Raw genomic sequence first — 51,758 nt, 5'->3', positions numbered from 1 at the left:
CCGTGGAAGGCGGCATGAGCGTCATCCTCATCTCGCACATTCTGGGCGAGATCCTCTCCACCGCCGACCGCGTGGTGGTGATGAAGGACGGCGGCGTGGTGGAAACCGGCGATGCCCGGCGCTACACCCGCGACAGCCTCGTCGCCGCCATGGGCACCATCATTCACGATGCCCCGGCAGGAAAGAGCGCCCACAAGGCAATCCGCGCCCTGCCGCAGCGCGAAGCCCGCGGCGAGATCGTGGTCGAGGCCCGCACGCCGCAGGCGCCGGGCGGGCTGGCGCTGACCGCCCGCAAGGGCGAGATCATCGGCCTCGGCGGCCTTGCCGGCCATGGCCAGACGAGCCTGCTGGTGCTGATCCACGATGCCGCCGGCCGCTCCACCCGCCTTGCCAGCGTGCGCGGCAAGGTGGCGTTCGTGGCCGGCGACCGCCAGTCCGACGGCGTGTTTCCGCTGTGGTCCATCGGCCGCAACGTCACCATCCGCTCGCTGAAGGCCATGCGCCGGTTCGGCCTGATCGACCCGAAGGCCGAGCGTGCCATGGAGGCGGAGTGGCATGCCCGCATGGCGATCCGCACGCCCGACATGGACAACGGCATCCTCACCCTGTCGGGCGGCAACCAGCAGAAGGCGCTTTTCGCCCGCGCGCTCGCCTCCGATGCCGACATCATCCTGATGGACGACCCGATGCGCGGCGTCGATATCGCCACCAAGGAAGAGGTCTACCGCACCATCAAGGCCGAGGCGGAAAAGGGCCGCACCTTCCTCTGGTACACGACGGAATTCGAAGAGCTGGAGCACTGCGACCACATCTATGTGCTGCGCACCGGCCGCATCGTCTCCGACCTCGCCCGCACCGAGCTTTCCGAGGCACGGGTCCTGCAATCCTCGTTCGAGGAGACCGCCGCATGAGCCTCACGTCCGCCCCGCCGGCCGGCCCGGCCTTCCGCCTGCCCTCGCCGCGCGCGATGCTGCCGCCGGCCTCGCTCGCCCTCATCATCGTCGCCATCGGCTTCGTGCAGCCCAACGCCATCAGCTATTTCGGCTTCAACCTGATGCTGAATCTGGCGCTGCCCATTGCCTTCGCCACCATGGCGCAGCTCTGCGTCATCACCGTCAACGACCTTGATCTTTCCATCGGCAGCTTCGTGTCGTTCGTCGCCTGCATCGCCGCCACGCTGCTGAAGCAGGACCCGCTCGTCGGCATCGCCGTTCTCATCGGCTGCATCGCGGTCTACGGGCTGGTCGGGGCGCTGGTGCATCTGCGGAACCTGCCCTCCATCGTCGTCACCCTCGGCATGTCGTTCTTCTGGCTGGGCGCCGCCGTCATGGTGCTGCCGCAGCCGGGCGGCAGCGCGCCGGACTGGCTGAAGCTGATGATGAAGCTGAAGACGCCGGTCATCCCCTTCGCCATCCTGATGGGCATTGTGCTTGCCGTGGTGGTGCATTTCGGGCTGATGCGCTCGGCCGCCGGCGCGGTGCTGCGCGGCACCGGCGGCAACCCGGCGGCGATTGCCCGGGCCGGCTGGTCGCTGCTGAAGGCCAAAGTCACCATGTTTGCGCTCGCCGGCTTCTTCGGCGTGCTGTCGGGGCTGTCGCTCGTCGGCCTCACCACCTCCGCCGATGCCAACATCGCGCTGCGCTACACGCTGCTGTCGATTGCCGGCGTCATCCTCGGCGGCGGCGAATTCGTCGGCGGCCGCGTCTCGCCCATCGGTGCCGTGATCGGCGCCATGACGCTGACGCTCGCCGGCTCGCTGCTGTCGTTCCTGCGCATTTCGCCCGACTGGCAGATCGGCGCGCAGGGCGCCATCCTCATCATCGTGCTGGCGCTGCGCGCCGTTGCCAACCGCATGGAAGGAGCCCGCAAGTGACCTTCCAGCCGCTCACCTCCCGCCCGCAGGCCAGCCGCCTTGCCGGCAGCAACACCCCGACACCCGACATGCGCACCCGCCTTGCCGCCTTTGCCCGGCGCTCGCCCTGGGCGCTCTCGTTCGCCGGCGCCGGCCTGATCTATCTCGCCACCCTCGCCTTCACCGGCGGCGTGGGCGCGGGGCAGGTGGCCGCCACGGCCGCCACCTTCGCGGCCTTCTATGTGATTGCCGGCATCGGCCAGATGTTCGTCATCACCATGGGTCCGGGCAACGTGGACCTCTCCATTCCCGCCACCATCGCCCTTTCCGGCGCGGTGGCGATGAAGGTGATGGCCGGGGCCGACGGCCTCATCCTGCCCGGCCTTGTCGCCGCGGTCGGCGTCGGCGGCCTCGTCGGCCTTTTCAATTATGCGCTGATCCGGCTGCTTTCCATTCCGCCGATCATCGCCACGCTGTCCGGCAGCTTCCTCGTGCAGTCCACGGCGATCGCCTATGGCCGCGGGCTCAACGTCAAGCCGCCGGAGGCGTTCTCCGCCTTCGCCACCGGGCGCTTTCTGGGCGTGCCGCTGGTGGCCATCGCCACCGTGGTGCTGTGCGGGATCATGGCGGTGGTGCTGCACCGCACGATGTTCGGCCGCTCGGTCACCGCCATCGGCCAGAACATGCGGGCCGCGCGGCTGGCGGGCATCCGGGTCGATCTCATCCGGCTGCGCACCTATGTGCTCTCCGCCGCCCTCGCCGGGCTGACGGGCGCGCTGCTCGCCGGCTTTTCCGGCGGCGCCTCGCTCAACATGGGCGAGGAATATCTGCTCGCCTCCATCGCCGTCGTCGTTATCGGCGGCACGGCAGTCACCGGCGGCTTTTCCAACGTGACCGGGCTCTGGGGGGCAGCGCTGTTCCTCTACCTGATGGTGACCATGCTCAACACCTTCGGCGTCGGCTCCGGCCCGCGCCTGATGCTGACCGGCATCATCATCATCGCCGCCATCACGCTGGCGGGCAGCCGCAAGACCGGCCGCTGAAGCGCCCGGCCTTTCCCTGCCGCCTTCCCTGCCCGGATGACCCCCATGACCCACGTCGCTCTGGATACCCTCGCGATGGCGAACCCGCTTGCCCCGGCCTCTGCGCCCCTCGGTCCCTTCACCACCGGCCCGGTGCTGGCCAATCCCGTGGACGTGCTCGACGACCGCGCCCTGCCGCTGGCCCTGCCGCATGCCCATCTGGAGCGGGTCGCCACCGGCTGCCGGTGGGCCGAGGGGCCGGTGTGGTTTCCGCTGCACAACACGCTGGTCTGGAGCGACATTCCGGAAGACCGCATGCTGTACTGGCGCACCGACGGCAGCACCGGCGTGTTCCGCGCCCCCTCGCGCCATTCCAACGGCAACACCCGCGATCCGCAGGGCCGGCTCGTGACCTGCGAGCACGGCAGCCGCCGGGTAACGCGCACGGAGCACGACGGCTCTCTGACCGTCATCGCCGAACGCTATGACGGCCGGCGCCTCAACTCGCCGAACGACGTGGTGGTGACGCGCGACGGCGCCATCTGGTTCACAGATCCCATTTACGGCATTCTCAGCCTCTATGAGGGCGCACCCGCCGAACCCGAGCAGCCGACGCGCAACGTCTATCGCGTCGACCCGCACAGCGGCCAGATCGCCATCGTGGCCGACGATTTCGGCCAGCCGAACGGCCTGTGCTTCTCGCCCGACGAGCGCACGCTCTATATCGCCGATTCCGGCCGCAGCCACGGCTTCGCAGACGGCCACCATGTGCGGGCCTTCGATGTCGCGGAGGGACGGCTGAGGAACGGCCGCGTCTTCGCCGTCATCGAGCCGGGCGTTCCCGACGGCATGCGGGTCGATGCGCGCGGCAATCTGTGGTCGAGCGCGGCCGATGGCGTGCATGTGTTCGCCCCCGACGGCAGCCCGATTGCGAAGCTGCGGGTGCCGGAGGCGGTGGCGAACCTCACCTTCGGCGGACCGAAGGGCAACCGCCTGTTCATCACCGCGACCACCTCGCTCTACGCGCTCTATGTCGGGGTGAGCGGCGCGGCCTGAAGCCGGCCCCTTTCGCCCCGGTCCGCCCGGGACGCATACTGCCGGCTTCGAATCGGACCGTGCCGGTGGAGGGCGTGATGCAGGAAGATGGCAGGAAGACCGTGTCCGCAGGCGCAGGCGCCGGGCATGGCGGCGTGCCGATGACCGGCGCAGAAAGCCTGCTCGGCACACTGCTGGCCAGCGGCGTCGATGTGTGCTTCGCCAATCCCGGCACGTCGGAGATGCACTTCGTCGCCGCCCTCGACACGGTGGAGGGCATGCGCCCGGTGCTGGCGCTGGCCGAGACCGTTGTCACCGGCGCAGCCGACGGCTATGGCCGCATGACCGGGCGGCCCGCCGCCACGCTGCTGCATCTGGGGCCGGGCCTCGCCAACGGCCTTGCCAATCTGCACAACGCCCGCAAGGCAGCAACGCCGATCGTCAACATCGTCGGCAATCACGCCAGCCGCCACCTGCGCTACGATGCGCCGCTGACGGCCGATGTGGAGGGCTTCGCCCGCCCCGTTTCCGGCTGGATCCGGCAGTCGCCGGATGCCCGCTCGGTGGCCGCCGATGCCGCCCGTGCCGTGCGCGCCGCCCGCGAGGCGCCGGGCCAGATCGCCACGCTGATCCTGCCCGCCGATGCGGCGTGGGACGAGGCGGAAGGCATCGCCCCGCCGCTGCCGGCGGCGATGCCGGAGCCCGTTGCCGCCGATGCCGTGGAACGCATCGCCCGCCTGCTGCACGGCGGTGCGAAGGCTGCCATCCTGATGCGCGGCGAGGCGCTGCGCGGGCCCGCGCTGGCAGCCGCCGGCCGCATTGCCGCCCGCACCGGCGCGCGCCTGCTGTGCGACACCTTCGCCCCGCGCATGGAGCGCGGCGCCGGCCGGGTGGTGGTGGAGCGGCTGCCCTATTTCGCCGAACAGGCGCTGGACTTTCTGGGGGCCACGGAACTGCTGGTGCTGGTGGGCGCCGCCCCGCCGGTGTCGTTCTTCGCCTACCCCGGCAAACCGAGCTGGCTCACGCCGGAAGGCTGCCGCATCGCCACGCTCGCCCATCCCCATGAGGACGGGCCGCAGGCGCTGGAGGCGCTGGCCGATGCGCTGGATGCCCGCGCGGGCGCGCCGGTGGCGGCCTTTGCCGTGCCGGACATCGACCGCAGCGCCGCGCTCAATCCCGAAACCATCATGCGCGTGGTGGCCCGTGCGCTGCCGGAAGGGGCGATCCTGGCGGATGAATCGATTTCGTCGGGGCTTGCCTGCTTTCCGCTGACGGTCACCGCCGCCCCGCACGATTTCCTCAACCTCACCGGCGGCGCCATCGGCAGCATGCTGTCGGTGGCCACCGGGGCCGCGGTCGCCTGCCCGGATCGCAAGGTCGTGCTGCTGCAGGGCGACGGCAGCGCGATGTACAATCTGCAGGCGCTGTGGACGCAGGCCCGCGAGAACCTCGATGTGCTGACGGTGATCTATTCCAACCGCGCCTATCGCATTCTCGAAGTGGAGCTGGGCCGCGTCGGCGCCGTGCAGCAGGGCAGCAAGGCACTGTCGCTGTTCGATCTTTCCAATCCGGCGCTGGACTGGACGGCGCTGGCGCAGGGCATGGGCGTGGAAGCGGTGCGGGCCGAAACGGTGCCCGCCTTCGAGGCCGCGGTGGCCGCCGCCATGGCCCGCCGCGGCCCGATGCTGATCGAAGCCGTGATCTGAGGCCGCGCTCAGGCCGGCGGCGTCAGCCCGCCGGCCTGAGCGATCAGGTCCAGCGAATGGCGGCGCGCGGCGTGGTCGTAGATGTCGCTCACGATCATCAGTTCGTCGGCCCCGGTTTCCGCCACCAGCGCGGCGATGCCGTCGCGCACCTGATCGCGCGTGCCGAAGACCGAACGCGCCAGCAGGCGTTCCGCCAGCATCGCCTCATCGGGCGTCCAGTAGGTATCGATATCGTCGACCGGCGGCAGCGAGATGGTGGACGTGCCGCGCCGCAGATTGACGAACGACATCTGCTGCGTGGTGCGCAGCCGCCGGGCCTCGGCCTCGCTGTCGGCGGCAATGATGTTGACGCCGATCATCGCATAGGGCCGCTCCAGCACTTCGGAGGGCTGGAAGCGGGTGCGGTAGATTTCCAGCGCCGGCAGCAGCAGTTCGGGCGCGAAATGCGAGGCGAAGGCATAAGGCAGCCCGAGGTGCGCAGCGAGTTCCGCGCCATAGGTGCTGGACCCCAGAATCCAGATCGGCACGTTCGTGCCGGCCGCCGGAATGGCGCGGATGCGCTGGCCGGCACCGGCGGGGGCGAAATAAGCCTGCAGTTCCAGCACATCGCGGGGGAAGTTGTCGGCGTTGTCGAACGACCGGCGCAGTGCGCGCATGGTCAGCGCATCGCCGCCCGGCGCCCGTCCGAGACCGAGGTCGATGCGGCCGGGAAACAGCGTCTCCAGCGTGCCGAACTGTTCGGCGATCACGATCGGCGCATGGTTGGGCAGCATGATGCCGCCGGCGCCGACGCGGATGGTGTGCGTGCCGGCAGCGATGTGAGCAATCGCCAGCGCGGTGGCGCTGCTGGCAATGCCGTCGATATTGTGATGTTCGGCAACCCAGTAGCGCGTGAAGCCGAGGCGTTCGGCAAGGCCGGCCAGGTCGCGGGCGTTATCGAGCGACTGCCGGGCGCTGCCTTCGCGGGTGATGCGGACGAGATCGAGAATGGAAAGGCGGGCCATCGCTGCTCTGCCGGTTGCGCCGCGACAGGGCGCGGCCGGAGCCCTTCACATGGGGCGCCGAGCCGGCCTTGTCCAGCCATCGCCGAACGACGATTGACGATTTCCGGTGAATCGTCCGCCCTCAGCCGGGCTCCGCGGCGGGCGCGGCGGCCACCTGAACGCGGTTGCGCCCGGCGCGCTTGGCAACATAGAGCGCCGCATCGGCCCGTTCGATCAGCGCTGCGTAATCCGGGTGGCCGTCGAACACGGCAAGGCCGATGGAGGCCGTGACGTGGGTGGAGGAACCGTCCGGCAGGCGCATCGGCGCCGCTTCCAGCGCCAGCCGCAGCCGTTCGGCAACGACGCGGGCGTGTTCCTCGCCGCTTTCGATCAGCACCAGCAGGAATTCCTCTCCGCCATAGCGGAACACGAAATCGCTGAGCCGCACGCCATCCAGCAGGATTTCGGCCACGTCCCGCAGCACGGCATCGCCTGCGGTGTGTCCCCAGCGGTCGTTGATCTGCTTGAAGTGGTCGACATCGAGCATCAGCAGCGCATAGCGGGTGTCGTCACGCTGGGCGATGGCGGTTTCGCGGCCCAGCACGGCAGACAGGAAGCGGCGGTTCAGGGTGCGCGTCAGCGGATCGCGCCCCTCCTGATTGCCGGCCACGATCTGGAACAGATCGTTCAGCAGAAACTTGATCTCGTCGATCACGGCGTTGAGGCGGCCGACCAGAGCGGTAAGACGGCCGCCGCCCTCGTCGCGGGCCTCGCCCAGTTGCGGCAGAATCAGGCGGTCGATCTGCGTCAGACTGGCATCGAGGGCCTCCAGCCCCGGCAGTCCCTGAAAGATGACGCCAGCACGGTGGGTGACCCACAGCCCGAACGCCGACGAGCGGATCGGATGGAGCCGCAGTTCCGAGCCGAAATCCAGCAACGCCGACAGCACGCCCTGCAGCCATTCCATCAGCGCCGCACGCTGGCTTTCGCGGTCGAGCGCGCTTTCCGGGCCCGCGGCAAACAGACGGAACGCCTCGTGCGCCTGCGCCCGCTCGGAACTGCTGACAACGTAGGCCGCCACCATCTGGTAAAGCGCGGTATCCATGCGGGCGTGCATGCTGGCCAGCGCCGCCGCAAGCGTGGCGGCATCGGGGCTGTGCCGGCGCAGGCCGGCGGCAAAGCCGGCCTTCAGCACCATCGCGCCTTCCAGCATCAGATGGGCCGGCAGGCGGATGCGGGCATGGATTTCGCCGATAACACGCTGCTTTTCCGCGTCCGATGCCTTGCCGGCGCCGGACGGATCTTCGGCCATCAGATCGGTCAGCCAGTGCACCAGCGAGGGCTTGAGGCGCGCCTGCACGACATCGTGACTGAGAAAGGCGGCGGCAGCGGCGTCCGCTGACAGCACCTCGTAGAAATGCGCGACGATGCCGGCCGCTTCCAGGGCCGCGGTTTCGCGCAGAAGCGTAGTCACGGCCGCGCTGTCCGCAGGCAGCGCCGCCGAAAGGTCCGATGGCGAAGGGGCGCGATCCAGTCCCGGAGCGGGCTCATGCCGTTCCATGTGCCGGTCACCTTATGTCCGGTGTTACTCTGCTCCCCCCGGCTGCCGTCGCTAACGCCAGCGCCGCCAAACTGCAAGGGGACAACCCGCCGATCTCCGAAAAACGCCCGCGCCGCTGCACAGCAGGACCGCGGCGGACACATTTCGGCTGCAGATCAGTGCAAGGAGAAAACCGTCTCCCGCCGGCCGGGGGCTGGGCGGGACATTACAGAAAGTTCATGTTGGGGCAATGTCGGTGTAAGCCGCAATGGCCTATTGCTGCCGCATCCCTTCCTGCCGCTCGGGAATCACCTGCCGATGACGCCGTTCCGCTCTTCCGCCCCCAAGGCCCAGCCCGCCGCTCCCGCTGCCGGGGCCGCCGCTCCGTCGCAAGCCGCTCCGGGCCGCGCTGCCGGCGGCGACCTGAACGAAGCGCTGCACCGCGTGTTCGAGCATCTCGCCGCCTATATGAACAGCTGCATCCTCGGGCAGCCGGCCTTCGTCGATCGCCTTCTGATCGCCATTCTTGCAGACGGGCATCTTCTGGTGGAAGGCGCACCCGGCCTTGCCAAGACCAAGGCCATCAAGGCTCTGGCGCGCGCCATCCACTGCGACGACCATCGCATCCAGTTCACGCCGGACCTGCTGCCCTCCGACCTTACCGGCACGGATATCTACCGGCCCGAAGACGGCAGCTTCCGCTTTCAGGCCGGCCCGATCTTCCACAATTTCATCCTCGCCGACGAAATCAACCGCGCGCCGGCCAAGGTGCAGGCGGCTCTTCTGGAGGCGATGGCCGAACGGCAGGTCACGGTGGGCGGCACCACCTATGCGCTGCCCGACCTGTTTCTGGTGATGGCCACGCAGAACCCCATCGAGCAGGAGGGCACCTATCCCCTGCCCGAAGCCCAGCTCGACCGCTTTCTGCTGCATGTGAAGATCGACTATCCCGACATCGACGCCGAGCGGCAGATCCTGCGCCTCGTGCGCGGCGAGGCACAGGGCGAGGCGATGACTTTCGGCAACCCGATCTCGCAGGAGGCCGTGTTCGCCGCCCGCCGCGCCGCACTCGACACCTACATGTCGGAGGCGCTGGAGGAATATCTGCTGCAGTTCGTGTTCGCCACCCGCCGGCCCGAGACCTATGGCAGCGACCTTGCCGGCCTCGTGTCGTTCGGCGCCAGCCCGCGCGGCACCATCGCGCTCGACCGCTGCGCCCGCGCCCACGCCTGGCTGCGCGGCCGGGATTATGTCGTGCCCGAAGACGTGCAGGCCATTGCCAGGGACGTGCTGCGCCACCGCATCCTGCTGACGTTCGAGGCCGAGGCCGACGGCATGACCGCCGACCGCTTCCTTGACACGCTCATTGCCCGCGTGCCGGTGAGCTGAGCCGGCGCAGGCGCCCCCCGATGCAGGCGGCCGGACGCAATCCCGGATGCACGACCTTCGAAGCAGGAACCCCGACGGCATGAACACCCGCCCGGCCCGGCCGCTGGCCGGCATCGTCGCCACGCTGGAAGACCTGATCGCCGCCCGCCCGGACGGCACCGCCGGCGGCTTTGCCCCCGGCGGCCGCGTGCGCACCCATCAGATCGGCACCTACCGCTCCACCCATCAGGGCCGCGGCATGGAGTTCGACGAGGCGCGCATCTACCAGCCCGGCGACGACATCCGCACCATTGACTGGCGGGTGACGGCGCGCACCGGCAAGGTGCACACCAAGCTGTTTCAGGAAGAACGCGAACGCCCCGTGCTGATTCTGGCCGATGTGCGTACCGCCATGCAGTTCGGCACGCGCACCTGCTTCAAGTCGGTGCTGACGGCGGAAGCGGCGGCTGTGCTGACGTGGGTGGCGCTGGCCGGCTCCGACCGCGTCGGCGGCGTCGTGCTGTCGCCGCTGCGCGTGCTGCAACACCGCCCGCAGCGCAGCCGCGCCCGCATCCTCGCCTTCATCCGCGACCTTGCGGAGGCCACGGCCGACGGTCTCGACGCCGAGGGCGAACCCGTGCCGCTGGCCGCGCCGGAACCGACGCTGGCCGAAGGCCTTGCCCGTCTGCGTCTGACGGCGCGACCGGGCACGCTGGCCTTCGTGATCAGCGATTTCCACGATCTCGATGCGGTGGCGGCGAAGGAGCTCGGCCGCCTCGGGCAGACGGCCCACGTCACCAACATCTTCGTCCATGACCGGCTTGAAGCCGAGCTGCCCGCCGCCGGCCGTTATCCCGTCAGCGACGGCACAGCCGTGGCGATGATCGATGCCGACAGCCGCACCGTGCGGCACACACACGCGGCCCGCTTTGCGGCGCAGCGCGCCGCCATCGAGGATCTGTCGCGCCAGCGCGGCATGAATTTCCTGCCGCTGGAAACCGGCACCCGTCCCGGCGAACTGCTGCATCCGGAGCGCCTCGTGCGCGCCCGGCCGGCAGGCCGCGCGGCCGCCGGCGAGAGGGCCGCATGACCAGCCCCGCCCCCCTGAAGCTGGTATCGCCGCCGGCACCGGCCGCCGCTGCCCCGGGTCTGCCGGCCGCCACTGCGCCGGCCGCCGACCCTCTGGCGGCCCTGCGCGATATTCACCTGCCGGATGCCGTGCCGTTCTGGCCGCCGGCGCCGGGCTGGTGGGCGCTGGCCGGCCTCGTCGTGCTGCTGATTGCGCTGGCCGCGCTTTACGAATGGTACCGCCGCGGCACGCTGCGCTATCGCGCCGGCCGCGAGTTTGCCGCCGTTGCCGCCGACGAAGCCCGCTTCGGGCCGGCGCAGGCCGTGGCGGCGGAGGCGGCCGTGCTCATCCGCCGTGTGCTCATCGCCCGTGGCCGCGCGGCAGAAACGGTGACCCTGACCGGTGCCGAGTGGGAAGCCTTTCTCACCGCCGGCCGGGGTGCCATGCCGCCGGCCATCGCCACCCTCATCGCCCGCGCGCCCTATGCGCCGCCGGGGGCCCTGCAGGGTGCCGCCGACCGGGCGGCGGTGGTGCGCGCCGTGTCGGGCTGGCTGCGGGGGAACACATGATCAGCTTCCAGTGGCCATGGCTGTTTCTGGCCCTGCCGGTGCCCTTCCTGCTGCGCATCCTGATGAAGCCGGCCCGGCGCGGCCGTGGCGGGGCGCTGCGGGTGCCGTTCTTCGCCGCCTTCAGCGCCGTGCCGCTGGCCGGCACCCGCTCGCGCCGCAGCGCAATCCTGCGCCTTGCGATCCTGACGCTGATCTGGGCGCTGCTGGTCACGGCCGCCGCCCGTCCGGTGTTTCTCGGCCGGCCCATTCCCATTCCGGTTGAAGGGCGCGACCTGATGATGGCCATCGACCTTTCCGGTTCCATGGGCCGGGAGGATTTTTCCGCCAACGGCGCCCCCACCAACCGCCTTGCAGTGGTCAAGGCGGTGGCCGACGACTTCATCGCGCGGCGCGAGGGCGACCGTGTCGGGCTCATCCTGTTTTCCAGCCGGGCCTACCTGCAGACGCCGCTGACCTTCGACCGCGCGGTGGTGCGGGAACTGCTGGGCGAATCCTCCATCGGCCTGACCGGGCAGGAAACCGCCATCGGCGATGCCATCGGCCTTGCCGTGAAGCTGCTGAAAGACCGGCCGGCCGATGAACGCGTGCTGGTGCTGCTGACCGACGGCGCCAGCAATTCCGGCGCCCTGCAGCCACTGCAGGCCGCCGAGCTGGCCCGGCAGGAGCACGTCAAGATCTACACCATCGGCGTCGGGGCCGACCGCATGGCGGTGCAGACGGCGTTCGGCCAGCAGATCGTCAACCCGTCCGAAGACCTCGACGAGAAGACGCTGGCCCGGATCGCCGAGATGACCGGCGGGCGCTATTTCCGGGCCCGCGATGTCAGCGGGCTTGCGCAGGTCTATCGCGACATCGACGCGATGGAGCCGGTGGCCGGCGAGCCGCTCTACCTGCACCCCACGGTCACGCTGTTTCAGTGGCCGCTCGGGGCGGCGCTGGGGCTGAGTTTTGTGATGGCGGCGGCGCTGTTGCTGCCGCAGCGCGGCCGTCGCGCCGCTGCCGCGCCCGAGCAGCCCGGCACCGTGCCGGGCCGGGCCGGCCGGGAGGGAGTGCCCTCATGACCCCCGATCACCTGCCTCAGGCGGTCGCCGCCTTCCACTTCCTGCGGCCGTGGTGGCTGCTGGCCATCGTTCCGGCACTCGCGCTCACGCTGCTGGCGCTGCGGCGCATCCGGTCCGGCGGCAGCGACTGGCGGCGGCTGGTCGATGCCCATCTGTTGCGCCACCTCGCCCTGCCGGGCGAAACGCGCGGCCGGCGCTGGCCGGTCGTCGTCGCGCTGGCCGGCTGGGTGCTGGCCGCAGTCGCCATCGCCGGGCCGACATGGGAAAAGCTGCCGACGCCGGCCCTCGACCGGCTCGACCCGACGGTGATCGTGCTGAGCCTCACCCAGTCGATGAACGCCACCGACCAGAGCCCCAACCGCCTCATGCGCGCCCGCCACAAGGCGGAGGATATTCTGACCCGCATGAAGGGCGGTCAGGTCGGCCTCATCATCTATGCCGACGCGCCGTTCGTGGCCGCGCCGCTGACGGAGGATACCCGCGTCATCAGCCAGATGATGCCGGAACTTGCCACCGACCTGATGCCGGTGCTGAACGACCGCCTCGACCTTGCCCTCGACCGCGCCACCGCGCTTCTGAAGGGCGCGGGCGCCCTCAGCGGCCGCATCGTGGTGCTGACGGACAGCCTTGGCGACAAGCCTCAGGCCTCGCTCGATGCGGCGCGCAGCGCGGCGGCGGCGGGCTACAGCGTCAACGTCGTCGGCATCGGCTCGCCGGCCGGTGCGCCGATGGTCGCCTTCGACGGCTCGCCCGTGAAGGACGAGAGCGGCAATGCGCGCCTGACGCGGATGGACCCGGAGCGCCTGAACCAGCTTGCCGAGGCCGGCCACGGCACCTTCACGCCGGTGACCGCCAGCGACCGCGATCTTGAAGCCGTGCTGCCCGCCGGCAGCGCCAGCCTCTCCAATCCGCTCAAGGACAGCGGCCTTGAGGCCGATGACTGGCGCGACATGGGGCCCTGGCTGCTGCTGATCGTGCTCGCACTGGCGCCGCTGGCCTTCCGTCGCGGTTTCATTGCCGTGCTGCTGCTCGCAGGCTTCCTCGGCGCCGTGCAGGCGCCCCGCCCGGCGCTGGCGCAGGATGCCGCCCCGGACGCCGCCCCCGCGGCCGCCGCGCCGAAAGCCCCGCCGCCGCCGGCAACCTTCTGGCAGAACCTGTGGCAGCGGCCGGACCAGCAGGGTGCCGAGGCCTTCGGCAAGGGTGACTACGACACCGCCGCGGCCCGCTTCCAGAACCCCGCGTGGGCGGCAAGCGCCGCCTACAAGGCCGGCGCCTATGACGAGGCCCTCGGCGGCTTCGCCGCCGGCCGCGACGCCGACTACAACGCCGGCAACGCTCTGGCCCGCACCGGCAAGCTGGAAGACGCCATTGCCGCCTATGACAAGGCGCTGGCGAAGAACCCCGCAAACGAGGACGCAAAGTTCAACCGCGATCTCGTGCAGAAACTGCTTGACCAGCAGAAACAGCAGGATCAGCAGGACAAGCAGGACCAGAACGACAACAAGGACCAGAAGAACAACAAGAGCGACGATAAAGGCGGCTCGGGCGGCGGCGACCAGAACGACGACAAGAACCAGAACGACAAAGACCAGAAGAACAACGACCAGAAAGACAAGGGAAAGTCCGGCAAGGACCAGTCCGACAAGAATAAGGACAAGAAGGATCAGGACCAGAGCGGCGATTCCGGCAAGGACCAGAACCAGCCGCCGGACGATCAGGGCGCCGGACAGGACCAGAAAGACCAGCAGGACCAGACGGCCGGCGACAACGACAAGCCGGATTCGCAAGACCAGAAGAGCGGCGGCAAGGACCAGAACGACAGCAAGAAGGCGGACAACGGAGCGCAGGATCAGGCCGGCAAGGACAACCAGCCGGAAGACGGCAGCGACAGCCCCGCGCAGAAGGAACCGGCGCAGAACCCGCCGGACGGGCAGAAGGCCGGACAGGAGCCGCCGCAGCCGCCGCAACAGGAGGGCAATGCCGGCCAGCAGCAGGCCGGGCAGGAAGAGGGCGGCGGCGAACGCCCCCTCGGCCAGCAGAACCCGCCGCCTGAGCCGCCGCCGGCCACCCCGCAGCAGAACGCGCTTGCCGGCGGGCCGCGCAGCAACGCCACGCCCGGACAGGCAGAAGGCGGCAACGTGGCCACGATGACCGAGGAAGACCAGAACCGCGAGCAGATGCTGCGCATGATCCCGGACGATCCGACCGGCCTGCTGCGCGCCCGCATCCGCGCTCACTATTCGCAGCTTGGAGTGGCCCAGTGATGTCCGCCCCGGTTCTCCGCTCCCGCCGGCTGCGCCGCGCGGCCGCCACTCTGGCCCTTGCGGCCGCGCTTTCCGCGGCCCTCGCCGCCGGTGCTCTGGCCGGCAGCCTCACGGCACTGGTCGACCGCACGCGCATCGAACAGGGCGAGACCTTCAGTCTCATCCTGCGCCTCAACGGCCCGGATGCCGGCGGCGCGCCGGATCTGTCGGCGCTGGAGAAGGACTTCACCATCCTCGACCGGCGCCAGCAGACGCGCACCGTCGTCACCAACGGCGCCATGCAGAACTCGGTCGACTGGGTGGTGACGCTGGTGCCGAAGCGCACCGGCAAGATCGGCATCCCCGCGTTCCGCATCGGCTCCGAACGCTCCGACCCGTTGCAGATCAACGTCGTCAAACCCTCCGCGGCCAGCGAGAAGAAGGCCGTGCAGCCGCTCTATGTGGAGATGACGGCCGGCAACACCAATGCCTTCGTGCAGAGCGACATTCCGATCACCGTGCGGGTGTTCGACAGCGTCGGCCTGCGCGGCGGCTCGCTGACCGATCCCACGGCCGAGGGCGCCACCTTCACGCCCACCGGCGAGCAGCGCGGCTTCGCCAAAACCATCAACGGCCGCCGCTATCTGGTGATCGAGCAGGACTATCTCATGCGGCCGCAGCGCAGCGGCACCATCGAGGTCGCCCCCGTCACCCTCAATGCCCGCCTGCCCGTGACCGGCCGCAACCCCATGGTCTCGCAGGGCATGCAGGACTTCATGAACGGCAACGGCTTCGATCCGTCGATCCTCGACGGGCTGCTCGATGCCGCGCGTCCGACGCAGATCCGCTCCAACCCGCTCACCATCGACGTGCGCGCCCGGCCGGCAGAGGCCCAGCAGGGCTGGTTCCTGCCGGCCCGCAAGGTCACACTCACCGACAGCTGGAAGCCCGCCCTGAAGGAAGCCCGCGTCGGCGAGGCTCTGAGCCGGACACTGCGGCTTGCCGCCCTCGGCGCCACGGAAAATCAGCTCCCGCCGCTGCCGGTCACGCCCGTGGACGGCGTGCGGCAATATGAGGAAGCGAGCAAGACCCGTCAGGATCAGACGCCGAACGGCAGCACCGCCGTTCTGGAAAAGACCGTCTCGGTGGTGCCCACGCGCACCGGCACGGTGACGCTGCCGGAAATTTCGGTCAAATGGTGGAACACCGCCACCAGCAAAGAAGAGACCGTAACGCTGCCGGCCGAAACCTTCACCGTTCTGCCCGGTGCCAACGGCGAAACCGGCGAGGCCCCGCCGGCAGTGGCCGCCGGTGCCGCCGGCAGCGCGGCGCCGGCCGCGGGCGAAGCCGCACCGCCCGCGCCGCAGGAGAGCGCGCCGCCAGAGATCGCCGGGCTGCTGCAGCGGCTGCGCGATCTGCCGCCCGCCTCTCTCGCGCTGGCGGCTGCGGTGGCCGTGGCAGTCATCGGCGGCGTTGTGCTGATGCTGCGCCGCCGGCGCGCGGCGACCCCGTTCGCCCCCGCCGGAGCGCCGTCAGCCGGGCTGCCGGCCGGTGCCGGAGACGAAGCCGGCGCCGCGCAGGCCGTGGAGGCTGCGGCGCGGCAGGGCGATGCCGCCGCCACCCACCGCGCCTTCCTCGTGTGGCAACGGCTGGCGGCCGGCGGCGGGCCGCGCACGGCCGGCCTTCAGGCCGCAGCCGACACCCTCACCCGCCAGCTCTACAGCACCGTCCACGCAGGCTGGGACGGCCGGGCATTCCTGACGGCGTTCCGCGCCGAACGGGCCCTGCGCGCGCCCGCGCGGCCGCGCCGCGGCGCGCCGATCGGGCCGCTCTACCCTCAGCCGCCCCGGGGCTGAATGAAAAACGCGCGGGAGACGCTCTCCCGCGCGTGCTTCAGCGTTTTCAGCCGTGGCAAGGGCCGGCGGATCAGGCCGCAGGCGTCTCGCCGGCGGCCGGGGCAGCCGGGGCCGTGTGGCCGGCGCCCGCCAGAGCCTCGCGCAGCCTGGTCTCCTGCTCGTCGTTGAAGGACGTGCGCAGCACCGTGCCGCCCACGCCTTCCAGATCCTGCAGCACCTTGTCGGCGGTGAACTTGCGGACCAGCAGGAACAGCGCGGCGTTGCCCGGCTGCAGGCTTTCCGCGATTTCCTTCATGAACTTGTCGTTGATGCCGGCATCCGTGAGCGCGCCGGAAATGGCGCCGGAAGCCGCACCCACGGCCGCGCCGACCAGCGGCATCATGAAGATGAGGCCAATCAGCGCGCCCCAGAACACGCCCGAGGCGGCGCCGATGGCGGTCGTATTGACAAGCTGATTGAGGCGCACATGACCGTCTTCGCGCTTCACCGCGATCACGGCATCGCCGAGCTCGATCAGGTATTCCTTCTGCATTTCGAGGAGACGCTGGCGAACGGACTCCGCCTTTTCTTCCGAGGGGAATGCGATGACCACGAGGTCGGCCATGGATTTCGGTCCTTGCTTGTTTCCTGTCCGCAGCGTGCCGGGCATGCCCGGCCCGGCAGGCACGCCGTGGTGCTGCCGCGCCCACATTGCTAGCCGGTCCCGCGGCAAAGGGAAACTGTCCAGATCAAATCCGGCCCGCGGCCTCACATCACAAAGCGATAACCGAGATAGCGCCGCGCCTCGATCACGTCCTCGCCCAGCCGCTCGCGCAGCTTGCGCCGCAGCTTGCTGATGTGGCCCTCGACGACGGTCTCGTCGACACCCTCGTTGCACAGCCCGTAGATGGCATTGAACAGCTGGGTCTTGGTGATGCGCCGGCCGGCGTGGCGGGCCAGATATTCCAGAATGTGACGCTCGCGCCGCGGCAGTGTCAGCGGCTCGCCGTCGACCTCCGGGTCCTGCCCGTTGAAATGCACCCGCAGCCGGCCGTGGACCACCGCACCGCGGGCCTCGTTGACCCGCCGCCACACCGCATTGGAACGCGCCATCAGCTCGCGCACATGCACCGGCTTGCGCACCACGTCGTCGATGCCGGCGGTGAACAGCGCCAGCGTGGCATCGAGATTGCGATCTTCGCTGAGCGCGATGATCGGGGCGCGGCAGTGGCTGCGGATCATTTCCGGCAGGGCGGGCCGGCCTTCCATCTCGCCAAGCAGAATGCCCTGCACGGCGCCGAGGTCCTGTTCCGATGTCGTCTCCAGCCAGCTGCGAAAATCCGAGTCATTGAAGCCGAGTGAGGGAATTCCTTCCCGTGCGAACCCGGCCACATAGCCATCGGCCACGGCCTCTCGCGTATCGACAACGATGTACATGAAGGCCTCCCTCGTTTTCTTAAGAACTTCTTTCCGGTCCTTGCCGCACTCCGGGACGGCTTCGATCAATCGCCGGTTGTCATCTTCTAGAAATTGAATTCACTCCGGGCAATCACAACCGCTTCGGATCTGGAGGGCATTTTACTTCCAAGACGGAGTGATCACGGCCGGCGCACGGCCACGGCCAGCCCGGCGCAAGGCTGCCTGCCCATTGTTTCGGGCATCGGACCCCACGGAAGGAGCCGAGTGTGATGCCGTCTGGCCTTGACCGGATCATCGTGCGCAGCGAAGCGAGCGAAGCGGCCTTTGCGGCCTGCGACACGCTGATCGGCCACGCAATGCGCGACTTTCTCGTCGACCTGATGCTGGTGGATGCCGCGCCGGTGGTGCACGACGTGCTGGAGGACCGGCATTCCAACCTGACCGACCTGCTGCAGTCGGCCGGCGAGTTCGCGCCCGCCTTCGTGGCGGTGTGCTATGGCGGCCGCGCCTCCGTGGCGCTGGACTGGAGCCGCCCGCCGCAGGTAGAAATCGATTGTGAACTGGTGGGGCCGGATTTCCGGCTCTACACCACCGTCCATCTCGGCCCGGGCGCCGCGCGGCTGGAAAGCCGCGGGCTGCTGTGCCGCGGCACCGACAGCACGCTGGAAGACCACCTCGCCACGCTGGAGGCCTCGCTGGTGCGGGTGTAGAGGGGGCCGCCTCAGGCGCCGCGGCGGCCGTCGTGGCCGGAGAGCACGCCGTAAAGGTCCGGCCGGCGATCGCGGAACAGGCCCCAGCCGGCCCGGCGGCGTGCCAGCCCGTCCAGATCGAACTGCGCGGTCAGCACCGCCTCGCCGTCGCGCCCGGCCTCTGCCACGAGGGCGCCGGTCCCGTCTGCGATAAAGGACGAGCCGTAGAACGTGATTTCCGTGCCGCCCGGTCCGGTCTCGCGGCCGGTGCGGTTGGCGGCGGCAACCGGCATCAGATTGGCGCCGGCATGGCCGCGCATCGTCACCTGCCAGTGATCGCGCGAATCGAGATCCGGGTCGGCGGGCTCGGAGCCGATGGCGGTCGGATAGAGCAGCATTTCCGCGCCCATCAGCGCCATGGCCCGGGCGGCCTCCGGAAACCACTGATCCCAGCAGATGCCGAGGCCGACACGGGCAAAACGGGTCTCGAAGACGCGAAATCCGGTGTCGCCGGGCGTGAAGTAGAACTTCTCCTGATAGCCCGGCCCTTCGGGAATGTGCGACTTGCGGTAGGCCCCCAGCACCGCGCCGTCGGCATCGATCATCACGGTGGTGTTGAAATGGGCCTGCCCGGCCCGCTCGAACAGGCTAACCGGCACCACCACGCCGAGCTCCGCGGCAAGGCGCTGGAAATGACCGACCGTCGGGTGCCCCTCCAGCGGCCGCGCGCGGGCGAATTCGTCCGCCCGCTCCTCGCTGCAGAAATAGGGCCCCTCGAACAGCTCCTGCACGAGCACGATGTTGGCGCCCTGCGCCGCCGCCGCCCGCACCAGCCGGCCGGCGGTGGCGACATTGTCGGCAACCTCCGGCTGGCAGGCGAACTGCACCACGCCCAGCGTGACAGGGCGCGCCATCACGCGCCCTCGAAGCCGGTCAGAACGCCCACGGCGTTGACGGCGATTTCAGCCACCGCATAGCCGCCTTCCATCACGAACAGCGTCGGCAGCCCGAGCTTTGCGATGCGCGCGCCGATCCGCGGATAATCGACCGTCTTCAGCTTGAAATGGCTGATCGGATCCTTCTCGAAGGTATCGACGCCAAGCGACACCACCACCGCATCCGGGGCGAAGGCGGCAATCTTCGTGCAGGCATCGTCCAGCGCCGCGCCCCACACCCCGTAATCGGTGCCGTGCGGCATCGGATAGTTGACGTTGAAGCCCTCGCCCGCACCGGTGCCGGTCTCATCGCGGTGGCCGAGCAGGTAGGGATATTCGGTCAGCGGATCGCCGTGCAGATTGGCCACGAACACATCGTCGCGCGCATAGAAGATCTCCTGCGTGCCATTGCCGTGGTGGTAATCGACATCGAGGATGGCTACCCGCTTCGCACCGTTGTCGAGGAAGCGCTGCGCGGCGGCCGAGGCATTGTTCACATAGCAATAGCCGCCCATGAAGCGCGAGCCGGCGTGGTGACCGGGCGGGCGGCACAGGGCGAAGGCGGCGCGCTCGCCCGCCTGCACGATATCGGCGGCGGTGATCGCCGATTCCAGCGACGACACGATGGCCTTGTAGGTGCCCGCCACGATGGGCGCGCCGGCATCGAGCGAATAGAAACCGAGCAGGCCGTCGATATGGGCCGGCGGCACATCGGACCGCAGCCCCGGGATGGGCCACACCATCGGCAGCGCCGGGGTGTGGCGGTCGATCGCTGTCCAGCGGTCCCACGCCTCGGAGAGGAACTGCAGATAATCGGCGGTGTGGACGCGGCCCGCCGGCGCAATGCCGTGGGCCTGCGGCGCCAGCACCGGGCCGAGGCCGACCTCCTGAACGCGGGCGTGAATGAACTCCGCGCGCATCGGCTTTTCAAAGCCCGGCGAGAACTGGCCGTTGCCAAGCTCGAAATAGCCGGCATGGCCGGCGTGGAGCGGGCTGTAAACAGTTTTCATGGGATCATATCCATGTCGGCTGACACCTCTGCCGTGTCGCCCGGTTTCACGTCTTCCGGCTTCGTCGTCCGGTTTCCCGGGCCGGGAGCGCGAGGCCCCCGGCCGGCACGCGGGGAAAGCCCGCAGCTTACTTCTTCAGGCGGGTCCAGACGCGATCCATCAGACGGGTCGCCTCTTCCGGACAGGCCGGAGTGAAGACCACCTTCACATCGGCCGGAACCGTCATTTCCGGCGCCCCCTGCATCTCCTTCTCGAAGAACTTCTCGCTGCCCGTCACCGCATTGGCATATTTGGTGAAGTTGGACTGCAGCGCCATGTTCTCCGGCTGCATCAGGAAGGACAGGAACTTCTTCGCGTTGTCCGGGTTCTTGGATGAGGCCGGCACGGCCACGTTATCCATCCAGCCGACCACGCCTTCCTTGGCATAGACATACTTGATGGCCGGGTTCAGCAGGCGCGAGCGCATGGCCGCGCCGTTCCACTGCTGGTGGGCCCACGTCTCGCCGGTGGCCTGACGCTCGATGATGCCGTCGGAATTGTAGACCTTCACGAACGGCGCCTGCTTCAGCAGCAGTTCCTGCACCTTCTTCATGTTGGCGGTGTCGGTCTGGCAGGGCGGCATGCCGAGATAGAGTTCGGCCAGACTGATCACCTCGGACGGCGAGGAGAACATGCCGATCTTGCCCTTCAGCTCCTCCGGCGGCTCGAACAGCGTCTTCAGGCTGTCGGCCGGGCCGGTGTATTCCTTGGTGTTGATGGAATAGGAGGTCGTGCCCCAGTTCCACGGGATCGTATAGGCGTTCTGCGGGTCCCAGGCCGGCCTGGTCCAGCGCGGATCGAGGTTGGCATAGCCCGGCAGCGACGGAGCATCGACCTTGGCGATCAGGCCTTCCTTGGCGAAGATCTCCACGAAGTCCGACGACACGATGACGATGTCATAGCCGGCCGAACCGGACTTGAGCTTCGCCAGCAGGGTTTCGTTGGAATCGTAGGTGTCGACCGTCACCTTGATGCCGGTCTCTTTCTCGAACTTCTGGATGAGTTCCGGCGATGTGTAGTCGGTCCAGTTATAGATGAAAAGCTCGCCTTCGGCCCGGGCCGGGCCGGCGGCCATGACGGCGGTCACGAGAAGAGCTGCGGCCAGACGCTTCATTGGGAACCCCCTCCGGGTTTTGTCGTGCCTGTTGCGGCGCTGCGGAAGATCACAGTCTGGAATGTCTGTCGCGGCGCATGATGAAATAGGCCGCGACGACGGCGCCCACCGAGGCTGCCAGAAGCAGCGTTGCGGCGGCATTGGCTTCCGGTGTCACGCCAAGGCGCAGCATACCGTAGAGGTAGACCGGCAACGTGGTGGACCCGGCCTCGGCGACCATCAGGGTGATGAGGAAATCGTCGAGGGAAACGATGAAGGCGAGCGTCGCCCCGGAGACGATGCCGGGCATCAGCAGCGGCAGCGTCACGCGGCGGAACACCGCCCAGTCATCGGCATAGAGATCGCGGGCGGCATCCTCCACATCGCGCGGCATGTCGCGCAGGCGCGCCCGCACCGGCAGCAGCGCGAAAGGAATGCAGAACACCACGTGGGCGATGGCGATATTGCCGATGCCAAGCCGCAGGCCGATGGCCGAGAAGAACACCAGCGTGGCGATGGCCGTCACGATTTCCGGCGCCACCAGCGGCAGCGCGATCACCGCCTCTGCCGCCGGCCGGGCAAGAAAGCGGCGGCCGCGCTCCAGCGCCAGAGCCGCCGGCACGGCAACCGCGGTGGCAACGACGGTTGCCACCACCGCCACGATCACGCTGTTCAGCGCCGCGCGGCGCAGATCGGCATTGGAAAGCGCCTTCTCGAACCAGCGCAGCGAGAACCCGCCCCACACCATGGCAAGGTCGGACGCGTTGAACGCATAGGCAATCAGCACCACCAGCGGCGCATAGAGGAAGACCAGCACCAGCACGGTGAGGGGAGCGAGGCCGGGCGTGGCCCGCCAGTCGAAGCCGGTTCTCGGGCGCGCGCTCATGCTGCGGCCTCCTCGCGGCGCCGGCGCGCGGCCCACATCAGCGCGCCCAGCACGAAGGCCATCAGGATCATCGAGGCCGCGGCCCCGAACGGCCAGTTCCGCGACGACGAGAACTGAAGCTGGATCAGGCTGCCGATCATCAGCTTCTTGCCGCCGCCGAGCAGATCCGGCGCCAGAAAGGCGCCGAGCGCCGGCACGAACACCAGCAGCGCACCGGCCGCCACCCCCGGTCTGGCCAGCGGCCACACCACATGGCGGAACGCCGCCCAGCGCCCGGCATAGAGATCGTGCGCCGCCTCCACCAGCCGCGGATCGAGCTTTTCCAGCGTCGAATAGATCGGCAGCACCATGAACGGCAGGAACGAATAGACGAGACCGAGCAGAATGGCCTGATCGGAATAGAGAAAGGTAATCGGCGCGGAGATGAGCCCGCTCTTGATCAGCGCCGCGTTGAGCAGCCCCTGATCGCGCAGGATCAGCACCCAGCAATAGGTGCGGATGAGCAGGTTGGTCCAGAACGGAATGGTGACGGCCAGCACCAGAAGGTCGCGCACGGTCTTCTGCCGGCAGGCCATGTACCAGGCAAGCGGCAGGCCGATGATGACGGAAAACAGCGTCGTCAGCCCGGCCAGCACCACCGAACGGCCGAAGATGACCAGATAGGTGTCGTCGAAGATCAGGCTCTCGTCGAGGTCTCGGTCGAACAGGAAGCGCACATAGGCATCGGCCGTGAACGGGCGTTCCACGCCGCCATAGGCCCCCGCCGTCATGAACGAATAGCCGAGCGCGATCAGCATCGGCACGATCATGAACACGACGATGATGAGCAGCGCCGGGCCGATCATCGCCAGCGTGCGGTCGCTGTGGCCGGCCCTCATGCTGCCCTCGCGTCGTCTTCCACCACGCGCGCGGCGCCGGCATCCCAGCGCACCGTCACCGTGCTGCCGGCTTCCACCCCGGCCACCGCATCGCGCAGCCGCGCCTTGATGAGCGGCCCTGCCGCCAGCTCCACTTCGTAAAGCACGTCGGACCCGAGGAAGGTGACCGATGCCACGCGCCCCTCAAGACCGGCGCCGGAAAGCGCGATCTGCATCCGCTCCGGCCGCACCGCCACCGCATCGCCGGAAAGACCGGCAAGAGCCGCCGGCAGCAGGTTGGCCTCGCCGATGAAATCCGCCACGAACCGGGTGCGCGGGCGGTCGTAGATTTCCTCCGGCCCGCCCACCTGCAACACCGCGCCGGCGCTCATGACCGCAATGCGGTCCGACATCGCCAGCGCCTCTTCCTGATCGTGGGTGACGAGCACGAAGGTCACCCCGGTTTCGCGCTGCAGACGCTTCAGCTCGCCCTGCATCTCGCGGCGCAGCTTCAGATCGAGCGCCGACAGCGGCTCGTCGAGCAGCAGCAGCTTCGGTGCCGGCGCCAGAGCGCGCGCCAGCGCCACGCGCTGCTGCTGGCCGCCGGAAAGCTGCGCCGGCCGCCGGCCCGCCATGGCATCCATCCGCACCAGACGCAGCACCTCGGCAACGCGGGCCTTCACCTCCGCCGCCGGCCGCTTCAGCCGCTCCAGCCCGAAGGCCACGTTCTCCGCCACATTCATGTGCGGAAACAGCGCATAGGACTGAAACACCGTGTTCACCGGGCGGCGGAACGGCGGCAGGTCCACCACATCGTGCCCGTTGATCTCGATGGTGCCGCTGGTCGGCACCTCAAAGCCGGCCATGAGGCGCAGCAACGTGGTCTTGCCGCACCCGGAGGGGCCGAGCAGGGTGAAAAACTCGTTCTGCCCGATGACGAGATCGATGTTGCCGAGGGCCGTAAAGAGCGAGGCGCCGCTGCCGAAACTCTTGGAAACGCCCCTGATGCGAACCAGCGGCATTTCGGAGTGGCCCGGAGGCGCTGCGGGCGAAGGCGAAGCCACCGCTTTCGTCATTTTGAAATGGGCTCCGGCGCACTGGCCGGCCGATCACACGAGAAACCGGCCAGGGGCGTTTTTCGGGAACGATGAAAACATGATCACGCCCAAAAAGCTGCCGTCAAGCCACCGCAGTCGTTATAAGACGAATATTATTTCATTGACATGAAAAGGCTGCCGGGCGCCGCCGGGCTTTTCCGCGCCGGCGGCAGAGTCGGCGGCGGCGTGTCCGCACCGGCCGGTTTCAGCCGGCGCTGGCGGCGTTTGCGGCGTGGCGCTTGCGGGCCATGGCGGCGATCGCGATCCGCACCGCCGGATGACGGGCCGTGAACTGCGCGAAATCGCGCGGCTCAAGCACGAGGAACTGGCAGAAATCCAGCGCGGTGACGTCCGCCATGCGCCGGGCACCGTCCAGCAGCGCCATTTCGCCGAAGAAGCTGCCGGCTTCCAGCCGCACCGCGCGCCCGTCGACGGTGACCTCGACCGCGCCGGCAGCGATGAAATAGACGCCGTCGGCCCGGTCGCCCTTGCGGATCACCCGCTTGCCGGGGCTCGCCTGCCGCGGACGGAACAGCAGCAGCAGTTCTTCCTGATCGTGCTGGGAAAGATCGGCCAGCATGGGGAAGGTCTCGATCAGGCCCTGCAGCTTCAGCTCGCGGGCCTTCTCGCGCTCCTCCGCACGGGCGCGGTTCACGTCGAGCTGTTCCTGCAGGGCCGCATAGCGCGCGGTGCCGAAGCGCGCCGTGCCGCGGCCGGCGGCGGCCTTGCCGATGACGCCGGCAAGGGCGAACAGCGCCGGATTGAGCGTGATGGAGAACAGCGCGCCGGCCAGCAGCAGGTCGCGCCCCTCGGTCGGCAGCAGGCCGAGCGAGATGCCGAGGGCGGCGAGGATGAACGAGAACTCGCCGATCTGGCCGAGGCCGGCCGCCACCAGCAGCCCGGTGCGCAGCGGAAAGCGCAGCAGCGCCACCATCAGCATGCCGATCAGCCCCTTGCCGAACAGGATCAGCACCACCACCGCCACCACCTTCAGCGGCTCGCGCACGAGAATGGCGGGGTCGAACAGCATGCCCACCGAGACGAAGAACAGCACCGAGAACGCATCCTGCAGCGGCAGGGAATCGGCCGCCGCACGGTGGCTGAAATGCGACTCGCTGAGCACGACACCGGCAAAGAACGCCCCGAGCGCAAAGGAGACGCCGAACACCTCCGCCGCGCCATAGGCAATGCCGAGGGCCACGGCCAGCACGGAGAGCGTGAAGAGTTCCCGCGAGCCGGTGCGCGCCACCTGCTTCAGCACCCACGGCACCACCTTCGGCCCCGCCAGCATGGCGATGGCGGCAAAGGCCGCGACCTTGCCGAGCGTGATGGCCAGCGTGACCGCCACCGGCAGGTCGGATGCCGCCGCACCGTGGTCGCCCGATCCGGCGGCATGGCCGCCAAGCACCTCGGCAAAGGCCGGCAGCAGCACGAGGGCCAGCACCATCGCCAGATCTTCCACGATCAGCCAGCCGACCGCCACGCGCCCGTCGGGCGTGTTCACGAGGTTGCGTTCTTCCAGCGCCTTCAGCAGCACCACGGTGCTGGCCACCGAAATGGAAAGCCCCAGCACCAGCCCTTCGCCGGGACCCCAGCCCCACAAAGCGCTCAGGCCCATGCCGGCCAGCGTCGCCAGCGCGATCTGCCCCACCGCCCCCGGCACGGCAATGCCCTTCACCGCCAGAAGGTCGGAGGCCGAGAAATGCAGCCCCACGCCGAACATCAGCAGAATGACGCCCATTTCGGCGAGCTGCCCGGACAGCCCGGCATCGGCCACAAAGCCGGGCGTGAACGGCCCGACGCAGATGCCGGCCACCAGATAGCCCACCAGCGGCGGCAGCCGCAGCCGGTCGGCGCCGTAGCCGAACACGAAGGCAAGGACGAACCCGACGGCCACCGTGGCCAGCAGATTGGCTTCATGTTCCACGAGAATCCCCCCGATATGGCCACGGATGACGGGCGCCGGCGCAAGCCCCCCTTGCAGGTGCCCGAACCTGTCGCGGCCCGTCAAGCGACGAAAGCCGGCTGCAACGCCGCAGCGGCACCCCGACGCCACAGACCCGCGTCGTGCGCGGCGGAGCAGACACCGCCGTCATGGCTGCTTCGTGACAGTTGCTTCGGCCGGCAATGTGCGCAATCTCTTGAAGAGCGGGGGGCCGCGCCGTCCGTTAACGGCTCCCCGGATGAACGGATAACCATGAACGGACAGCCATGAACGGACAGCCATGAGCGGCACCGCGGCCCCGACCGACCCGAGATCCGCGCAGGACGGCGGCAGGACGCCGGCCGGCGCGGAAAAACCCGCCCGCAACACCGGCGCAGCGGAAGGCGCCTTCGAAGCGCCCGGTGCACGCCAGCGCCTGTTCATCGGACAGATGAACGACGGTCGCGTGAGCGAGCGCCGGCGCGAGATTCTGGAAGCCGCCGCGCTGCTCTTTGCCGAGCGCGGCTATGCCGCCACTTCGATGCGCGACATCGCCGAGCGCGTCGGCCTGCTCGGCGGCTCCCTCTATTACCACATCAAATCGAAGGAAGCGCTGTTCGTCGAAGTGCACGATCTGGCGCTGGAGGATGCCGGCGCGCGCATCCGCGCCGCTGCGGCCGGGCTGACCGACCCCTGGCAGCGCCTTGAAGCGGCGTGCATCCGCATGCTGGAAATCCAGCTCGATCCGCACTCCATCACCATGCCGCTGATGAACGACTTCCGCTCCGTGCCGGAGCCGGTCCGCCAGCGGCTGGTCGCCCGGCGCGACGACTACGAGCGCATTTTCCTCGACATCATCGCCGCGCTGCCGCTCGATCCGGCCATAGACCGCAAGATCTATCGCATCCTGCTGCTGAGCCAGCTCAACACGGTCAGCACCTGGTACCGGCCGGGCGCGCTCGGGCCGGAGGAGATCGGACGCCAGATCGTCACGATTTTTCGCCATGATGGCCGCGGCCCGGCCGGCGCCGGCGCGACCGCTTGACGCGCAATCGCTTTTTTGGTCTGTTGAATCAAACAATCGTTTGGTAGAGCCATGCCGAACGAGACAACATGGGTGGAGACGGCCGTGCAGGGTGAGCTCGAACCGCGTGAAGCGATGGAGTTCGACGTCGTTGTCGTGGGTGCCGGCCCGGCCGGCCTTGCAGCGGCGATCAGCATCAAGCAGCGCGCCGCTGCGCGCGGAGAAGAGGTCTCCGTCGTCGTGGTGGAAAAGGGCGCCGAGGTCGGGGCCCATATCCTGTCCGGTGCGGTCATCGATCCGGCCGGCCTCGATGCTCTGGTGCCCGACTGGCGGCAGGACGACGCCCGCCCGCTTTCCACGCCCGTGCGCGAAGACCGTTTCCTGCATCTGACCGAAGCCGGCGGCAGCCGCGTGCCCGGTTTTCTGATGCCGAAGCTGCTGCACAACGACGGCGCCTTCATCGGCTCGCTCGGCAATGTGTGCCGCTTTCTGGCCACCCGCGCCGAGGCGCTGGGCGTCGAAATCTATCCGGGCTTTGCCGCCACCGAAGTGCTGTATGACGCGGCAGGGGCCGTCACCGGCATCGCCACCGGCGACATGGGCATTGCGCGCGACGGCCACCACAAGGCCGAATTCACGCGCGGCATGGAGCTGCACGCCCGCTACACGCTGTTTGCAGAAGGCGCGCGCGGCTCGCTCTCCAAGCAGGTCATTGCACGCTACGAACTCGATGCCGGCCGCTCGCCGCAGAAATTCGGCCTCGGCATCAAGGAACTCTGGCAGATCGCGCCGGACAAGTTCGAATCCGGCCTCGTGCAGCATTCGTTCGGCTGGCCGCTCGACAACCGCACCGGCGGCGGTTCGTTCCTCTACCATTTCGAGGATCATTTCGTCGCGGTCGGCTTCGTCGTCCACCTCGACTACAGCAACCCGACGCTGTCGCCGTTCGAGGAATTCCAGCGTTTCAAGACGCACCCGATGATCCGCGACACCTTCGCCGGCGGCAAGCGCATCGCCTATGGCGCGCGCGCCATCACCGAGGGCGGCTGGCAGGCGGTGCCGAAGCTGGTCTTTCCCGGCGGGGCGCTCGTCGGCTGTGCCGCGGGGTTCGTCAACGTGCCGCGCATCAAGGGCAGCCACAATGCCATCCTGTCCGGCATGCTGGCGGCAGAGGCCGTGGATCAGGCCCTGGCGGAAGGCCGCAGCCACGACACGCTGACGCCTTACGAAGAGGGCTGGCGCGACTCGCCGGTCGGCCGCGACCTGAAGCCGGTGCGCAACGTCAAACCGCTGTGGTCGCGCTTCGGCACCCGGCTCGGCATTGCGCTCGGCGGCGCCGACATGTGGTCCAACACGCTGTTCGGCTGGTCGCCCCTCGGCACCCTCGCCCACCGCAAGCGCGACTGCGACAGCCTGAAGCCGCTTTCGGAGGTGACGCCCATCGCCTATCCGAAGCCCGACGGCGTGCTGACCTTCGACCGGCTGTCCTCGGTGTTTCTCTCCAACACCAACCACGAGGAAGACCAGCCCTCGCACCTGCGGCTGGCCGACCCCGACATTCCGGTCACGCAGAACCTGCCGCGCTACGGCGAGCCGGCGCGTCTCTATTGCCCGGCCGGCGTCTACGAAATCGTCTATGGCGACGAGGCGGCGAAGAGCGATCCGCGGTTCGTGGTGAACGCGCAGAACTGCGTGCACTGCAAGACCTGCGACATCAAGGACCCCGCCCGGAACATCACCTGGGTGCCGCCGGAGGGTGGCGGCGGGCCGGTCTATCCCAATATGTGACCGGACACCCCGCGGGGAACGGGCCGGACGCCGCGCATGATCGCCGACCGCATTGTCAGGCCCGCCCCGTTCTCTGCACCTGCAGAGAGCCGGCCGACATTTGCGGCGCATCATGGCGGGCACCGGCCGGCTGCGCTTGTCTTCACGCCGGCCGGACCCGTCGTGCCGCCGGCCCGCATTCAGCCTTCCGCACCATCGCCCGCGCGGGCCGGTGGGCGCGGGGGGCGTGCGGTTGCCTGCCAGCGCGGCCATAACGCCGGGCCGGCAGGGTGTCAGTCCTTTTCGGGCGCGGGGCCGGGCTGTGCCGCCCTCCCGCGCAAGGCATCGGTGGCGATGAGCGCATCGCCATGGTCTCGGAGGCCGCATAATGGAAGCCATTCGCAAGGTCGGCGTCATCGGCGCCGGCACCATGGGGTCGGGCATTGCAGCCCATCTCGCCAACGCCGGCATGGATGTCGTGCTGCTCGACCTTGATGCCAAGGTTGCCGCCGGCGGCGTGCAGCGCCAGCTCAAGGCGGGCGGCTTCATGGCGCCGGAGTTCGCCGGCCGCGTCACCACCGGGTCCACCGTCACGGATCTTGCGCTGCTGGCCGATGCCGACTGGATCATCGAGGCGGTGGCCGAGCGGCTCGACATCAAGCAGTCGCTGTTTGCCGCGCTCGACGGTGTGCGCAAGCCGGGCTCGACGATTTCCTCCAACACCTCCACCATTCCGCTCGCCCACCTGATCGAGGGCCGCGGCGAGGCCTTCGCCGGCGATTTCCTCATCACCCACTTCTTCAACCCGCCGCGCCACATGCGCCTGCTGGAGCTGGTGGCCGGCCCGAAGACGCGGCCGGAGGTGACGGAGCGCATCCGCACCTTCTGCGATGTCGATCTCGGCAAGGGCGTGGTCGACTGCAAGGACACGCCCGGCTTCATCGGCAACCGCATCGGCTGCTACTGGCTGGCGGTCGGTTTCGGCGAAGCGATCAAACTCGGCATCGACGTGGAAGATGCCGACGCGGTCATCGGCCGGCCGTTCGGCATTCCGGGCACGGGCATCTTCGGCCTGCTCGACCTGATCGGCATCGACCTGATGCCGAACATCATCCGCAGCCTGCAGGACACCCTGCCGGCCAGCGATCCGGTGCAGGCCTATGAGGCCGAGCCGCCGTTCTTCACCGCCATGATCAAGGCCGGCCGCCTCGGCCGCAAGTCCGGCGGCGGTTTCGTGCGCCTCACGCCCGACCGTAAGGGCCGCGAGGTTCTGGACCTTGCCACCGCCGACTATCGCCCGCAGAAGAAGCCGTCCGATATCAGCCTTGCGGAATCCGGCGGCAAGGCACGGGCGCTGCTCGACCACCCCGGTCTCGGCGGTCGCTATGCGCTGGCCGTGATGGGCCGCACCCTCGCCTATTCGGCCGCGCTGGTGCCGGAGATCGCCGACAGCCCGGCCTCCATCGATGCCGCGATGGTGATGGGCTATGGCTGGAAACAGGGTCCCTTCGAACTGATCGATGCCATCGGCGCGAAGTGGTTTGCCGACAAGCTGGCGGCCGAAGGCTTCGAAGTGCCGCCGCTGCTGGCGGATGCCGCCGAAATCGGCGGCTTCTACGGCATCGAGGACGGTGCGCGCGCCGTGATCGTGCCGGGCACGAAGAAGCGGGCGCCGGTGCCGGTGCCGGCCGGCGTCATCTCGCTTGCCGCCCTCGCCCTCAGGGGCGGCCCGGTGTGGGAGAGCGAGGCGGCCGTGCTGCGCGATATCGGCGACGGCGTGCTGTGCTTCTCGCACAAAACGAAGATGAACACCTTCGGCCTGCCGGTGTTCAGCGCCATCGACAAGACGATCGAGGTGGTGAAGAGCGATTTCCGCGCGCTCGTCATTGCCAATGAGACGCCGCTGTTCAGCGCCGGTGCCGACCTGCGCAACGTGCTGGCCTTTGCCGAGGCCGGCGACAAGGCCTCGCTCAGCGAATTCCTCGATGCCGGCCACAGCCGCTTCATGGCGCTGAAATATGCGCCGTTCCCGGTGGTCGGTGCGGTCGCCGGCATTGCCTTCGGCGGCGGCACGGAGGTGCTGCTGCACTGCGATGCCATTCAGGCTCACGCCGAGACGACGATGGGGCTGGTGGAAACCCGCATCGGCGTGGTGCCGGCGTGGGGCGGCTGCAAGGAGCTGCTGCAGCGCTTTGCGCTGCTCCATCCCGACGATCCGGTGGCCGCGGCGGTGGCCGCCTTCCGCGTCATCTTCCCGGCCACGACCTCGGCCGGGGCCTACAGCGCGCGGGCGATCGGCTACCTGAAGGCGACCGACGCCGTGACCATGAACCGCGAACGCCTGCTGGCCGATGCCCGCACCCGGGCTCTGGCGCTGGCTGAGGGCTATGCGGCCCGGCCGCGGGTTCAGATCGCGCTTTCGGGCGCCGCCGGCCTGACGGCCCTGAAGGCGGAAACCGATGCGCTGGAAGCCGCCGGCAAGATGCTCGACCACGACAAGGTGGTGGCGGCGCACCTTGCGGCGGTGCTGACCGGCGGCGAAGGCGCCGATCCCGCCGCGCCGGTGAGCGAGGAAGCGGTGGAGGCGCGGGAGAGCGCGGCCTTCATCGATCTCTGCCTCACCCGCGCCACGCAGGACCGCATCCGCCACATGATCGAGACCGGCAAGCCGCTGCGCAACTGAGTTCCTATCTCCCCGGGCCGCCTGCGCGCGGCCCGGGGAGCTGCCTTTCCTGTCAAACAAGATGTCCACGCGCCGCCGCCCGGCGGCGCCCGGTTCACGAAGGACAAGACCGATGCCCTCCTACAAAGCCCCCGTCGATGACATGGCTTTTCTGCTGAACGAGGTGTTCGATTTCGACGCCGAGATGGCGGCGCTGCCCGGCTATGAGGAGATCAGTGCAGAGCTTGCCGTCAGCGTTCTGGAAGAAGCCGGCAAGTTCTGTACCGAAGTCGTGCAGCCGCTGAACCTGCCGGCCGACATCGAGGGTGCAAAGCTGGTCGACGGCGTGGTGCATGTGCCGAAGGGCTTCGACGAAGCCTACAAGGCCTTTGCCGAGGCCGGCTGGCAGGGGCTTTCGGGCGATCCGGAATATGGCGGTCAGGGCCTGCCGCGCGCCGTGCAGATCCTGTTCGACGAGATGCTGTCGGGCGCCAACCTGTCGTTCGGCCTCATCCCCGGCCTCACGCGCGGCGCCAGCGAGGCCATTCACCATCACGCCTCCGACGCCCTGAAGGCGCTCTATCTGCCGAAGATGCTGTCCGGCGAATGGTCGGGCGCCATGGCGCTGACGGAATCTTCGGCCGGCACCGATCTCGGCCTGCTCAAGACCCGCGCCGTGCCCAACGGCGACGGCACCTACGCGGTGAGCGGCTCCAAGATCTTCATTTCCTCCGGCGACCATGAGCTGGTTTCCAACATCATTCATCTGGTGCTGGCGCGCCTGCCGGATGCGCCGGCGGGCGTGAAGGGCATCAGCCTGTTCCTGGTGCCGAAGTTCCTGCCGGATGCCGATGGCAACCCGGGCCAGCGCAACACGTTCTCGGTCGGGGCGCTGGAGCACAAGATGGGCATTCATGCCCAGCCGACCTGCGTGATGAACTACGACGGCTCCACCGGCTGGCTCGTCGGCGAGCCCCACCGCGGCCTCGCCGCCATGTTCACGATGATGAACGCGGAGCGCCTGTTCGTCGGCATCGAGGGCCTCGGCGTGGCGGATGCCGCCTACCAGAATGCCGCCGCCTATGCCCATGACCGCCTGCAGGGCCGCTCGGTCGACGGCAAGATTCCGCTCGCCTCCATCGTGCATCACCCCGATGTGCGCAAGATGCTGCTGACCATCCGCGGCTATACGGAGGCGGCCCGCGCGCTGGCCCTGTTCACCGCGCTGGAAATGGACAAGAGCAGCCACTCGACCGACGCGGCCGTGCGCGCCGTTGCCGATGGGCGCATCGCGCTGCTGACGCCGGTCATCAAGGCGGCTTTCACCGATTTCGGCTTCCAGTCGGCGGTCATCGGCCAGCAGGTTTTCGGCGGCCACGGCTACATCCGCGAATGGGGCATGGAACAGTTCGTGCGCGATGCCCGCATCACGCAGATCTATGAAGGCACCAACGGCGTTCAGGCGATGGACCTCGTCGGCCGCAAGCTGTTCATGAACAACGGCGCGCTGCAGGCGGAGTTCTTCGCGCTGGTGAAGGCCGATCTGGCGGCGATCGCGGCCAACCCGGCGGCGGTGGAATTCACCGCTCCGGCGGCGGCGGCGCTGGCGCGCCTTGAGGCGGCCACCGCCCTCATCGTGGCCGATGCAGCCGGCGATCCGGCCGCGACCGGCGCCGCGGCGACCGACTACCTGCGCTTCTTCGCCCTGACGGCCTTTGCCTGGATGTGGGCGCGGATGGCCGACAAGGCGCTGAAGGGCGACAGCGTCCTGCATCGCAACAAGCTCGGCGTGGCGCGGTTCTTCATGGCCCGCATGCTGCCGGAAACGCTGGGCCTCGAAGCCGCGCTGAAGGCGGGTTCCGCAACCCTGATGAACTTCGATACCGAAGCCTTCTGAGAGCGGCCCCGGCCGGACTGAGGAAAGGCCCGGGCGCCCCGCCCGGGCCTTTTTTTGCTGTTTCACCGGCGGCGCAGCGGCAGGCGACATGCGTCCGCCGCTGTCATCTCACGGGCCAAACGCGGAATAAAGCACCAGATAAAGCAGCCCGACGCCAAAGACATAGCCGGCGCCCTGCAGAAATGCCTTGAACTTCTGCGGGAAGAACAGCGGCACGAAAATGACGCCGGTGATCAGAACGACGATCACAAGCGCGACAGCTGAACTGGCCATTCCCTCTCCCCGTTGCGCCGGGCCTGACTGAAACGCCGCATCGCGCGCCGGCACCCGCCGCCGCGTCCTGCGCCCCCTTGCGAAAACGGATCGCGGGCCGCGCCATCCCGATCCGCAAGACGATGCCGCAACCACCTGGCGGATCACGTCCGGCGGCTTTCCGGGTGCGACGGTTCCCCGTCGCCTCCCGTCACCGCGTCGGGGGCGCCTGTCGCCGGCGCCTCCTGGCGGGCGCTGACGCGGGCCTGTTCATCGGGCTCCAGCGCCCGGCGCGAACGGGGCGGGGCGATCTGCAGCGCCGTGCCGAAGGTCTCTGCCATGCGGGCGGCACGGCCGGTCAGAAAGCGCGCGGCGGCCGGCGATCCCAGTTCATCCGCCGTCTGCGAGAACAGGTCGAGCCAGCGGCGGAAGTGTTCCGCCGTCAGCGGATGACCGGCCGCAACGCTGCGGTGCACCTCCAGCGGGCGCCCGTCATAAGACCCGCGACCGAGCGCGATGAGCGTCCAGAACGACACCAGCCGGTCAAGATGGGGCTGCCAGTCCGTGCCGAGACGCGCCAGAAAGACCGGCCCCAGCAAGTCGTCTTCGCGCACACGGCCGTAGAAACGATGCACGAACCAGACGATCCGCGGGGCGGAAAGGCCCGGCGCACGGGCCAGCGGATCGTCATCCCCGTGCGGCGGCGCGGCATCATACGTCATCAAAGGCGCTTCCTGTCATTGCACCGCAACAGCACAGACCATCCCTGTGTTGCATTGCCGCACGGGGCGCCGGCCGGTCCTGCGCCGGCTTGCGACCGGGCGCAGAATGCCTGCGGTTCTAATGGCTTGATCCGCCAGCGCAGACGCCGGCGGCGGCCCCGGATGGCCGCCCGGCAGCCGGCGCCGGGCGGTGCGGCCAGCGGGCCGGCGGCGACCGCTCCGGCGGTTTCTTGCTGCACTGCATTCAATTCACACTTGCCAAGCGCGCCGAACTGCCGTTCCCTTGGCAACAGCGAAACGCCGGCCGGGGCAGACCCCGCACCGGCCGGTTCCGCAACCGGAACCGGTATTGCCCGCCGGACCGGGCCGGACCGCTCCGGCCACACACGTGCCCAGCCCAACCCATCTGAGTGGAGCCGCGGATGACGTCGTTCAGCCTTGCCGGAAAGCGGGCGCTTGTCGTTGGCATCGCCAACGATCAGTCGATTGCATGGGGCATTGCGCATGCGCTGCACGATGCCGGCGCAGAGCTTGCCATCACCTACCTCAACGACAAGGCGAAGCCGCATGTGGAGCCGCTCGCCACCGCGGTCGGCGCGCCGATCTTCACCAAGCTGGACGTGTCCCGGCCCGACGAAGAACAGGCGCTGTTCGAGGAGATCGCCCGCGTCTGGGGTTCGCTCGATATTCTGGTGCATTCCATCGCCTTCGCCCCGAAGGGCGACCTGCACGGGCGCGTCGTCGATGCCTCGGCGGAGGGTTTCTCGCTGGCGATGGACGTTTCGGTGCATTCCTTCATCCGCCTCGTGCATCTGGCCGAGCCGCTGCTGCAGCCGGGCGGAGCCTGCCTGACCATGAGCTTCTACGGCGCGGAGAAGGTGGTCAGCAACTATTCGATCATGGGGCCGGTCAAGGCCGCGCTGGAGGCGACCACGCGCCAGCTGGCCGCCGAGCTTGGACCGTCGGGCGTGACGGTCAATGCCCTGTCGCCCGGAACGATCGCCACCCGCGCTTCCAGCGGCATCGCTAACTTCAAGCAGATGATGGACGATGCCGCCGAGCGCACCCCGCTGAAGCGGCTGGCGACCATCGACGACGTCGGCGCCGGGGCGGTGTTTCTGGCGAGCCCGGCGGGCCGCAACATCACCGGCACGACGCTGCATATCGATGCCGGCTTCCATGTGATGGCCTGAGATGTGATGGCCTGAGCGATCGGCGCCGGGCCGCCGGCGTGGCGGGGTATGGCCGGCACAGGCTGTCATCGCCCCGAAACACACGCCGCAGACAATGCGGGCAACCCGCCGGCGACCGTGCTGCCGCCGGCGGTGACCAGACCGAGCCCCGCACCGCACGATTCTCGTCGGGAACCGTGCGGCATGCGCGCCCCGCCGGGCAACCCGGCGGGCGGGCCGGAGCGGAGAAAACACCCAAGGCGGGCCACGGCCAGCAACCCGGCCGGCGGCATTGCGCGGCCGGCAGTTCCGCTCGTGTGGTGGAATGCAGGAGGATGATGTGAACTCTCCCCTTTCCGGCGTCCCCGGTGGCACGCCGCTGTGGTCCCGCATTCTGGATGGCAGCACCAACACGGCGCGCAGCCGCGCGCTGCAGTTTGCCAGCCAGCTTTCCGAGTGGTCGAGCATGGGCGAGCTGGCAAGCCGCGCCTCCGGCCTGCACAGAGAGGCCCTGACCCGCAGCCACGGCGAACGGGCGCGGGCCTCGCTTGCCGCGTCCGCCGCCCTGCTTCACGACCTCACCGCCCCCGACACGGCACGGACGCTGGCCGCTGCCTGGCAGAGCTATCTGACCGACCGCGCCCAGCGGCTGGTGCTGACGCTCGATACCCTGCGCGAGCGCGGCGACACCTTCATTGCCCATGAGGAAGCCGGCTGCCCGCCGGTGCTCGCCTACGACTACGACATCGTCATCGACGGTGCCGACCTGCCGCGTCCGTGCAGCTACATGCTGCTGCGCATCCGGCCCCCGGCGGGCGTGACGGTGCGCGCCAACAAGCGCCCCTACATCATCATCGATCCGCGGGCCGGCCACGGCGCCGGCATCGGCGGCTTCAAATACGACAGTCAGGTCGGCGTGGCGCTGAAGGGCGGACACCCGGTCTATTTCGTCTCGTTCCGCCGCAAGCCGGAGCCGGGCCAGACGCTGGCCGACGTGACGCGCGCCGAGGCGACCTTCGTGCGGCGGGTGCAGGCGGAACATCCCGATGCCCCCAAGCCGGTCGTCATCGGCAACTGTCAGGGCGGCTGGGCCACGCTGCTGCTCGGCGCCACCAGCCCGGATATCACCGGACCGCTGGTGCTGAACGGCGCGCCGGTCTCGACCTGGTCGGGCTCGGTCGGGGCCGACTCCATGCGCTATTCGGCCGGCCTGAAAGGCGGCCAGATCGTGCCGATGTGGCTCGCCGATCTCGGCAACGGCATCTTCGACGGCGCCTGGCTGGTGCACAATTTCGAAATGCTCAACCCGAGCCGCAACTATTTCCGCAAATATTACGACCTCTTCACGAAGATCGACACCGAGCGCCCGCGTTTTCTCGAATTCGAAAAGTGGTGGGGCGGCTTCTTCCTGCTCAACGAGCAGGAAATCGTGTGGATCGTGCGGGAACTGTTCGTGGGCAACAAGCTCGCCCGCAATGAGGCGCGCCTCGAACACGGCCGCAGCCTCGACCTGAAGCAGATCCGCTCGCCGGTGATCGTGTTCGCCAGCTATGGCGACAACATCACCCCGCCTTATCAGGCGCTCAACTGGATTGCCGATACCTACGCCGACGAGACCGAGATCCGCATCCGCGGCCAGCGCATCGTCTACATGGTGCACGAATCGGTCGGCCACCTCGGCATCTTCGTGTCGTCCTCCATCGCCCGGCGCGAGCACACGGAGGTCGCCTCCACCCTCAAGACCATCGAGGCGCTGGCACCCGGCCTCTACGAGATGGTCATCGACGACGAGGTTGAGGAAGACGGGGAAAAGCACTTCGTCGTGTCGTTCAAGGAACGGCGCATCGCCGACCTGCCGGGTCAGGCCGACGGGCGGCAGGACGAGATCCCCTTTGCAGCCGTCGCACGGCTGTCGGAGATGGAGGGCGAATATTATGACGTGTTCGCCCGTCCGCTGGTGCGCGCCGGCGTCAGCGAGACCACGGCCGAGCTGAGCCGCAACCTGCATCCGCTGCGCGTGCAGCGCTCCGTCTTCGCCTCCGGCAATCCGCTGATGAAGGCTGTGGAGAGTGTTGCCGAAAGGGTGAAGGACGAGCGCAAGCCCGTTGCCGCCACCAATCCGTTCGTGCGGGCGGAGCAGCTCGGGGCGGATATCCTTGAGCAGACCATGGACTTTTACCGCGATGTCCGCGACGGCTGGCACGAGGTGATGTTCTACAGCCTCTATTCCAACCCGCTCGCCCGCTGGTTCGGCGCCCCCTATGCCTTCGACCGCACCCGCAAGAGCCAGGACGAGCTCTTCCTGCTGCCGGACGTGCAGACCGCGCTGAAGCAGATCCGCAGCGGCGGGTTCGTGGAGGCGGTCATCCGCATGCTCATCCTGCTGGCGGACGCCCGCGGCACCGTGCGCCGCGACCGGCTTGAGCGCTCGCAGAAGGTGCTCTCCAAGGACGCGCCGTTCTCGCGGCTCGACCCTGTGGAGCGCACCCGCATCATTCACCAGCAAAGCCTGATCGTGGAATTTGCCGGTGCCGATGCCATCGCCACCCTGCCTGACCTGCTGCCGGATGCCGCCGCGCGCGCACTGGCCGCCGAGGTGATGCAGTTCGTGCCCGGCCCGCTCAGCGAGATGGAACCCCACACGCTGGCGCGGCTGCAGGAAATGCGGGCGGCACTGGGCCTGCCGCCGGCCACCACCGACGTGACCGAAGACCCGCTGCAGCACCGCGCGGCGCCGCTGCCGCCGGCCGGCGGCGCGGCCTGATTACCTCACCTCTCGTTTTCCGGGAGGCATCTTGCGCCAATTGCCGTTGTGTTAAGGTGATAGTCTGAACCCTAATGCAGAGACGCTTTCACGGCCGGCATTATGGCGGCCACAGGCTTCTTTCATAGGATCAAGCCCCGTCAGCCTTCCGGCTGGCGGGGTTTTTTCGTCACCCGGTCCGCTTCGTCACCCGGCCCGCCTGCCGGCCGTCAGGCCCGCGCCAGCATCACGATCAGCAGCACCGTGAGAACGGCGAAGGCATAGAAATCGGAGACCATCGCCACCGTCTCGGCGCGGTTGCGGGTGCCGCGCAGGCTGTGGCGCAGGCCGGCGAACACGAAGAACAGCGCCCCGGCAAACGCGGCCGGCGCGATCCACGCCGGCATCAGCAGCGTGGCCACGCCCAGAAGGCCGAGGGCGCTGTTGGCCAGCCCCAGTTCCTGCACCACCACCAGCGCCCGCACGTCGCTGATGCCGAAGAATGTGCGGGCGGTGAAATCGGGACTGAACACCTGCCGGGCACCGGCCATCAGCAGCCGCACGCCGACGATCCAGAACACCAGCCAGCGCCCGGCGACTTCGGCAAAGCCCATCGCGCCCGGCGCGACCACGAGATCGATAACGATCGACAGGGCCGGCAGGACCACCATCAGGGCCACGATGATCGGCAGGTACATGACGTCAGTCTCCCCGTGCGCCCGGCCAGCCGGGCGCGGCTGCCTTGCTCAGGTCACCGCCTCCAGCCGCGTGCGCAGGTCGTCGGGCACGGGAATCGGCCGGTGGCTTTCACCATCCAGCATCACCAGCACCACCTCTGCGTCCGCCGCACAATTGTCTGCATCAAAAAGTGCGCTCTCCAGCACCATCGACGTGCGCCCGAACCGGGTGATGCGGGTGCCGATGCGCACCGTCGCGCCATAGAACATCTCGCGGTGAAAAGTGACCGTGGTGCGCACCACCGCCGGCAACAGCCGGCCCTCGGTCAGCCGCACGCCGGCAGCTTCCAGAACTTCCACGCGGGCCGTCTCGAAATAGCGCGTCACGGCCACATTGTTGCAGTGGCCGAGCACATCGAGATCGGAAAACCGCACCTTGTCCTCGCTCCAGAAGCGAAAGTCCCCGGCAACCGGGCGCCGGCGTTCTTCCGTCATGGTGTCCCTCCTCCGCTGTCCGCTGCCGGGTCGTCGCTTTTGTCCGCCCGTGCAAGCACCGCCTGAATGGCGCTTATCACAGCTTCGGGATTGCCGGCCACAAGAGCCGGCCCGCCTTCCACGATCCGCACATCCGCCCCGGGCCAGAGCCGCGCGAACGCGGCCTGCCGGGCGGCATCGGCGGCCGCCTCGTCGCCCTTGCCCGCCGGCTCCCGGCTCATCACCAGCACCACGGGAAGGTCCGCGGGCAGCGCGGGGGCCGACCGCACCTCCTCGCCGGTCACGGCGAGTGCGGCATATTCGGCGCGGGCCGCCCCGCCAAGGCCGGCGACCCGCACGGTGCTGCCCGGCAGCCGCGTGCGCGCCGCCGGGCCGCCGGAGAGGCCGAAAGTGGCCGGGGCGACCGGGTTCACCAGCACCAGCCCGGCGATGCGCTGCGGATGCAGCCGGGCAAAGAGCTGCATGTAGAGCCCGCCCGATCCGTCGCCCACCAGCACCAGCGGGCCGGTCACGTTGCGCGCGCGCAGCAACTGCTCCAGTTCGTCCACCACCTCCGTGCCGTCGCGCGGATCGAGGCTTGCCGCGCTGCCGCCAAGGCCCGGCCGGTCCCAGGCGAAGGTGGCGTTGGCGGCCGCGATGGCGCTGTAGACCGGCCGCCACTCCCCCTTGGTCCGGCCGACATCGCTGGCAAACACCACCACCGGCGCAGCCCCGCGATGCATGGCGATATCGTAGGCATCGCCATCCAGAAACATGCGCTCGCTGCCGGGCAGGCCACGACTGCAGCCTGCAAGAACAAGCGCCGCGACCATTGCCGCCACAAGCCCCGTCGCCATCCCGCCCGTTCGCATTGCCGGCCGCTGCCTCTCTATTGTCGTCTGCGTCGCTGCCCGGCCCCCATGCGGCAGTGTGCGCCGCACAAGCCGGCATTGTTGCGGCGGCCGCCCGCGCCTCTCCCTGAGCAACGCACCGCGACCGGGTTTCCGCCGCACCGCCGATCACTTTTCCGCAAACTCTCTCCGCCGGCGGCCCCGTGGCGGTGGCGCCGGGCGTTGCGATGGTGGACCATCCGGCATCGGCCCGTTGTGCCCCTGCCCCGCCGTCACGCGGCTGATGCAATCCGGCGCTATCCGGCCATCATCGGAAAAACGGGAGACCCGCCATGCTGGGCCGCACGATCAAACTGCATAAGCCCAAGGTCCTGATCGTGGATGACACGCTGGCGATGCCGACCAGCGTCGGCGGCCGGGCGGTGCGCGCCCTTTCGGAGGAGCTGCAGGCCCGCGGCATCGAGGTGGTGGAAGCCGTAACCTACCCCGACGGCCGCGCCGCTATCGTTTCCGACCCCTCGCTCGACGCCATCCTGCTCGACTGGACCCGCGAACGCGAGGAGGGCCTGTCGGAAGAAGACGGCATGGACCTGCTGCGCACCATCCGCACCCGCAATGCCGATATTCCGGTCATCCTCATGGAAGACCGCAACATCGGCGCGGAACTGACGGTTGAGGTGATGCAGCTCGCCAACGAATATGTCTGGATGCTTGAGGACACGACGTCCTTCATCGCAGGGCGCATCGTGGCAGCCATCAAGCGCTATCGCGAGGAACTGCTGCCGCCCTTTACGCGCGCCCTGTTCGACTATGCGGATACCGCCGAATATTCATGGGCGGCGCCCGGCCATCAGGGCGGCGTCGCCTTCACCAAAACGCCGGCCGGCCGTTCGTTCTTCGATTTCTTCGGCGAGAACATCTTCCGCACCGACACCGGCATCGAGCGCGAGCAGCTCGGCTCGCTTCTGGACCATACCGGCCCGATCGGCGAGGCCGAGCAATATGCCGCGCGCGTGTTCGGCGCCCACCGCTCCTATTCCGGCCTTTCCGGTACCTCCGGTTCCAACCGCACGGTGATGACGGCCATGGTCGCCGACGGCCAGTTCGCTCTGTGCGACCGCAACTGCCACAAGTCGATCGAACAGGGCCTGATCTTCTCCGGCGGCATTCCGCTGTTCTTCACGCCCACCCGCAACCGCTACGGCATCATCGGCCCGATCTCGCCCTTTCAGTTCGACCCCGAACTTATCGCCGCGCGGCTTGAACAGCACCCGCTGGCCGGCATGGCGAGCAAGGCCGGGCCGGTCTACGCCGTTGTCACCAACTGCACCTACGACGGCCTGTGCTATGATGCCAGCGCCGTGGAAGACCTTTTGGCACAGAGCGTCGACCGCATTCATTTCGACGAGGCGTGGTTCGGCTACGCCCGCTTCAACCGGCTCTACGATAACCGCTATGCCATGCGCGGCGACCCGGACGACCACCCGGCGGACGGGCCGACGGTGCTGGCCACGCAGTCGACCCACAAGCTGCTCGCCGCCCTGTCGCAGACCTCCTACATCCATGTGCGCAACGGCCGGCAGCCGGTTGAACACAGCCGCTTCAACGAAGCCTACATGGCGCAGACCACCACCTCGCCGCTCTATGCGCTGATCGCCTCCAACGAAATCGGCGCCGCGATGATGGACGGCCCGAGCGGCGGTGCGCTGACGCGGGAGGTCATCAACGAAGCCATTTCCTTCCGTCAGGCGCTGGCGCGCGCCTACGATACCTTCGCCGGCCGCGGCGACTGGTTCTTCCGGCCGTGGAACGCACCGCTGGTGAAGGACGAGAACGGCGAACTGGTGCGCTTCGAGGATGCCGACCCGGACTGGCTGGCAACCAGCGCGGAACCGTGGCTGCTGCACCCCGGCCAGTCCTGGCACGGTTTCGAAGGTCTGCCGGAAGGCTGGTGCATGCTCGACCCCATCAAGGCCGGCATTCTGACGCCGGGCATGGGCGACGACGGCGAGTTGCAGGATTCCGGCGTGCCGGCCGAAGTGCTGAGCGCCTATCTGCACAATTACGGCATCATTCCCTCGCGCACGACCGATTTCATGGTGCTGTGCCTGTTCTCCTTCGGCATCACCAAGGGCAAGTGGGGCACGCTGATGTCCACGCTGCTCGACTTCAAGCAGGAATATGACGACAACAAACCGCTGAAGCAGACCCTGCCGCACATCGTGGCGGCCGCGCCGAAACGCTATGCCCGCATGGGCCTGCGCGATCTGTGCGACGAGATGTTCGCTCACATGCGCCTCAACCGGCTGGATCGCAAGCAGGCCGCCGCCTTTGCCGGCCTGCCGGACCCGCGCCTGCCGCCGCGCGCCGCCAACGCCCGCCTCATGGCCGGCGATGCCGAGCTGCTGCCGCTGGATGCGCTGGCCGGCCGCATTGCCGGCACCGGCGTCATTCCCTACCCGCCGGGCATCCCCATCGTCATGCCGGGCGAGTGCTTCGGCGATGCGGAGGGGCCCTGGCTGAGCTACATGCGGGCGCTGGAGAACTGGGGCCGCACCTTCCCCGGCTTCGCCAAGGAAGTCGAAGGGTCGGTCAACGACGACGACGGACACTACCGGTTCTGGAGCCTGCGCTGAGCGGAGCCGGCATGGACCGGAGCCGGAATGAAGCGGAGCCGCGCTGAGAGGCCGGGCCGGCCGCCGCCGGCCGACCGGCCGTCAGTGTGCGTGGTGGTGCTGGCTGTGGTCGTGGTCGTCGCAGTGCGGATGGCCGCAGTGGCCGCCGCGCTCCACGTCCGACCGGCCGCTCATAACGAAAATGCGCCCGTCGACACGCACCACATCGATGGGCGCATGATAGAGCCGCGACAGCACCGGCCCGGTCACGACCTCGTCCACCGGCCCGATGGCCGCAGCCCCGCCGGCCAGATACAGCACCCGGTCGATGGCCCCCATCAGCGGGTTGACCTCGTGGGCGCTGAACAGCACGGCCACGTTGCGCTCGCGGGCAACGCGGGCCGTCAGCTGCACGATCTCGTTCTGCCGGCTCGGATCGAGACTGACGAGCGGTTCGTCGAGCAGCAGCAGCGCCGGCTCGCCCATGATGGCCTGCGCGATGAGCAGGCGCTGACGCTCGCCGCCGGACATTTCGGCAAGCGGACGGCCGGCAAGGAAGCCGGCGCCCACCAGATCCAGCGCCGCGCGCGCGGCATCGCGGTCGCGGCGCCGGGCGAAAGGCCAGCCCCAGCGCTCGCCCCCCGCCGCCGAGGCCACCAGTTCCAGCCCCGTCAGCTGCAGCTCGGCGAGCGACCGGCGCACCTGCGGCACATAGCCAATGGCCGGGTTGCCGCGGGCAACGGCAGCGCCATTGACGCGGATTTCGCCCGCAGCCACCGGCATCAGCCCCAGAATGGCGCGCATCATCGTGGTCTTGCCGGCGCCGTTGGCACCCAGCACACCGATGAACTCGCCCGGCTCCACCCTGAACGACACGTCGTTCAGGATGGCCCGGCCGCCCTGCACCAGCCGCACGCCGCTGAGGCTGACCGCTGCTGTCACGATTTCTGCCCGGCCGCCCTGGCGAGCGCTGCGCCCGTCTCGTTCAGTTCATCCATCATCCAGCCCGCAAAGCTCTTGTCCTTCGGCGCGGTCTCGGTCACGCCCACGACCGGCACGTTATGGGCCCGCGCGATGCCGAGCAACCGCTCCGTCGCCGAATCCGTCACCTGCTGATTATAGAACAGAACGCGGACAGTGCCGTCGCTCAGCCCCTTCTCGAAGGCGATGACCTGCGAGGGCGTCGGCTCGGTGTCGTTCATCACCGACTGCTGGAAGGCCATGTTCTGCATCTTCAGGCCGATGGCATCGGCCATGTAGCCGAACACCGGTTCGGTGGCCGCCACGACAGTGCCGTCGTAACGCGCCTTCAGCGCGGCCACCTCGTCCATCACCGGCTTCATGCTGGCCCTGAAGGCCGCCAGATTGGCGCCGATGGCCGTCGCATCGGCCGGATCGCGGGCAATGAGCGCCGCCGCCGTCGCATCGGCCACCGCCAGCGCAGTCGCCGGATCATACCAGATGTGCGGGTTCGCGCCCGCCGGCACCTTCATCAGGTCCGCCGCCACGATCACCTTGCGGGCGGCATTGTGGGAGGCGCCGAGCAGCTTCGTCATCCACGCATCGTAATCGGCCCCGTTGTAGATGACGAGCGCCGCCTCGGCCAGCGCCCGCGCCGTGGAAGGGCTGGCCTCGAACAGGTGCGGGTCGTCGGAGGGGCTGGCGATGATGCTGGTCACCGTCACCCGGTCGCCGCCGACCGCCGCGGCGATATCGCCATAGACGTTCTCCGCGGCAACCACGCGCAGCGGCTCGCCCGCCGCGGCCGCCCCGGCACTGCCGGCAAGCGCCGCCAGCACAGCGACGACGGAAACAAGGCGCCTGTTCATCCTGAAACCCGGCATGGGGACCGCTCCGCTCTGAAATCGTGAGAAAATCCGGCCCGGCCGCCGGCAGGCCGGCCCCTCAGCGGAACCGGCACGGGCATTGTTATGTTATACTGTTACACTCGTCAACCCGGCATGGCGCGCGCAGCGCCGGCGCTCCGGGCGGCCTGTCACGTCAAGGCAGGTTGTCGCGCAGGAAGATCTCGATGCGGATACGCTCCTGCGCCGTGACGATCGGGTCGCCCTCGCGCAGCGCCAGCAGGATGCGCGCCACGCTGCGGGCCATGTGGCCGGCATCCTGATTGATGATGGCATCGATGGTGCCGCGCATCAGCTGGCGGCGCGACAGCGGCGTGAGTTCGTGGGCAACGAACACCACCTCTTTCGCCCGCCCCGATGCCTCCAGCGCGTTGACGACACCGAGCTGGCCGCCGCCGACATTGTAAAGCGCCACCAGATCGGAATTTTCGGCCAGCAGTTGCGCCGCCGCCGCCTCCACGCGGGCGTTCTCGTCGCGCCCCTCGCGCACCGGCAGCACCTCCAGATGGGGATATTCCAGCGCCAGCACCTGTTCGAAGCCGCTGTGGCGCTCGATATGGTCGCGCAGCGCCAGCGAACCGGCGATAAGCCCCACCTTTCCGCTGCGTCCGGCGGTGAGCCGCCCCACCAGCGAGGCGGCCGTGCGGCCGGCCGCGAAATTGTCGATGCCGACGAAACGCGCCCGCCGCGTCTGCGGCAGGTCGGAAACGAGCGTCAGAACCGGCACCCCGGCATCGGAAAGCCCGTTCACCGCCTCGGCGACCGCCGGGTGATCCAGCGCAATCACGGCCGCACCGTCGATGGTGCGCGGCAGCGCGTCCAGCGCAGCGGCAAGGGCCGCACCGTCGAACACGTCCACTTCCGTCAGGCCGATTTCAACGCGCTCCTGCCGCATCCGCACGTCCGTCTGGCGGAACTCGGCGGCAAGAATCTTCATGAAATCGTTTTCACCGCTGGGCAGGAGGATGCGGAAGTCGTAATTGCGCCCGCGGGCGAGGCGGGAGGCGTGGCGATCCGGCCGGAAATCGAGCTGGCGGATGGCCGCCTGAACCCGCTCGATCGTGCGGGCATGAACGCCCGCCCGTCCGTTCACAACGCGGTCTACGGTCGCCAGACTGACGCCGGCCTCGCGGGCCACATCCTCCAGCGTCAACTTGCCCATCGTCGCTGCCCCTTGCTCCTGCCCTTCCTGTCCGGGTGGCCTGCCGCGCTGCCGCCCGCCGCTGTTGCGGAAAGGCCGGCGCGCGCCGGGCCACGCCACCACTGCCACCACCGCCGCCCTTCTGACAAGCATGGCGGCTCGTCGCGGCACTCAGACCGTTTCCAGATAGGCGCGGTATTCGAGCGGCGTGATGTCGGCGGCGAACCGGGCATATTCGGCCCGCTTCAGCGCAATCAGCACCCGGTGCAGCACCGGCCCCAGCGCTTCGCGCACAAATTCCGAGCGCTCCGCCACCGCAATCGCCTCCAGCCAGCCTGAGGGAATGCCGTCGATTTTTGCGTTCTGATAGCCGTTGCCGCTGACCGGCTCGCCCGGTTCCACGGCACCGGCGATGCCGCGCCGCAAGCCGGCCAGCACGGTCGCGCCGACGAGATAGGGATTGGCATCGACACCGGCCACGCGCTGTTCCAGATGCCGGCCGGCCGCGCTGCCGGCCGGCACGCGCACCGCCACGGAGCGGTTGTTGAGGCCCCAGTTGGGGGCAACCGGCGAATAGGAGCCGGTCGCGAATCGCCGCCACGAATTGAGATGCGGCGCGAACACCAGCAGGCTTTCGCCCATGGTCTGCGTCAGGCCGCCGATGGCGTGGCGCAGCAGCGGCGCGATTTCGCCCTCCCGGTCGGCAAACAGGTTGTTGCCGTCGTCATCGGCAAGGCTGGCATGCAGATGCATGCCGCTGCCGGCATAGCCGGCAAAGGGCTTGGCCATGAAACAGGCGATCATGCCGTGGCGCGCGGCCAGCGCCCGGATCAGCCGCTTCAGCATGACGAGATCGTCGGCCGCGCGCAGCGCATCGGGCCGGTGGCGCAGCGTCAGTTCGTACTGGCCGGGGGCATATTCGGAGATCATCGTCTCCACCGGCAGATCCTGCTCGGCCGCGGCCTGATAGATGGCATCGACGAACGGCTCCAGCCGGTCGAGTTCGTCCACGCGGTAGACCTGAATGGCGGCCGGCCGCTCGCCGGTCAGCGGCAGGCGCGCCGGCTGCGGGCTGCCGTCGGCGGCGGCTTCGCGGTCGAGCAGATAGAACTCCAGCTCGAAGGCCAGCACCGGGTTCATGCCGCCGGCCCGCAGGCTTTCATCCTGCCGCGCCAGCGCGTGACGCGGATCGGCGGCCATCGGCGTGCCATCGAGTTCGTAGAGCGAAAGCTGCACCTGCGCCCGCGGCGGTGTGGTCCAGGGCTGCGCCACCAGCGTGCCGGGCACCGGCCAGGCGCGGCGGTCGGCATCGCCATCGGACCACACCAGCCCGGTCTCCTCCACATCCTCGCCCGTCACGTCGAGGCCGAGGATGGAACCCGGCAGGTGGCGACCGTTGCGATAGATGGCCATCAGCTCATGGCGGCGCACGATCTTGCCGCGCCCGATGCCGTTGGCATCGACGAGCACGAGGTCGACGGCGACGATCTCGGGATGATCGCCGAGGAATGCGCGCGCTTCCTCGATGTCGGCGGCCCCCTGCGGGCGCACGGAGAGGGTATCGGGAGCAAGGGTCATCACAGCATCTCCGCGGCTTGCCTGAGGCGGCCGGCCGCAGCGGCGAAGGCGGCGACGAAGCCATCGGCCTCATCGTCGGTCACCATCGGCCCGACCAGAACCATGTCGTGGAACGGCGTCAGCAGAAAGCCTGCATTCAGCAGCATCAGGTGCAGGGCGCGTTCGGCCTCCGGCAGCGCGGCCGCACGGGCATCGGCGGCGTTCAGCAGCGGACGGGCCCGGAACACCACCTCCAGACGGGCGCCGACGCGCGCCACATGCCAGTCGAGCCCCAGCGCCGCAATGGCGGACGCAAGCCCGGCTTCGATGCGCCCGGCCTGCCGCAGCATCGCCGCGTAGGTCGCCCCGGTCATCACCTCCGAGAGGCAGGCCCGCAGGCAGGCGAGCTGCAGGGCCGAGCCCGACAGCGTGGTGCCGATGCCGGAGTGGCCATGCTCCTCGCGATCGCGCACGAGCGCAAAACGTGCCGCCACCGCCTCGCTCATGCCCCAGACGGCGGCCGGCACACCGCCGGCCACGGGCTTGCCCATCACCATCAGGTCGGGTTCCAGCCCGTGCGCGCCGGTATAGCCGCCGGGGCCGGTGGAAAGCGTGTGCGTCTCGTCGATCAGCAGCAGCGTGCCGGCGGCGCGCGTCAGCCGGCGCAGTTCCGCGTGGAAGCCCGGCGCCGGCAGGATCATCGAGCAGTTCGTCATCACCGGCTCGGCGATCACGCAGGCGATATCGCCGTCGGCCAGCGCCGCGGCCAGCGCCCCGACATCGTTGAACGGCACGGCAACCGTGGTCAGCCCTGTGTCGGCCACCTGCCCGATCAGCGACCGGCGGGTGATGGTGGCGCCGTCGACGAGATCGACCAGCGTGTCTTCCACCGTGCCGTGATAGCAGCCGTCAAACACCAGAATGCGGCTGCGCCCGGTCACCGCGCGGGCCGCGCGCAGGGCAAAGCGGTTGGCGTCGCTGGCAGTGGTCGCAACCTGCCAGTGACTGAGGCCGAAGTGCTGTGCCAGCAGCGCGCCCACCGGCGCGGCATCGGCCGAAGGCAGCATGAAGGTCAGCCCGCGCGTGGCACTGGCGGCCATCGCCGCCACCACCGGCGCCGGACCGTGGCCGAACATCGCACCGGTATCGCCCAGACAGAAATCGACCAGAACGTTGCCGTCGATATCGGTCAGGTGCACCCCGCAGGCGCCGGCGACGATCATCGGAAACGGCATCGGCCAGTCGAGCATCCAGTGCATCGGCACGCCGCCGGCAAAGCCGGCGGCGCCGCTGTCGCGGGCGGCGGCCGATTTCGGCCGGCGCGCCTCGAAAAGGGCCGCCTCGGCGGCATAGAGCCGGCGACCGGCGGCCTCAAAGGCCTCACGGGACGGCAGCGAAGAGGGCAGAACGGGCATGATCGCAGGATCCGGATGGGTCGCCGCCACCGGCAGGAACCCCGACGGGTAAGACCGGCAGCGAAATTGTGATCACAATATTGCCGCTGCGCCGCTTCGGCAATGGGGCACCATCGCCTCGGCGACGGTGGGTGCCGGCCTCAGGGCGCGAAGCCGTCGCCGGCGCTCACGGCGCGTTCCAGCAGGGCCCGGCCGTCGTCGATGTCATCGCGCACGGCCTGTGCGAGCGCGGGCCCGTCGCCGGCCTCGATGGCAGCCATGGCGGCAAAATGCTTGTCGCGGAAGCCGGCCCCGTCGACCTGCGGAAACACCGCCCGCATGAACGGACCGAACTGCGCCCACACGCCTTCCAGCACCGGCACCAGCACCTCCGACGGGGCGGCATGGTAGATTTCGAAATGGAACCGGTAGTTTTCCAGCATATAACGCTCGGCATCGCCGGCCGGATAGCTGGCGTTCATGCGCGCGTCGGCATCGCGGATGCGGCACAGCCGCGCCGGATCGATGAACGGCAGCGCCCGCACGGCGCAGGCCGGTTCCAGCAGCAGGCGGGCCTGCATCAGCTCGTCGAACCGGGCCCGCGTCAGCACCGGCACGCACAGCCGGCGGTTTTCCAGCACATGCAGCAGCCCTTCGGCAGCCAGCCGGCGCACCGCCTCGCGCACCGGCATCAGGCCGCTGTCGAGCGACAGCGCCAGACTGCGCAGGCTGAGGCTGACGCCGGGGCGCAGCCGGCCGGCGATGAGGGCCTGCCGCAGGCGGTTGTAGATCTGCTCGTGCTGCGGTCCGTCGGAATCCACCGCCGGCAGCACCACCACCGGCAGATCACCGAACAGGCTGGCCGGCAGCACCGCCCGGCGCGACCGGCGCGCCGGCGGCGGTGGCGCACCGGGCTCGTGCGCATGCCCCTGCATCGCCGGCTTCAGCCCGGCCCTGCCTGCCCTGACGGTCATCGGTTCGATCCTTCCGGCGCAAAACCGCCCGCCGTCCCGCACGATTGGCCAGAACGAGAACGAGGCGCCGCCTTTGTTCAGAATGATTTGCGAAACTAGCCCTGTCCGGCCGCGGTTGTAAACGTGCAGTGGCACATCACGACCCGACAATACCCAGAAGACGTGCTTCCACCGCCCGGTAAAGCACCTCCGCGGCCGGGGAAAGCTGGCGGCCGCGGGCGCGGATGAGGCCGAACGGCTCCACCTCCAGCCGCTCGGTCAGCGGCAGGCGGCGGAAATTGCCCGCCTCCATCATCAGGTCCGCCACCGGAATCGCCATCGGAGCAATGGCATCGGTGCGCGCCGTCATCACCAGCGTCATCAGGAACGAGCCGGTGTTGACCACCCGCTGCGGCGGCGCCACGCCATGGCGGCGCAGCATCGCCTCCAGCGCCCGGCGCAGCAGCGAGCCGCGCGGCTGCATCACCCAGTCGCGATGGTCGAGGTCCTTCGGCGTCACCGCCTTCAGCGCCGCCAGCGGATGGCTTGCCCGCACCACCAGCGCCACATCCTCCGGCCCGATCTCGCGGTAATCGAAGGGGCCGGGATCGGCCATGACCGGAATGCGGGCAATGACGAAATCGAGCCGGGAGGCCAGCAGCGCTTCGGAAAGCACGTCGCTGGTCTCGACCTGTGCGCTGATTTCCACCCGCGGCAGGCGGGCGCGCACACTCTCGATCGCCTCGACCAGCGCCTCCACCGCCGGGGCCATCACCGCGCCCACGGCCACGCTGCCGCCCTCGCCCGCCCGCAGCGCCGCAATCTCCTCGCCGGCCTGATTCAGCTCGGCCAGCATGGCGCGCGCACGCCGAATCAAAGCCTCGCCATAGATGTTCGGCTCGATGCCGCGCGCAAGGCGCACGAACAGCGGCATCCCGACAATCGTTTCGATATCGCCCAGCATCTTGGAGGCGGCTGGCTGCGAAATGTTCAGCGCTGCGGCCGCCTGCTGCAACTTCCGCTCATCGTCGAGCGCCACGAGCAATTGCAGATGCCGCAGCTTCAGACCCGCCCGCAGCAGCCGTTCCAGCGGCGCGCCGGAGCGAAAGGTTGGCGTTCGTGCAGTGGTGGAAGCGCTCTCACCCATTCACCCGTCCCCGCTCGGCACAATGGCATTTTATCATTTCTGTCCAGCATGTTGCCACAATTCCGCGGGCACGCGGACGGTGCGGGTTTCCGCCGGTCTCCCAGGAGATATATCAAAAAGGTTATGGATCACGGGAAAAAATACATTTGAAAGTTATGACAAAATACCGTCAACGTCTGCGCATGAGGGGCGCCCATCATTTTCGGCCCGGCCCCGCCGCAACGAACGGGAAGGCAGAGGAAGCCGGCCTGCCGCCGGCTGCAGCACACAAGGCCCCACGCCGCGTCCGACAGACAGGGTGAACCTGCTGCGGCCACACCCGGGCGACACGAACAAGACTGCCCCCCGGCCGACGCACCTGCACAGGTGACGATCCGCCGGACGCAAGGCAGCGGTCACGACAACAAGCAGGGAGAAGACTCCACCATGAAGGCACTGACCTCCATTCTCGCCGGCCTCGTGCTCGGCGCCGTCACCTTCACCGCGCCCGCCTTTGCGGCCGATCAGGCGACCATCGGCGTGGCGATGCCGACCAAGTCTTCCGCGCGCTGGATCGCGGACGGCGACAACATGAAGAAGGTGCTGGAAGAGAAGGGCTACAAGGTCGATCTGC

General features: G+C 68.8%; 42 protein-coding genes and 1 pseudogene. 20 read left to right on the top strand and 23 right to left on the bottom strand.

Annotation, left to right across the window (positions count from 1 at the left end):
• The 5 genes from V7067_RS01060 to V7067_RS01040 all read left to right on the top strand — a co-directional run.
• Positions 1–911: ATP-binding cassette domain-containing protein (locus V7067_RS01060; RefSeq protein WP_334174011.1), on the top strand; the 911-nt coding region annotated here is incomplete at its 5' end.
• Positions 908–1,873, top strand: a complete 966-nt coding sequence (locus V7067_RS01055; protein ID WP_334174010.1) for an ABC transporter permease — start codon at positions 908–910, stop codon at positions 1,871–1,873. The genes V7067_RS01060 and V7067_RS01055, both read left to right, overlap by 4 nt.
• 68 nt (positions 1,874–1,941) lie before the next feature.
• Positions 1,942–2,895: an ABC transporter permease gene (locus tag V7067_RS01050; RefSeq protein ID WP_334174014.1), complete on the top strand. Its 954-nt coding sequence runs from the start codon at positions 1,942–1,944 to the stop codon at positions 2,893–2,895.
• A 45-nt stretch (positions 2,896–2,940) separates the two neighbouring features.
• Complete coding sequence (locus V7067_RS01045; RefSeq protein WP_334174009.1) at positions 2,941–3,930, top strand: SMP-30/gluconolactonase/LRE family protein; 990 nt, start codon at positions 2,941–2,943, stop codon at positions 3,928–3,930.
• 140 nt (positions 3,931–4,070) lie between these two features.
• Positions 4,071–5,615 (top strand): acetolactate synthase large subunit, encoded by a 1,545-nt coding sequence (locus tag V7067_RS01040; protein ID WP_334174008.1) that lies wholly within the window; start codon positions 4,071–4,073, stop codon positions 5,613–5,615.
• Between the two features lie 8 nt (positions 5,616–5,623).
• Here V7067_RS01040 and V7067_RS01035 read toward each other — a convergent pair whose 3' ends face one another.
• Together V7067_RS01035 and V7067_RS01030 are read right to left on the bottom strand one after the other, a co-directional pair.
• Positions 5,624–6,619: an LLM class flavin-dependent oxidoreductase gene (locus tag V7067_RS01035; protein WP_334174007.1), complete on the bottom strand. Its 996-nt coding sequence runs from the start codon at positions 6,617–6,619 to the stop codon at positions 5,624–5,626.
• Positions 6,620–6,740: 121 nt separating this feature from the next.
• Positions 6,741–8,072 carry a GGDEF domain-containing protein gene (locus tag V7067_RS01030; protein WP_334174006.1) on the bottom strand — a complete coding sequence of 444 codons (1,332 nt, stop codon included), beginning with the start codon at positions 8,070–8,072 and terminating at the stop codon, positions 6,741–6,743.
• Positions 8,073–8,606: 534 nt separating this feature from the next.
• Between V7067_RS01030 and V7067_RS01025 the strand changes: the two genes are divergently transcribed.
• The 6 genes from V7067_RS01025 (at position 8,607) to V7067_RS01000 (ending at position 16,304) form a co-directional block, all read left to right on the top strand.
• Complete coding sequence (locus tag V7067_RS01025) at positions 8,607–9,527, top strand: AAA family ATPase (protein ID WP_334174013.1); 921 nt, start codon at positions 8,607–8,609, stop codon at positions 9,525–9,527.
• Positions 9,528–9,606: 79 nt separating this feature from the next.
• Positions 9,607–10,596 carry a DUF58 domain-containing protein gene (locus V7067_RS01020; RefSeq protein WP_334174005.1) on the top strand — a complete coding sequence of 330 codons (990 nt, stop codon included), beginning with the start codon at positions 9,607–9,609 and terminating at the stop codon, positions 10,594–10,596.
• Positions 10,593–11,144, top strand: a complete 552-nt coding sequence (locus tag V7067_RS01015) for a DUF4381 domain-containing protein (protein ID WP_334174004.1) — start codon at positions 10,593–10,595, stop codon at positions 11,142–11,144. The genes V7067_RS01020 and V7067_RS01015 overlap by 4 nt, the downstream gene beginning before the upstream one ends.
• Positions 11,141–12,205 (top strand): VWA domain-containing protein, encoded by a 1,065-nt coding sequence (locus V7067_RS01010; RefSeq protein ID WP_334174003.1) that lies wholly within the window; start codon positions 11,141–11,143, stop codon positions 12,203–12,205. Before V7067_RS01015 ends, V7067_RS01010 begins: the two co-directional genes overlap by 4 nt.
• Positions 12,202–14,469: a VWA domain-containing protein gene (locus tag V7067_RS01005; RefSeq protein WP_334174002.1), complete on the top strand. Its 2,268-nt coding sequence runs from the start codon at positions 12,202–12,204 to the stop codon at positions 14,467–14,469. The genes V7067_RS01010 and V7067_RS01005 overlap by 4 nt, the downstream gene beginning before the upstream one ends.
• Complete coding sequence (locus V7067_RS01000; protein ID WP_334174001.1) at positions 14,469–16,304, top strand: BatD family protein; 1,836 nt, start codon at positions 14,469–14,471, stop codon at positions 16,302–16,304. The genes V7067_RS01005 and V7067_RS01000 overlap by 1 nt, the downstream gene beginning before the upstream one ends.
• Positions 16,305–16,374: 70 nt before the next feature.
• Here V7067_RS01000 and V7067_RS00995 read toward each other — a convergent pair whose 3' ends face one another.
• Both V7067_RS00995 and V7067_RS00990 read right to left on the bottom strand, forming a co-directional pair.
• Positions 16,375–16,908: a DUF1269 domain-containing protein gene (locus tag V7067_RS00995; RefSeq protein ID WP_334174000.1), complete on the bottom strand. Its 534-nt coding sequence runs from the start codon at positions 16,906–16,908 to the stop codon at positions 16,375–16,377.
• Between the two features lie 143 nt (positions 16,909–17,051).
• Positions 17,052–17,720 carry a response regulator transcription factor gene (locus V7067_RS00990; protein WP_334173999.1) on the bottom strand — a complete coding sequence of 223 codons (669 nt, stop codon included), beginning with the start codon at positions 17,718–17,720 and terminating at the stop codon, positions 17,052–17,054.
• Between the two features lie 251 nt (positions 17,721–17,971).
• Between V7067_RS00990 and V7067_RS00985 the strand changes: the two genes are divergently transcribed.
• Positions 17,972–18,412, top strand: coding sequence for a hypothetical protein (locus V7067_RS00985; protein ID WP_334173998.1), 441 nt, complete (start codon positions 17,972–17,974; stop codon positions 18,410–18,412).
• Between the two features lie 11 nt (positions 18,413–18,423).
• Here the strand turns inward: V7067_RS00985 and aguB are convergent, their stop codons facing one another.
• The 7 genes from aguB to V7067_RS00950 form a co-directional block, all read right to left on the bottom strand.
• Positions 18,424–19,305 (bottom strand): N-carbamoylputrescine amidase, encoded by an 882-nt coding sequence (gene aguB, locus V7067_RS00980; protein ID WP_334173997.1) that lies wholly within the window; start codon positions 19,303–19,305, stop codon positions 18,424–18,426.
• Complete coding sequence (locus V7067_RS00975; protein ID WP_334173996.1) at positions 19,305–20,336, bottom strand: histone deacetylase family protein; 1,032 nt, start codon at positions 20,334–20,336, stop codon at positions 19,305–19,307. The genes aguB and V7067_RS00975 overlap by 1 nt, the downstream gene beginning before the upstream one ends.
• Before the next feature lie 127 nt (positions 20,337–20,463).
• Positions 20,464–21,489 (bottom strand): extracellular solute-binding protein, encoded by a 1,026-nt coding sequence (locus V7067_RS00970; RefSeq protein WP_334173995.1) that lies wholly within the window; start codon positions 21,487–21,489, stop codon positions 20,464–20,466.
• Between the two features lie 49 nt (positions 21,490–21,538).
• Positions 21,539–22,354 (bottom strand): ABC transporter permease, encoded by an 816-nt coding sequence (locus tag V7067_RS00965; protein ID WP_334173994.1) that lies wholly within the window; start codon positions 22,352–22,354, stop codon positions 21,539–21,541.
• Entirely contained in the window at positions 22,351–23,232 is an 882-nt protein-coding gene (locus V7067_RS00960; RefSeq protein WP_334173993.1) for an ABC transporter permease, read from the bottom strand. The genes V7067_RS00965 and V7067_RS00960 overlap by 4 nt, the downstream gene beginning before the upstream one ends.
• Positions 23,229–24,233 carry an ABC transporter ATP-binding protein gene (locus tag V7067_RS00955; protein ID WP_334173992.1) on the bottom strand — a complete coding sequence of 335 codons (1,005 nt, stop codon included), beginning with the start codon at positions 24,231–24,233 and terminating at the stop codon, positions 23,229–23,231. The genes V7067_RS00960 and V7067_RS00955 overlap by 4 nt, the downstream gene beginning before the upstream one ends.
• A 280-nt stretch (positions 24,234–24,513) precedes the next feature.
• The gene (locus V7067_RS00950) at positions 24,514–26,235 is read right to left on the bottom strand and encodes a cation:proton antiporter (protein WP_334173991.1); all 1,722 of its coding nucleotides are present in this window, start codon (positions 26,233–26,235) and stop codon (positions 24,514–24,516) included.
• Positions 26,236–26,533: 298 nt separating this feature from the next.
• On the opposite strand from V7067_RS00950, the gene V7067_RS00945 reads away from it, so the two are divergent.
• The 4 genes from V7067_RS00945 to V7067_RS00930 all read left to right on the top strand — a co-directional run bounded on the left by V7067_RS00945 (position 26,534) and on the right by V7067_RS00930 (position 33,582).
• Positions 26,534–27,277, top strand: coding sequence for a TetR/AcrR family transcriptional regulator (locus V7067_RS00945; protein WP_334173990.1), 744 nt, complete (start codon positions 26,534–26,536; stop codon positions 27,275–27,277).
• Between the two features lie 114 nt (positions 27,278–27,391).
• Complete coding sequence (locus tag V7067_RS00940; protein ID WP_334174012.1) at positions 27,392–29,044, top strand: electron transfer flavoprotein-ubiquinone oxidoreductase; 1,653 nt, start codon at positions 27,392–27,394, stop codon at positions 29,042–29,044.
• Between the two features lie 367 nt (positions 29,045–29,411).
• On the top strand, positions 29,412–31,706 hold the full coding sequence (locus V7067_RS00935) for a 3-hydroxyacyl-CoA dehydrogenase NAD-binding domain-containing protein (protein ID WP_334173989.1): 2,295 nt from the start codon (positions 29,412–29,414) through the stop codon (positions 31,704–31,706).
• 112 nt (positions 31,707–31,818) lie between these two features.
• A complete protein-coding gene (locus V7067_RS00930; protein ID WP_334173988.1) occupies positions 31,819–33,582 on the top strand; it encodes an acyl-CoA dehydrogenase C-terminal domain-containing protein in 1,764 nt (587 codons plus the stop codon).
• A 108-nt stretch (positions 33,583–33,690) separates the two neighbouring features.
• On the opposite strand, the gene V7067_RS00925 is transcribed toward V7067_RS00930, so the two are convergent.
• Together V7067_RS00925 and V7067_RS00920 are read right to left on the bottom strand one after the other, a co-directional pair.
• Positions 33,691–33,855: a hypothetical protein gene (locus V7067_RS00925; RefSeq protein WP_334173987.1), complete on the bottom strand. Its 165-nt coding sequence runs from the start codon at positions 33,853–33,855 to the stop codon at positions 33,691–33,693.
• Between the two features lie 143 nt (positions 33,856–33,998).
• Positions 33,999–34,556, bottom strand: a complete 558-nt coding sequence (locus V7067_RS00920) for a group III truncated hemoglobin (RefSeq protein ID WP_334173986.1) — start codon at positions 34,554–34,556, stop codon at positions 33,999–34,001.
• 422 nt (positions 34,557–34,978) lie between these two features.
• Here V7067_RS00920 and fabI point away from each other — a divergent pair, with 422 nt between their 5' ends.
• Positions 34,979–35,749, top strand: a complete 771-nt coding sequence (gene fabI / locus V7067_RS00915; protein WP_334173985.1) for an enoyl-ACP reductase FabI — start codon at positions 34,979–34,981, stop codon at positions 35,747–35,749.
• Between the two features lie 319 nt (positions 35,750–36,068).
• The gene (locus V7067_RS00910) at positions 36,069–38,492 is read left to right on the top strand and encodes a DUF3141 domain-containing protein (RefSeq protein WP_334173984.1); all 2,424 of its coding nucleotides are present in this window, start codon (positions 36,069–36,071) and stop codon (positions 38,490–38,492) included.
• 209 nt (positions 38,493–38,701) lie between these two features.
• Here the strand turns inward: V7067_RS00910 and V7067_RS00905 are convergent, their stop codons facing one another.
• From V7067_RS00905 to V7067_RS00895, 3 genes are read right to left on the bottom strand one after another with little or no spacing between them, the layout of a single operon-like run.
• Positions 38,702–39,169, bottom strand: coding sequence for a hypothetical protein (locus V7067_RS00905; protein WP_334173983.1), 468 nt, complete (start codon positions 39,167–39,169; stop codon positions 38,702–38,704).
• Positions 39,170–39,217: 48 nt separating this feature from the next.
• Positions 39,218–39,643, bottom strand: coding sequence for a thioesterase family protein (locus tag V7067_RS00900; protein ID WP_334173982.1), 426 nt, complete (start codon positions 39,641–39,643; stop codon positions 39,218–39,220).
• The gene (locus V7067_RS00895; RefSeq protein ID WP_334173981.1) at positions 39,640–40,479 is read right to left on the bottom strand and encodes an alpha/beta hydrolase; all 840 of its coding nucleotides are present in this window, start codon (positions 40,477–40,479) and stop codon (positions 39,640–39,642) included. Before V7067_RS00895 ends, V7067_RS00900 begins: the two co-directional genes overlap by 4 nt.
• 326 nt (positions 40,480–40,805) lie before the next feature.
• Between V7067_RS00895 and V7067_RS00890 the strand changes: the two genes are divergently transcribed.
• Positions 40,806–43,109 carry an Orn/Lys/Arg decarboxylase N-terminal domain-containing protein gene (locus tag V7067_RS00890; RefSeq protein WP_334173980.1) on the top strand — a complete coding sequence of 768 codons (2,304 nt, stop codon included), beginning with the start codon at positions 40,806–40,808 and terminating at the stop codon, positions 43,107–43,109.
• A gap of 81 nt (positions 43,110–43,190) precedes the next feature.
• On the opposite strand, the gene V7067_RS00885 is transcribed toward V7067_RS00890, so the two are convergent.
• The 7 genes from V7067_RS00885 to V7067_RS00855 form a co-directional block, all read right to left on the bottom strand.
• On the bottom strand, positions 43,191–44,030 hold the full coding sequence (locus V7067_RS00885) for an ATP-binding cassette domain-containing protein (protein ID WP_334173979.1): 840 nt from the start codon (positions 44,028–44,030) through the stop codon (positions 43,191–43,193).
• Positions 44,027–44,917 carry a zinc ABC transporter substrate-binding protein gene (locus tag V7067_RS00880; RefSeq protein WP_334173978.1) on the bottom strand — a complete coding sequence of 297 codons (891 nt, stop codon included), beginning with the start codon at positions 44,915–44,917 and terminating at the stop codon, positions 44,027–44,029. The genes V7067_RS00885 and V7067_RS00880 overlap by 4 nt, the downstream gene beginning before the upstream one ends.
• A 172-nt stretch (positions 44,918–45,089) precedes the next feature.
• Positions 45,090–46,115 (bottom strand): LacI family DNA-binding transcriptional regulator, encoded by a 1,026-nt coding sequence (locus tag V7067_RS00875; RefSeq protein WP_334173977.1) that lies wholly within the window; start codon positions 46,113–46,115, stop codon positions 45,090–45,092.
• 150 nt (positions 46,116–46,265) lie between these two features.
• A complete protein-coding gene (locus V7067_RS00870) occupies positions 46,266–47,672 on the bottom strand; it encodes a glutamine synthetase family protein (RefSeq protein ID WP_334173976.1) in 1,407 nt (468 codons plus the stop codon).
• Complete coding sequence (locus V7067_RS00865) at positions 47,672–49,066, bottom strand: transaminase (protein ID WP_334173975.1); 1,395 nt, start codon at positions 49,064–49,066, stop codon at positions 47,672–47,674. The genes V7067_RS00870 and V7067_RS00865 overlap by 1 nt, the downstream gene beginning before the upstream one ends.
• Before the next feature lie 140 nt (positions 49,067–49,206).
• On the bottom strand, positions 49,207–50,019 hold the full coding sequence (locus V7067_RS00860; RefSeq protein ID WP_334173974.1) for a GntR family transcriptional regulator: 813 nt from the start codon (positions 50,017–50,019) through the stop codon (positions 49,207–49,209).
• Positions 50,020–50,155: 136 nt separating this feature from the next.
• Entirely contained in the window at positions 50,156–51,145 is a 990-nt protein-coding gene (locus tag V7067_RS00855) for a LysR substrate-binding domain-containing protein (RefSeq protein ID WP_334173973.1), read from the bottom strand.
• Between the two features lie 426 nt (positions 51,146–51,571).
• Here V7067_RS00855 and V7067_RS00850 point away from each other — a divergent pair.
• A pseudogene (locus V7067_RS00850) lies at positions 51,572–51,758 on the top strand (sugar ABC transporter substrate-binding protein); the annotation flags it as partial.

It is taken from the genome of Pseudoxanthobacter sp. (assembly GCF_036822375.1).
In the GTDB taxonomy this organism is placed as follows: Bacteria; Pseudomonadota; Alphaproteobacteria; order Rhizobiales; family Segnochrobactraceae; genus Pseudoxanthobacter.
The sequence above is the reverse complement of the archived record's forward strand: the minus strand, read 5'-3'. Positions and strand labels throughout refer to the sequence as shown.

Bases quoted from the DNA above. Each gene is read 5' to 3' on its own strand.
- V7067_RS01055 (WP_334174010.1), top strand. From the start codon at position 908: ATGAGCCTCACGTCCGCCCCGCCGGCCGGCCCGGCCTTCCGCCTGCCC.
- V7067_RS01050 (WP_334174014.1), top strand. From the start codon at position 1,942: ATGCGCACCCGCCTTGCCGCCTTTGCCCGGCGCTCGCCCTGGGCGCTC.
- V7067_RS01045 (WP_334174009.1), top strand. From the start codon at position 2,941: ATGACCCACGTCGCTCTGGATACCCTCGCGATGGCGAACCCGCTTGCC.
- V7067_RS01040 (WP_334174008.1), top strand. From the start codon at position 4,071: ATGACCGGCGCAGAAAGCCTGCTCGGCACACTGCTGGCCAGCGGCGTC.
- V7067_RS01035 (WP_334174007.1), bottom strand. From the start codon at position 6,619: ATGGCCCGCCTTTCCATTCTCGATCTCGTCCGCATCACCCGCGAAGGC.
- V7067_RS01025 (WP_334174013.1), top strand. From the start codon at position 8,607: ATGAACAGCTGCATCCTCGGGCAGCCGGCCTTCGTCGATCGCCTTCTG.
- V7067_RS01020 (WP_334174005.1), top strand. From the start codon at position 9,607: ATGAACACCCGCCCGGCCCGGCCGCTGGCCGGCATCGTCGCCACGCTG.
- V7067_RS01015 (WP_334174004.1), top strand. From the start codon at position 10,593: ATGACCAGCCCCGCCCCCCTGAAGCTGGTATCGCCGCCGGCACCGGCC.
- V7067_RS01010 (WP_334174003.1), top strand. From the start codon at position 11,141: ATGATCAGCTTCCAGTGGCCATGGCTGTTTCTGGCCCTGCCGGTGCCC.
- V7067_RS01005 (WP_334174002.1), top strand. From the start codon at position 12,202: ATGACCCCCGATCACCTGCCTCAGGCGGTCGCCGCCTTCCACTTCCTG.
- V7067_RS01000 (WP_334174001.1), top strand. From the start codon at position 14,469: ATGTCCGCCCCGGTTCTCCGCTCCCGCCGGCTGCGCCGCGCGGCCGCC.
- V7067_RS00995 (WP_334174000.1), bottom strand. From the start codon at position 16,908: ATGGCCGACCTCGTGGTCATCGCATTCCCCTCGGAAGAAAAGGCGGAG.
- V7067_RS00990 (WP_334173999.1), bottom strand. From the start codon at position 17,720: ATGTACATCGTTGTCGATACGCGAGAGGCCGTGGCCGATGGCTATGTG.
- V7067_RS00985 (WP_334173998.1), top strand. From the start codon at position 17,972: ATGCCGTCTGGCCTTGACCGGATCATCGTGCGCAGCGAAGCGAGCGAA.
- aguB (WP_334173997.1), bottom strand. From the start codon at position 19,305: ATGGCGCGCCCTGTCACGCTGGGCGTGGTGCAGTTCGCCTGCCAGCCG.
- V7067_RS00975 (WP_334173996.1), bottom strand. From the start codon at position 20,336: ATGAAAACTGTTTACAGCCCGCTCCACGCCGGCCATGCCGGCTATTTC.
- V7067_RS00970 (WP_334173995.1), bottom strand. From the start codon at position 21,489: ATGAAGCGTCTGGCCGCAGCTCTTCTCGTGACCGCCGTCATGGCCGCC.
- V7067_RS00965 (WP_334173994.1), bottom strand. From the start codon at position 22,354: ATGAGCGCGCGCCCGAGAACCGGCTTCGACTGGCGGGCCACGCCCGGC.
- V7067_RS00960 (WP_334173993.1), bottom strand. From the start codon at position 23,232: ATGAGGGCCGGCCACAGCGACCGCACGCTGGCGATGATCGGCCCGGCG.
- V7067_RS00955 (WP_334173992.1), bottom strand. From the start codon at position 24,233: ATGCCGCTGGTTCGCATCAGGGGCGTTTCCAAGAGTTTCGGCAGCGGC.
- V7067_RS00945 (WP_334173990.1), top strand. From the start codon at position 26,534: ATGAGCGGCACCGCGGCCCCGACCGACCCGAGATCCGCGCAGGACGGC.
- V7067_RS00940 (WP_334174012.1), top strand. From the start codon at position 27,392: ATGGAGTTCGACGTCGTTGTCGTGGGTGCCGGCCCGGCCGGCCTTGCA.
- V7067_RS00935 (WP_334173989.1), top strand. From the start codon at position 29,412: ATGGAAGCCATTCGCAAGGTCGGCGTCATCGGCGCCGGCACCATGGGG.
- V7067_RS00930 (WP_334173988.1), top strand. From the start codon at position 31,819: ATGCCCTCCTACAAAGCCCCCGTCGATGACATGGCTTTTCTGCTGAAC.
- V7067_RS00925 (WP_334173987.1), bottom strand. From the start codon at position 33,855: ATGGCCAGTTCAGCTGTCGCGCTTGTGATCGTCGTTCTGATCACCGGC.
- V7067_RS00920 (WP_334173986.1), bottom strand. From the start codon at position 34,556: ATGACGTATGATGCCGCGCCGCCGCACGGGGATGACGATCCGCTGGCC.
- fabI (WP_334173985.1), top strand. From the start codon at position 34,979: ATGACGTCGTTCAGCCTTGCCGGAAAGCGGGCGCTTGTCGTTGGCATC.
- V7067_RS00905 (WP_334173983.1), bottom strand. From the start codon at position 39,169: ATGTACCTGCCGATCATCGTGGCCCTGATGGTGGTCCTGCCGGCCCTG.
- V7067_RS00900 (WP_334173982.1), bottom strand. From the start codon at position 39,643: ATGACGGAAGAACGCCGGCGCCCGGTTGCCGGGGACTTTCGCTTCTGG.
- V7067_RS00895 (WP_334173981.1), bottom strand. From the start codon at position 40,479: ATGGCGACGGGGCTTGTGGCGGCAATGGTCGCGGCGCTTGTTCTTGCA.
- V7067_RS00890 (WP_334173980.1), top strand. From the start codon at position 40,806: ATGCTGGGCCGCACGATCAAACTGCATAAGCCCAAGGTCCTGATCGTG.
- V7067_RS00880 (WP_334173978.1), bottom strand. From the start codon at position 44,917: ATGAACAGGCGCCTTGTTTCCGTCGTCGCTGTGCTGGCGGCGCTTGCC.
- V7067_RS00875 (WP_334173977.1), bottom strand. From the start codon at position 46,115: ATGGGCAAGTTGACGCTGGAGGATGTGGCCCGCGAGGCCGGCGTCAGT.
- V7067_RS00870 (WP_334173976.1), bottom strand. From the start codon at position 47,672: ATGACCCTTGCTCCCGATACCCTCTCCGTGCGCCCGCAGGGGGCCGCC.
- V7067_RS00865 (WP_334173975.1), bottom strand. From the start codon at position 49,066: ATGCCCGTTCTGCCCTCTTCGCTGCCGTCCCGTGAGGCCTTTGAGGCC.
- V7067_RS00860 (WP_334173974.1), bottom strand. From the start codon at position 50,019: ATGACCGTCAGGGCAGGCAGGGCCGGGCTGAAGCCGGCGATGCAGGGG.
- V7067_RS00855 (WP_334173973.1), bottom strand. From the start codon at position 51,145: ATGGGTGAGAGCGCTTCCACCACTGCACGAACGCCAACCTTTCGCTCC.